This is a genomic window from Flavobacterium sp. NKUCC04_CG, assembly GCF_019345525.1.
Classification (GTDB): Bacteria; Bacteroidota; Bacteroidia; order Flavobacteriales; family Flavobacteriaceae; genus Flavobacterium.
Genome location: NZ_JAHKRA010000005.1, coordinates 115,343 through 173,013 on the forward strand (window position 1 = coordinate 115,343; position 57,671 = coordinate 173,013).

General features: G+C 34.1%; 55 protein-coding genes, 1 tRNA gene, 1 other RNA gene and 1 pseudogene (2 of these 58 running past the window's edge). 24 read left to right on the forward strand and 34 right to left on the reverse strand.

The window, feature by feature from the left end; all coding sequences use genetic code 11:
* Positions 1 to 765, reverse strand: the 5' portion of a protein-coding gene (locus KO524_RS05580; protein ID WP_219291471.1) for a tetratricopeptide repeat protein. The gene continues 348 nt to the left of window position 1, outside the view; the window shows 765 of its 1,113 coding nt (coding positions 1–765); the start codon lies at positions 763 to 765; its stop codon lies off the left edge, out of view.
* Positions 766 to 1,396: 631 nt separating this feature from the next.
* On the opposite strand from KO524_RS05580, the gene KO524_RS05585 reads away from it, so the two are divergent.
* Positions 1,397 to 1,894, forward strand: a complete 498-nt coding sequence (locus tag KO524_RS05585) for a hypothetical protein (protein WP_219291474.1) — start codon at positions 1,397 to 1,399, stop codon at positions 1,892 to 1,894.
* An 86-nt stretch (positions 1,895 to 1,980) separates the two neighbouring features.
* Here the strand turns inward: KO524_RS05585 and KO524_RS15510 are convergent.
* From KO524_RS15510 to KO524_RS05635, 11 genes and pseudogenes are all read right to left on the reverse strand, one after another.
* Positions 1,981 to 2,207 (reverse strand): annotated as a pseudogene (locus KO524_RS15510) (XRE family transcriptional regulator); the annotation flags it as partial.
* 198 nt (positions 2,208 to 2,405) lie between these two features.
* Complete coding sequence (locus KO524_RS05590) at positions 2,406 to 2,960, reverse strand: hypothetical protein (RefSeq protein WP_219291477.1); 555 nt, start codon at positions 2,958 to 2,960, stop codon at positions 2,406 to 2,408.
* A 1,346-nt stretch (positions 2,961 to 4,306) separates the two neighbouring features.
* Positions 4,307 to 5,455: a hypothetical protein gene (locus KO524_RS05595; RefSeq protein WP_219291480.1), complete on the reverse strand. Its 1,149-nt coding sequence runs from the start codon at positions 5,453 to 5,455 to the stop codon at positions 4,307 to 4,309.
* A gap of 1,349 nt (positions 5,456 to 6,804) precedes the next feature.
* Positions 6,805 to 6,892, reverse strand: a tRNA-Ser gene (locus KO524_RS05600).
* Positions 6,893 to 7,035: 143 nt separating this feature from the next.
* Complete coding sequence (gene ribB, locus KO524_RS05605) at positions 7,036 to 8,172, reverse strand: 3,4-dihydroxy-2-butanone-4-phosphate synthase (RefSeq protein WP_219291484.1); 1,137 nt, start codon at positions 8,170 to 8,172, stop codon at positions 7,036 to 7,038.
* Entirely contained in the window at positions 8,165 to 9,622 is a 1,458-nt protein-coding gene (locus tag KO524_RS05610; RefSeq protein WP_219291486.1) for an LptF/LptG family permease, read from the reverse strand. Before KO524_RS05610 ends, ribB begins: the two co-directional genes overlap by 8 nt.
* A 9-nt stretch (positions 9,623 to 9,631) precedes the next feature.
* Positions 9,632 to 10,276 carry an outer membrane lipoprotein carrier protein LolA gene (locus tag KO524_RS05615; protein ID WP_219291488.1) on the reverse strand — a complete coding sequence of 215 codons (645 nt, stop codon included), beginning with the start codon at positions 10,274 to 10,276 and terminating at the stop codon, positions 9,632 to 9,634.
* Positions 10,277 to 10,280: 4 nt separating this feature from the next.
* On the reverse strand, positions 10,281 to 12,746 hold the full coding sequence (locus tag KO524_RS05620) for a DNA translocase FtsK (protein WP_219291492.1): 2,466 nt from the start codon (positions 12,744 to 12,746) through the stop codon (positions 10,281 to 10,283).
* Positions 12,747 to 12,764: 18 nt separating this feature from the next.
* The gene (locus KO524_RS05625; protein ID WP_219291495.1) at positions 12,765 to 13,133 is read right to left on the reverse strand and encodes a diacylglycerol kinase family protein; all 369 of its coding nucleotides are present in this window, start codon (positions 13,131 to 13,133) and stop codon (positions 12,765 to 12,767) included.
* A complete protein-coding gene (gene tpx, locus KO524_RS05630) occupies positions 13,133 to 13,633 on the reverse strand; it encodes a thiol peroxidase (RefSeq protein WP_219291498.1) in 501 nt (166 codons plus the stop codon). Before tpx ends, KO524_RS05625 begins: the two co-directional genes overlap by 1 nt.
* 105 nt (positions 13,634 to 13,738) lie before the next feature.
* The gene (locus KO524_RS05635) at positions 13,739 to 14,131 is read right to left on the reverse strand and encodes a helix-turn-helix domain-containing protein (protein WP_219291501.1); all 393 of its coding nucleotides are present in this window, start codon (positions 14,129 to 14,131) and stop codon (positions 13,739 to 13,741) included.
* 84 nt (positions 14,132 to 14,215) lie between these two features.
* Between KO524_RS05635 and KO524_RS05640 the strand changes: the two genes are divergently transcribed.
* A complete protein-coding gene (locus tag KO524_RS05640) occupies positions 14,216 to 15,607 on the forward strand; it encodes an MFS transporter (protein ID WP_219291504.1) in 1,392 nt (463 codons plus the stop codon).
* A gap of 119 nt (positions 15,608 to 15,726) precedes the next feature.
* Positions 15,727 to 16,254: a hypothetical protein gene (locus KO524_RS05645; protein ID WP_219291507.1), complete on the forward strand. Its 528-nt coding sequence runs from the start codon at positions 15,727 to 15,729 to the stop codon at positions 16,252 to 16,254.
* Positions 16,255 to 16,329: 75 nt separating this feature from the next.
* On the opposite strand, the gene KO524_RS05650 is transcribed toward KO524_RS05645, so the two are convergent.
* The 3 genes from KO524_RS05650 to KO524_RS05660 are packed head-to-tail and all read right to left on the reverse strand — an operon-like array spanning position 16,330 to position 17,588.
* Entirely contained in the window at positions 16,330 to 16,587 is a 258-nt protein-coding gene (locus tag KO524_RS05650) for a hypothetical protein (RefSeq protein WP_219291510.1), read from the reverse strand.
* Between the two features lie 36 nt (positions 16,588 to 16,623).
* Positions 16,624 to 16,932, reverse strand: coding sequence for a co-chaperone YbbN (locus KO524_RS05655; protein WP_219291512.1), 309 nt, complete (start codon positions 16,930 to 16,932; stop codon positions 16,624 to 16,626).
* Positions 16,933 to 16,949: 17 nt separating this feature from the next.
* Positions 16,950 to 17,588: a peroxiredoxin gene (locus tag KO524_RS05660; protein WP_219291513.1), complete on the reverse strand. Its 639-nt coding sequence runs from the start codon at positions 17,586 to 17,588 to the stop codon at positions 16,950 to 16,952.
* A 679-nt stretch (positions 17,589 to 18,267) separates the two neighbouring features.
* Between KO524_RS05660 and KO524_RS05665 the strand changes: the two genes are divergently transcribed.
* Positions 18,268 to 19,182, forward strand: a complete 915-nt coding sequence (locus KO524_RS05665) for a bestrophin family protein (RefSeq protein WP_219291514.1) — start codon at positions 18,268 to 18,270, stop codon at positions 19,180 to 19,182.
* Between the two features lie 79 nt (positions 19,183 to 19,261).
* Here KO524_RS05665 and KO524_RS05670 read toward each other — a convergent pair whose 3' ends face one another.
* The 4 genes from KO524_RS05670 to KO524_RS05685 form a co-directional block, all read right to left on the reverse strand.
* Positions 19,262 to 21,451 carry a DPP IV N-terminal domain-containing protein gene (locus KO524_RS05670; RefSeq protein ID WP_219291519.1) on the reverse strand — a complete coding sequence of 730 codons (2,190 nt, stop codon included), beginning with the start codon at positions 21,449 to 21,451 and terminating at the stop codon, positions 19,262 to 19,264.
* Positions 21,452 to 21,592: 141 nt separating this feature from the next.
* Entirely contained in the window at positions 21,593 to 22,468 is an 876-nt protein-coding gene (locus KO524_RS05675; protein ID WP_219291523.1) for a pirin family protein, read from the reverse strand.
* Between the two features lie 127 nt (positions 22,469 to 22,595).
* Positions 22,596 to 23,132, reverse strand: coding sequence for a hypothetical protein (locus KO524_RS05680; protein ID WP_219291527.1), 537 nt, complete (start codon positions 23,130 to 23,132; stop codon positions 22,596 to 22,598).
* Between the two features lie 10 nt (positions 23,133 to 23,142).
* A complete protein-coding gene (locus KO524_RS05685) occupies positions 23,143 to 24,375 on the reverse strand; it encodes an MFS transporter (RefSeq protein WP_219291530.1) in 1,233 nt (410 codons plus the stop codon).
* Positions 24,376 to 24,817: 442 nt separating this feature from the next.
* Here KO524_RS05685 and KO524_RS05690 point away from each other — a divergent pair, with 442 nt between their 5' ends.
* Both KO524_RS05690 and KO524_RS05695 read left to right on the forward strand, forming a co-directional pair.
* Entirely contained in the window at positions 24,818 to 25,522 is a 705-nt protein-coding gene (locus KO524_RS05690; RefSeq protein ID WP_219291532.1) for an SDR family oxidoreductase, read from the forward strand.
* A 53-nt stretch (positions 25,523 to 25,575) separates the two neighbouring features.
* Positions 25,576 to 25,980: a hypothetical protein gene (locus KO524_RS05695; protein WP_219291534.1), complete on the forward strand. Its 405-nt coding sequence runs from the start codon at positions 25,576 to 25,578 to the stop codon at positions 25,978 to 25,980.
* A gap of 31 nt (positions 25,981 to 26,011) precedes the next feature.
* Here the strand turns inward: KO524_RS05695 and KO524_RS15415 are convergent, their stop codons facing one another.
* From KO524_RS15415 to KO524_RS05710, 4 genes are all read right to left on the reverse strand, one after another.
* On the reverse strand, positions 26,012 to 26,137 hold the full coding sequence (locus KO524_RS15415) for a hypothetical protein (RefSeq protein WP_255555156.1): 126 nt from the start codon (positions 26,135 to 26,137) through the stop codon (positions 26,012 to 26,014).
* A 401-nt stretch (positions 26,138 to 26,538) separates the two neighbouring features.
* Complete coding sequence (locus KO524_RS05700) at positions 26,539 to 27,417, reverse strand: alpha/beta hydrolase (protein ID WP_219291537.1); 879 nt, start codon at positions 27,415 to 27,417, stop codon at positions 26,539 to 26,541.
* 164 nt (positions 27,418 to 27,581) lie between these two features.
* Positions 27,582 to 27,905, reverse strand: coding sequence for a DUF4870 domain-containing protein (locus tag KO524_RS05705; RefSeq protein ID WP_219291540.1), 324 nt, complete (start codon positions 27,903 to 27,905; stop codon positions 27,582 to 27,584).
* A gap of 164 nt (positions 27,906 to 28,069) precedes the next feature.
* Positions 28,070 to 29,272, reverse strand: a complete 1,203-nt coding sequence (locus KO524_RS05710; RefSeq protein WP_219291552.1) for an aminotransferase class I/II-fold pyridoxal phosphate-dependent enzyme — start codon at positions 29,270 to 29,272, stop codon at positions 28,070 to 28,072.
* Between the two features lie 379 nt (positions 29,273 to 29,651).
* Here KO524_RS05710 and lpdA point away from each other — a divergent pair, with 379 nt between their 5' ends.
* From lpdA to KO524_RS05740, 6 genes are all read left to right on the forward strand, one after another.
* Positions 29,652 to 31,055 (forward strand): dihydrolipoyl dehydrogenase, encoded by a 1,404-nt coding sequence (gene lpdA / locus KO524_RS05715; protein ID WP_219291555.1) that lies wholly within the window; start codon positions 29,652 to 29,654, stop codon positions 31,053 to 31,055.
* Between the two features lie 347 nt (positions 31,056 to 31,402).
* The gene (locus KO524_RS05720; protein WP_219291557.1) at positions 31,403 to 31,963 is read left to right on the forward strand and encodes a hypothetical protein; all 561 of its coding nucleotides are present in this window, start codon (positions 31,403 to 31,405) and stop codon (positions 31,961 to 31,963) included.
* Positions 31,964 to 32,115: 152 nt separating this feature from the next.
* Positions 32,116 to 32,520 (forward strand): hypothetical protein, encoded by a 405-nt coding sequence (locus KO524_RS05725; RefSeq protein WP_219291562.1) that lies wholly within the window; start codon positions 32,116 to 32,118, stop codon positions 32,518 to 32,520.
* Positions 32,520 to 33,080: a DNA-3-methyladenine glycosylase I gene (locus KO524_RS05730; protein ID WP_219291565.1), complete on the forward strand. Its 561-nt coding sequence runs from the start codon at positions 32,520 to 32,522 to the stop codon at positions 33,078 to 33,080. Before KO524_RS05725 ends, KO524_RS05730 begins: the two co-directional genes overlap by 1 nt.
* 62 nt (positions 33,081 to 33,142) lie before the next feature.
* A complete protein-coding gene (locus KO524_RS05735; RefSeq protein WP_219291568.1) occupies positions 33,143 to 33,940 on the forward strand; it encodes a HipA family kinase in 798 nt (265 codons plus the stop codon).
* The gene (locus tag KO524_RS05740; RefSeq protein ID WP_255555157.1) at positions 33,906 to 34,301 is read left to right on the forward strand and encodes a DUF3037 domain-containing protein; all 396 of its coding nucleotides are present in this window, start codon (positions 33,906 to 33,908) and stop codon (positions 34,299 to 34,301) included. Before KO524_RS05735 ends, KO524_RS05740 begins: the two co-directional genes overlap by 35 nt.
* A gap of 25 nt (positions 34,302 to 34,326) precedes the next feature.
* Here the strand turns inward: KO524_RS05740 and KO524_RS05745 are convergent, their stop codons facing one another.
* The 4 genes from KO524_RS05745 to epsC all read right to left on the reverse strand — a co-directional run bounded on the left by KO524_RS05745 (position 34,327) and on the right by epsC (position 37,861).
* Complete coding sequence (locus tag KO524_RS05745; protein WP_219291570.1) at positions 34,327 to 35,397, reverse strand: alanine racemase; 1,071 nt, start codon at positions 35,395 to 35,397, stop codon at positions 34,327 to 34,329.
* Positions 35,398 to 35,399: 2 nt separating this feature from the next.
* Positions 35,400 to 35,843: a GNAT family N-acetyltransferase gene (locus KO524_RS05750; RefSeq protein WP_219291572.1), complete on the reverse strand. Its 444-nt coding sequence runs from the start codon at positions 35,841 to 35,843 to the stop codon at positions 35,400 to 35,402.
* A 248-nt stretch (positions 35,844 to 36,091) separates the two neighbouring features.
* Entirely contained in the window at positions 36,092 to 37,027 is a 936-nt protein-coding gene (cysK, locus tag KO524_RS05755; RefSeq protein WP_219291574.1) for a cysteine synthase A, read from the reverse strand.
* Between the two features lie 6 nt (positions 37,028 to 37,033).
* Positions 37,034 to 37,861, reverse strand: a complete 828-nt coding sequence (gene epsC / locus KO524_RS05760) for a serine O-acetyltransferase EpsC (protein ID WP_219291576.1) — start codon at positions 37,859 to 37,861, stop codon at positions 37,034 to 37,036.
* Positions 37,862 to 38,978: 1,117 nt separating this feature from the next.
* Between epsC and KO524_RS05765 the strand changes: the two genes are divergently transcribed.
* The 3 genes from KO524_RS05765 (at position 38,979) to KO524_RS05775 (ending at position 41,484) form a co-directional block, all read left to right on the forward strand.
* Positions 38,979 to 39,965, forward strand: coding sequence for a helix-turn-helix transcriptional regulator (locus KO524_RS05765; protein ID WP_219291578.1), 987 nt, complete (start codon positions 38,979 to 38,981; stop codon positions 39,963 to 39,965).
* Positions 39,966 to 39,985: 20 nt separating this feature from the next.
* Positions 39,986 to 40,978 carry a helix-turn-helix domain-containing protein gene (locus KO524_RS05770; RefSeq protein WP_219291583.1) on the forward strand — a complete coding sequence of 331 codons (993 nt, stop codon included), beginning with the start codon at positions 39,986 to 39,988 and terminating at the stop codon, positions 40,976 to 40,978.
* Positions 40,979 to 41,292: 314 nt separating this feature from the next.
* Positions 41,293 to 41,484 carry a cold-shock protein gene (locus KO524_RS05775; RefSeq protein WP_219291584.1) on the forward strand — a complete coding sequence of 64 codons (192 nt, stop codon included), beginning with the start codon at positions 41,293 to 41,295 and terminating at the stop codon, positions 41,482 to 41,484.
* A gap of 303 nt (positions 41,485 to 41,787) precedes the next feature.
* Here KO524_RS05775 and KO524_RS05780 read toward each other — a convergent pair whose 3' ends face one another.
* Positions 41,788 to 42,159 carry a hypothetical protein gene (locus KO524_RS05780; RefSeq protein WP_219291585.1) on the reverse strand — a complete coding sequence of 124 codons (372 nt, stop codon included), beginning with the start codon at positions 42,157 to 42,159 and terminating at the stop codon, positions 41,788 to 41,790.
* 260 nt (positions 42,160 to 42,419) lie between these two features.
* On the opposite strand from KO524_RS05780, the gene KO524_RS05785 reads away from it, so the two are divergent.
* On the forward strand, positions 42,420 to 43,001 hold the full coding sequence (locus KO524_RS05785) for a YgcG family protein (protein ID WP_219291587.1): 582 nt from the start codon (positions 42,420 to 42,422) through the stop codon (positions 42,999 to 43,001).
* Between the two features lie 290 nt (positions 43,002 to 43,291).
* Here KO524_RS05785 and ssrA read toward each other — a convergent pair.
* Positions 43,292 to 43,689: a transfer-messenger RNA gene (gene ssrA, locus KO524_RS05790) on the reverse strand.
* A gap of 294 nt (positions 43,690 to 43,983) precedes the next feature.
* Here ssrA and KO524_RS05795 point away from each other — a divergent pair.
* Complete coding sequence (locus tag KO524_RS05795) at positions 43,984 to 45,183, forward strand: NAD(P)-dependent oxidoreductase (protein WP_219291589.1); 1,200 nt, start codon at positions 43,984 to 43,986, stop codon at positions 45,181 to 45,183.
* A gap of 134 nt (positions 45,184 to 45,317) precedes the next feature.
* Here KO524_RS05795 and KO524_RS05800 read toward each other — a convergent pair whose 3' ends face one another.
* Positions 45,318 to 47,561: an FUSC family membrane protein gene (locus KO524_RS05800; protein ID WP_219291592.1), complete on the reverse strand. Its 2,244-nt coding sequence runs from the start codon at positions 47,559 to 47,561 to the stop codon at positions 45,318 to 45,320.
* A 171-nt stretch (positions 47,562 to 47,732) separates the two neighbouring features.
* Here KO524_RS05800 and def point away from each other — a divergent pair, with 171 nt between their 5' ends.
* From def to KO524_RS05820, 4 genes are all read left to right on the forward strand, one after another.
* Positions 47,733 to 48,320 (forward strand): peptide deformylase, encoded by a 588-nt coding sequence (gene def, locus KO524_RS05805; RefSeq protein ID WP_219291595.1) that lies wholly within the window; start codon positions 47,733 to 47,735, stop codon positions 48,318 to 48,320.
* Positions 48,321 to 48,382: 62 nt separating this feature from the next.
* On the forward strand, positions 48,383 to 48,823 hold the full coding sequence (locus KO524_RS05810) for a DUF5606 domain-containing protein (protein WP_219291598.1): 441 nt from the start codon (positions 48,383 to 48,385) through the stop codon (positions 48,821 to 48,823).
* 53 nt (positions 48,824 to 48,876) lie between these two features.
* Complete coding sequence (gene mazG / locus KO524_RS05815) at positions 48,877 to 49,665, forward strand: nucleoside triphosphate pyrophosphohydrolase (RefSeq protein ID WP_219291603.1); 789 nt, start codon at positions 48,877 to 48,879, stop codon at positions 49,663 to 49,665.
* Between the two features lie 188 nt (positions 49,666 to 49,853).
* A complete protein-coding gene (locus tag KO524_RS05820) occupies positions 49,854 to 51,773 on the forward strand; it encodes a S8 family serine peptidase (RefSeq protein ID WP_219291606.1) in 1,920 nt (639 codons plus the stop codon).
* Between the two features lie 593 nt (positions 51,774 to 52,366).
* Here KO524_RS05820 and KO524_RS05825 read toward each other — a convergent pair.
* From KO524_RS05825 to KO524_RS05835, 3 genes are all read right to left on the reverse strand, one after another.
* The gene (locus tag KO524_RS05825) at positions 52,367 to 53,203 is read right to left on the reverse strand and encodes an OmpA family protein (protein WP_219291609.1); all 837 of its coding nucleotides are present in this window, start codon (positions 53,201 to 53,203) and stop codon (positions 52,367 to 52,369) included.
* Between the two features lie 79 nt (positions 53,204 to 53,282).
* Positions 53,283 to 54,278 (reverse strand): glycosyltransferase family 2 protein, encoded by a 996-nt coding sequence (locus tag KO524_RS05830; protein ID WP_219291612.1) that lies wholly within the window; start codon positions 54,276 to 54,278, stop codon positions 53,283 to 53,285.
* Between the two features lie 3 nt (positions 54,279 to 54,281).
* Positions 54,282 to 54,734: a type I restriction enzyme HsdR N-terminal domain-containing protein gene (locus tag KO524_RS05835; RefSeq protein WP_219291615.1), complete on the reverse strand. Its 453-nt coding sequence runs from the start codon at positions 54,732 to 54,734 to the stop codon at positions 54,282 to 54,284.
* 51 nt (positions 54,735 to 54,785) lie between these two features.
* On the opposite strand from KO524_RS05835, the gene holA reads away from it, so the two are divergent.
* Positions 54,786 to 55,790: a DNA polymerase III subunit delta gene (holA, locus tag KO524_RS05840; protein WP_219291618.1), complete on the forward strand. Its 1,005-nt coding sequence runs from the start codon at positions 54,786 to 54,788 to the stop codon at positions 55,788 to 55,790.
* Between the two features lie 11 nt (positions 55,791 to 55,801).
* Positions 55,802 to 55,990 carry a CAL67264 family membrane protein gene (locus tag KO524_RS05845; protein WP_219291619.1) on the forward strand — a complete coding sequence of 63 codons (189 nt, stop codon included), beginning with the start codon at positions 55,802 to 55,804 and terminating at the stop codon, positions 55,988 to 55,990.
* Between the two features lie 75 nt (positions 55,991 to 56,065).
* Here KO524_RS05845 and KO524_RS05850 read toward each other — a convergent pair whose 3' ends face one another.
* Positions 56,066 to 56,278, reverse strand: coding sequence for a hypothetical protein (locus KO524_RS05850; RefSeq protein ID WP_219291621.1), 213 nt, complete (start codon positions 56,276 to 56,278; stop codon positions 56,066 to 56,068).
* Positions 56,279 to 56,700: 422 nt separating this feature from the next.
* On the opposite strand from KO524_RS05850, the gene ettA reads away from it, so the two are divergent.
* On the forward strand, positions 56,701 to 57,671 hold the 5' portion of the coding sequence (gene ettA / locus KO524_RS05855) for an energy-dependent translational throttle protein EttA (protein ID WP_219291627.1). Its footprint extends 718 nt past the window's final position; 971 of the gene's 1,689 nt are visible here — the first part of the coding sequence; its start codon is at positions 56,701 to 56,703; its stop codon lies off the right edge, out of view.

Here is a 57,671-nt window from a genome sequence, read left to right on the forward strand (position 1 = left end):
TGCCTCATACAAGGTCTTTTTCAAAGCAACTGCCTTATCGTAGGTTTTATTGTGATAATAGATCTGGATTAGCTTGGCGTAAGAGTGATAGTCATTTGGTGAAATTTCAATGATTTCCTTGAAAATGGGTTCTGCTTTATCTAAGTTCTTCTGTAATGATTCCAGTAAACCAATATTAAACAATGTGTCTACATAATACTCTGATTCGGATGTCATTTTTTCTTTTGCCTGATAAAAGGCTTTTAAGGCAGTTACATCATCTTTTAAACTTGAATAAGCTTGGCCCAACATATAGTAGGAGCGATCAGGACAATTGGGGAGTTTAGTTGCTTTGGTGTATGATTCTGCGGCTTTTATATAGTTTTTTTGCATTGTATAAGAATCACCAAGACCGGTATAGAATTTTTCATCATTTGGGTTTAATAGAATTGCCTTTTCAAAATTAGTTATAGCTTCCTCATAGTTACTTAAATAGTTTAATGTGGATGCTTTTATAAAATAAGACGCCGGATCCTGATTGTCGAGCTGGATTGATAAATCCATGAATTTTAAACAATCAGTATCATTTTCTAACATAAAAAAAGCTTGCCCGATGTAGTATAGCGATTTGGCTGAAAGTTTATCGTAGTTATTAGCGTATTCAGCTACAATAATATCGTAATTATTAGATTCAGTGAGTTTTTTTAATTTATCAAGTTCTATGTCCTGAGCGTTAACGCAAATTATAGAAAAAAGTAATAGAATAGTAGTTGTTATGAGTTTCATTAGTGTTTATTTTGGTGACTAGAAATTGCTGAAGGAAATTGAAGTACCATTCTTTCAGCCCTTTTGATTTTCTCTAAAATTGTTTTTTATTGACGAAAATATAAAAAAATTCAGTAAAGCATATTTTTATCTTAGCTAAATATGTTATTAATGAACTAACTATTTATTTTGAAAAGTTTATTCTACCTTAAAATCTTTTTTCTTAAGTATAAGTACATTGCGAGCGTTCTTCTCTTCCAAGAGTTTGATGTCTCTTTCAATCGAAATTAATTCGAATTTATTAATCATGGCAATACGAGTGCCTTTTCGTATTCTGCATTGGTGATATCAAAATAATATGCTCCGTTTTCCAATTCAAAATGATCAGTTTTGAACAATTTTATTGAAGTTGATAAACGATTTCATGAATTGTTATGGAAATAAGTGTTTGCTATAACGATTTTTTTTTGTGTATAGCATGTTTAGGACAAGACAATTATCGAGCTTTGTAGGAATCGACACCTGTTTGTGAGTCTTGTTGTACAGCATGGGATAATACAAAAACATTTTCAACTATTATGAAATAGAATTTGATTATTTTTGCAAATGAATTATGTACTTTTTATAAATAGTTACTATAACAATAAAATAAATGAAATCTGAAATTTGTACTTGCCAAGGCTTAAATAGTAATTGTAAAAAATGTTTTGGAAGTGGATTTGTTTCTACTAAATCTGCGATTAAATCTGCAGACAACAAAAACGGGAAGAAAAAACAGCCATTTGAATCGTTTTCTTCTGAAGATTTAGGTCTTTTATCAAAAACGGAGGTTGAAGAAATTGCGATTAGAATCATTGGAGGTTTAGACCTAAAATCAAAAAAACAAATGCAAATTTTAAACTCGATTCCCTTTAAAACCAATACTTTTAGGAGAGATTTTGGCGATAAATTCGAATTACTGGGTGCACTAGAAGTTGAAAAACAACATTTAAGAAATGAACTTTTGATTATTGATCAAGAAATTATGCTGAAAAATTACAAAAGTAATTTCAGGTTTAAACATTTTTTATCAGATAAAGATGTGGACGTTACATCGAATCGACAGCTAAAAGAATTAATTCGTGAATATAAAAAATTGAAAAACAGCTAAAGCATTTATGAAACTGTAATTTAAAAAACACATAATGCTGATGTTTTATGTGTTTTTATGGAGTAGGAAATAAATAATTACTTCTGTTAAAAAAGAGATTCTAATCTCAACATCATTTCGTTTTTTTCTGTAAGCATGCGCTCGTAGAGGGCAATTTTCTCTTGGTGAAGTTGTAGGATGGTTTCAATGGGATTGAAAGTAGGGTAGTTGTTATAAACAAATCCTGTAAAATTGTCACTATTTGTAAATGTATTTGCTATAATGTTTACGGTTTGTTCTTCGTGAAGTTTTTAAAGGCTTTTAAGGGCACTTTGTTGTATTAAAATGCTTTCTATGGCTGTGATCTAAAGTGGGGTGTTATTGAATTATATGTGCTCGAGTTTAGATATTCATTCGTTAAACTTAAGGCATTTTTGTCTGATGATTGGCTTTTGCGGAATTTATCCTAAAATTTTAATTCTGCCTCAAATCCGCAATTTTGCAAAACAGGTGTTATCTGTAGTCGCAATTTTTAGTTTTGTAAATCTGTAATGCAACTTTCTCTAATTTTCCATATCTGCTCAAGATTAAATTGTGGTTTGTCTTTTATCCAATTTGAAAGAAATTCTTTGTGTTTTTGAATTTTTTGGTGATTAATTTCGTCGAATTCAATTTCTGTTTCAATTAAAAGTAGATTTTCAACTTCAGAATATGAAGAATTTAAATTAGTAAAGTCAAAATAATCGCTTCCAATTTTTAGATAGTTGTGAGCTTCTGGAATATAATTTAGATAATTTACCTCTAGTGTTTTTTTAATTTTAGGAGCATAATTTGCGTCCATTTTGAAAATTCCAAGAATTAATTTGATTTCTGGTTTGTTATTTTCAAGTGCTAATTTCCTTAGTGTTGAATGTTTTGTACTACAAGTTCCTGCACTATCTTCAAAAACACATAATACATTTTCCTTGTTTGAATTTCGTTTGTATGGAAGTAGTGAAATGAATTTACACGCACTTGTGAAATCTTGAATTCCTAATTTTAAAAATTCATTAGAAATCTCTCCACTATTTTTTATCTCGAAATTCATTGGTGTTAGTTTACTTGCGATTACAGATAACGTTTCGGGCTTGGCGTTAGTGGTGGAAAATGAAGCGAAAAGTTTCAATTTAACGACACATTAAGCAAAAACCAATTAATTGAATAAATTTAAGAAAAAAGTCGACATAATTGGCTTTTTGTGGAATAGAAAGCCCTCGCTGCCGCACGAATGTTTTAAATAATTACAGCGATAGTAGAACCATATTTACTACTTTAATTTTGAATTTTGCACAATCTTTTCGGCCTTATAGTGATTTTAGGAGTTTTTTATAGAGTCTTGACTTTTTGCTTCGTTTTGTGTCAAGACAAAATGAAGAGAATAGGTTGTAAGCAGCATCAAACTTTGAACGCAAAATTTTGCTTGAGCGCCAGCTACCGCGCGAGTCCTCTCACGTTATATATTAAATGCAGGAACTCTCAATCATGTTGTGGGTTTTATGTTTACATAGACAGTTTACCTTTAAAAGTAGGTCTTCTGACTTAGGCAAGATAGAATTGGGCTTCTTTGTATATTAGATGCGTTTTATGAGAGAAACATTAGTGTGCAGAATTTACCACACGAAAGGATTGACGCCGGCGGATTTTATTTTGAGCAGCGGCGAGTTTTTTAATTACCACACGAAGGGATTCGTGCGGTAGCGGGGGTTGTAAGGTGATAAAGAAAGGATTACTTCGCTTCGATGGGGCGTTCCCTGTTGGGGAAGCGGTTCAGTGGCACCGGCACACCGCTGACGCACGTGTATTTTAAATAATTACAGCGATAGTATAACCATGACTTTCACTTTGTTCTTTACTTTTCAATTTTGCACAATCTTTTCGACCTTATAAAAAATCCGTGAAGAAATTACTGCAACGCAGCCGAAAAAATGTGTTTGACCGAAGGGAGTTAAAATCTTTTAGGCGAAGTCAAGTGATTTTAGGAGTTTTTTATAGAGTCTTGACTTTTTGCTTCGTTTTGTGTCAAGACAAAATGAAGAGAATAGGTTGTTAGTAGTATCAAACTTTGAACGCAAAATTTTGCTTGAGCCCCAGCTACCGCGCGAGTCCTCTCACGTTATATATTAAATACAGGAACTCTCAATCATGTTGTAGGTTTTATGTTTACATAGGCAGTTTACCTTTAAAAGTAGATCTTCTAACTTTGGCAATGGTGAATTGAGCTTCTATGTATATTAGATGCGTTTTATGAGAGAAACATTAATGTAGAGAATTTACCATACGAAAGGATTGACGCCGGCGGATTTTATTTTGAGCAGCAGCGGGGGCTCTACATTACGCGGTATATGCAAATCCTTTCTCTAATAATCTATAGAAGTATTAAATACTGCCATAATCTTAGTTGTATATTATTAATGGTTCATGGTTTTGATAAATATTTCCTTTTTTAATTTTTATTCTGCCAGTTTTTGTGCTACGTTCTGAATTTGTTTTTTTAAGTCCATACATATATGATTGCCACATTTTTTGAGACTTTTTTATTAAGCTAAAACTCATATCACTTGTCGGACTGTAGGTTTTAACCTCATTGTACCATAAGCCAAGGTATTTTTTTATTCGTAAATAGTTATTACCCCAATTCAACACAGGATTCCTTTCAATTTTGATGTTATTTATTGTTTTATTGGAAGCAAATTTCAATTTTATATCTTGTCTGTAGTATTCTGTTTCTATATTTAGACTAATTAAATCATCATTCCATTCTGTTTTACTACTGCTAACATATTTTGAATTAACATGAAGTTTTCTAGTCAAAAGCCATGTTGAACCATTATTACTATTATTATAAAATTCTTGTGAATGTGTGTAATTCAAATAGTTTTCAGAATTATTTTTAAAAATTGAATCCGTAATTTGGTAGTGAATGTTTGTTGACTTGATTTCCATGACTGTTAGGTCAAAATTTTCTATATCTGTATTCTTATATGAAAAGTAAACTGTATCTCTCTTATTATTTATTATATGAACTAAATTATTTGTCTTTTTTTTATATAAATATTGGGCTTGCATGTCTTCTGAATTGGGATATGATACATCTATTAAAATATGTTTTTCATCAATTTTATAATTATATGTTTTGTACAATATGGAGTCGTTGTTTTTGATACTTTCATTAAGAGGAAATAATAGTGTTTTTTTTAAAAAACCATTTTTAGGATCATAAATATGTATGACTTTAAAGTCTTTAGTCGAAATGTACTGTTCCTTAATCTTAAAGGTTCCAGTAGGATATCTTTTAGAAATAACTCTGTCGTCATAAGGATACATTTCTATACTTTTTATCCCTGCAGGAGCTTTAAAGTTCTCTAAAAACCAATAATCAGGGAATTCTTCTATTATAGGTAAATTCAAACAGTATTTAAGTGCATAATCATACGTAAACATATCTTCATAGGACTGTATCTCTCTTTGCCCAAAAACATTTTGTGCTATGAGTATTACACAAAGTGAAAATAAAAGTTTTATAATTTTATGGGTCAATTTCATTTATATTAAATAGACAGTTTTAATTCTTAAAGTCAGATGTACTCGAATATTAGTTTTTGGAATCATAAGAATCATGTTTACTACTTTCTGTTATAATTTACCAAAAGTCTATTCTTTCAAACTTATAAAATAAATTTCGAATAATAGTGTATTTAAAAATTCATATTTATTATTGGTTAATAATTATTAATTACTATTGTTTGTTTTGGTGTTTAATCCCTCGCTGCCGCACGAATGTTTTAAATAATTACAGCGATAGTAGAACCATATTTACTACTCTAATTTTGAATTTTGCACAATCTTTTCGGCCTTATAAAAAATCCGTTAAGAAATCACAGCAACGCAGCCGAAAAAAGATTTTGTGTTTGACCGTAGGGAGTTAAAATCTTTTAGGCGAAGTCAAGTGATTTTAGGAGTTTTTTATAGAGTCTTGACTTTTTGCTTCGTTTTGTGTCAAGACAAAATGAAGAGAATAGGTTGTTAGCAGCATCAAACTTTGAATGCAAAATTTTGCTTGAGCTCCAGCTGCCGCGCGAGTCCTTTCACGTTATATATTAAATACAGGAACTCTCAATCATGTTGTGGGTTTTATGTTTACATAGAGAGTTTACCTCTTAAAGTAGGTCTTCTTACTTTGGCAAGATAGAATTGGGCTTCTTTGTATATTAGATGCGTTTTATGAGAGAAACATTAGTGTGCAGAATTTACCACATCAAATTTGTATAACACTTGTAAGAGGGGGAAAGACAGTATTACCTCCGCTTCGCTACGGTGTTCCTTGTAGGGGAGAGCGGTAAAGTGATACTGTTACGGTATGTTTGAAAGAGGAGATAAACAAGGGATTACCTCCGCTTCGCTACGGTGTTCCCTGTAAGGGGAGAGCGGTTCATAAAAACGACACCGTTACTGCGTAACGTTGCTTTTCGTTTTCCACTTTTTGTGCTTACGAGCGAGCTTGCAAGTCAGAGATTACCTCCGCTTCGCTACGGTGTTCCCTATAGGGGAGTGCGGTTCATAAAAACGAAACCCGACCAAGGTCGGGTTTCGTTTTTATTGCGGAGAAAGAGGGATTAATTCTTGAACCCTGGAGGGGGAGTGAGTTCAAAGAAAAAACACGGTCTTTGCCCTTGTTTTTTTTTGTTTTCAATACGCTTTTGAGTGAGTAGAATATTTAAAACAGGATTACCTCCGCTTCACTACGGTGTTCCCTGTAAGGGGAGAGCGGTTCATAAAAACGACACCGTTACTGCGTAACGTTGTTTTTTTGTTTTTCAAAAATGTTGTTTCGAGCGAGCTCGACAACATTTTTATAAAACAAAAAACCCGACCAAGGTCGGGTTTCATTTTTATGGCGGAGAAAGAGGGATTCGAACCCCCGGACCTGTTACAGTCAACAGTTTTCAAGACTGCCGCAATCGACCACTCTGCCATTTCTCCAGTGCCTTTCATTGCTGAATTGCGAGTGCAAATATAGGGGCTTTTTCGACTTAAACAAACTTTAATACAATAAAAATATCAAATTTTTTAAGTGTCCTTTTTAACTTATTTGCGGTAAACGATTTAGCTGTAAAACTTTTTTATTAAAAAGTGACATATTCATCGATTTCCAAGCCGTAACCCGTCATACCAACGCGTTTGGTCTGCTCAGAATTGGTCATCAATTTGATCTTACTGATGTTTAAATCATGTAAAATTTGTGCTCCTATACCGTAATCTTTATTATCCGTAGTCATTTTCGGTACTTCTATAACTTCCGAAGATTGTTGTTGCTCTTTTAAAAGGGCCAAACGGTTTAATAAGTTAGAACTTTGCAATTCTTGATTAATAAACAAAATAGCGCCTTTTCCAGCTTGATTTATCGCTTGGAAAGCCGATTCTAGTTTCTCGTCCAAATCGCCGCTTAAAGCGCCTAACACGTCGTTATAGACGGTAGAGGCGTTGATACGCGTCAAAATAGATTCTCCAGTATTCCAAGATCCTTTGGTCAAGGCCAAATGCACTTGTTTGTTGGTCGTTTGTAAATAAGCTCTTAGTCTATAGGTTCCAAAACGCGTTTCGATTTCGAAATCTTCTTTTTTTACAATCAAACTATCGTGCTTCATACGATAAGCCACTAGGTTTTCAATAGAAATGATTTTTAAGTCGAATTTCTTAGCTACCAACATCAATTGAGGTAGGCGAGCCATAGAACCGTCTTCGTTTAAAACTTCTACCAAGATACCCGCTGGTTTGAATCCCGCTAAACGAGCCAAATCAACTGCAGCTTCGGTATGTCCTGTTCTTCTCAAAACACCACCTTGCTTGGCAATCAATGGAAAGATATGTCCCGGACGACCTAAGTCTTCTGCTTTGGTATCCTCATGAACTAAAGCCGCTATGGTTTTTGCACGGTCGTGAACGGAGATTCCCGTAGTACATCCATGCCCAATTAAATCTACCGATACCGTAAAAGCCGTTTGATGCAATACGGTATTGTTATTAACCATCGGATGCAAATCCAACTCCTTACAACGCTTTTCGATTAAAGGGGCGCAAATCAATCCACGACCGTGTGTAGCCATGAAGTTGATCATCTCTGGAGTTACTTTTTCTGCTGCGGCGATAAAATCACCTTCGTTTTCACGATCTTCATCATCTACTACAAGGATTACTTTCCCTTGACGGATATCTTCAATCGCTTCCTCAATAGTATTGAGTTGTATATTAGAATTAGACATGATTAGTGTGTTTGTTTTTTTTAAATATTTTTTTGAAAGCGTTTTGAATAGGTAATAGAACGTTGTCCATATTAAACATACCGCTGTCGTTTGTGGCTTTATAAGTCAAAAGAATAGCCAAAGGTGTCAGAACCATCGAGGCCAACCAAGCACCTAATAGGGGAGTCATCCCGTCTTCCTGAGCTACTTTTTTACCAAAAGTATTGATAAAGTGATAGGTGATAAAAATCAATATGGCAAAAACGATAGGTAGTCCTAGACCGCCTTTACGGATAATAGCACCCAGTGGAGCACCTATATAAAACATCAGAAAACATGAAAAAGCAATAACAAATTTTTCGTGTAAAGCCAACCAGTGACTGTTGATGTATTTTTGACGATCCTTAATGGCTGTATCATTGCTTTCGGCATTAAAACTCATATTGGAGGTGTTATCAATCGCCGATTGAATGATTCTCAATTGTGTTTTGGGCTCAAATTCAGTTAGAAGGTCCTTAGGAGCTACTGCGACAAAAGTACGCTTGCTATCCATTCGCTTACCATAGTCAAAAGCACCTTGAGTACGCATAGCGAGGTTTTCCGTATTGGAAAGCTTTTCCTTAACCAAAGTGGTTTGCAAAGAGTCAATCGTATAATTGAGCTCTCTTACGTTTAACATCGAATTGGTATTGGTGATTTTTTCACTGTCTTCAGAGTTGTCCTGAAAACTATTTAGATCGATGTTAATGGTATACTTCTCAAACTTAGTTTTTATAAACGGTTCCTTTTGGGCCTGTTGGTAGGTTTTGGATTCTACTTCTTCGTAATAATTACCATCGAGTAGGTGGAGTTGCAAAATATTGGAATCTTCAAGAGTAGCCAATTCACCGTTTAACGATTTGATAACCGTTTTGTTTTCATAGCCCACATTAGACTTGATATGCATGGTGACATTTTCTAAATATTCTCCTTTTTTACCCGTTTTTTTATCTATTTTGATATTGATTTTCCCCAAATCATTAAACTGACCCGCAGCAATGGCCATGGCCGGTTTGGTTTGAAGAATTTCGCGTCTCAGGTTGATAAATTGGTATTCGGACTTGGGAATGACATCGTTGGCAAACCAAAATGAAAGCAAAGCCAGAGAAGCAATAAAAATACTCAAAACCCGCATCGCTCTTTGAAGCGAAATACCCGAAGATTTCATTGCGGCAAATTCGTAATTTTCAGCAAAACTTCCAAAAGTCATAATTGACGATAATAGAACCGATAAGGGTAATACTAACGGAATCATCTTAGGCGAGTAGAATAGTAGGAATTGTAGAATTACCCATATATCCAAATCCTTTCCGGCCAAATCGGCAATAAAAAGCCAAACCCCTTGAAGGATAAAAATAAAGTAAAGTATGATAAACACCGTTCCCAGTGTTGATACAAATGTCGTTAATATATAGCGGTCTAATATTTTCACTCCAGAAGTTTAGTCTAATTTATTAATATAATAATTAGCGTATTTTGATTCCGTAAAGTTAAAATGATTTTTCGATAATGCTTGATTCGTTTTAAAAGAATTAATGGTTAAAATGGTTTTTGATCCATCTTTATTCACTTCAATCTTATTGTAAATGTTTTTTGTTTTAATATCTATACCCAACAAAACTTCCTTGATGTTTGATTTTGAATTGGTTGGTGTTAATTTGACGTACTGAATCTGACGACCGCGTATGTTTTGTAAAATATCCCATGCGTAGTTATAACCCGTGTTGAAAAACACCAATATTTTAGATGGTGTTAGTGCATCGGAATCCGACGCATTGTATTTGCTGATGGTAACTTCCTCATCTTCGGGAATTATAGTATATATTTTGTTGCCGTCAAACAGTTTTGTCATACCCATAAAATTAAACTCATACAAGTCCTTTTGAACGGTAAGATTTCCCTTACTGTCTTGGTTACTGTTATTTTGATTGTTACGCACGCTATAATTAAAGTCTATAACTATATTGTTATAACTTTTTATTTTGGTAGAAACTTCGTCTAAAAGTGCTTTGGCCTTGGCGCTATTTTGAGCTTGGGCTTGAAATACGCAAAGACTTAGCAATAGACAGGTAAATAGGTTTTTCATGTGGTTAGTTTTGTTCGTCTTTAAAAAAGTTATCCAGTGCGGCTAAATCGGAAATAGCAACGCTACGAGCTTTACTACCTTCAAACGGGCCCACAATTCCTGCAGCTTCCAGTTGATCGATAATTCTTCCAGCGCGGTTGTATCCCAGTTTTAGCTTACGTTGTAATAAAGAAGCAGATCCTTGTTGTGCCACAACTATAATTTCTGCAGCTTCTCTAAACAAAGTGTCGCGATCACTGATATCAATATCAAGACTTGTGCCACTTTCTTCACCGAAGAATTCCGGTAACAAATAAGCATCGGCATAGGCTTTTTGCGAACCGATAAAATCAGTTACGCGTTCTACTTCAGGTGTATCAACAAAAGCACATTGAACACGTACCAATTCGTTTCCATGTGTAAATAACATATCTCCTCTACCGATCAATTGATCAGCACCTTGACTGTCCAAAATGGTTCTGGAGTCAATTTTTGACGTAACTCTAAAAGCTATTCTAGCAGGGAAGTTGGCTTTGATTATACCTGTAATAACGTTTACCGATGGTCTTTGGGTAGCGATGATTAAGTGAATACCAATAGCACGAGCCAACTGAGCCAAACGGGCAATAGGGGTTTCTACCTCTTTACCAGCAGTCATGATCAAGTCCGCAAACTCATCAACAACCAATACGATATAGGGCAAGAAACGGTGTCCGTTTTCAGGATTTAGTCGGCGTTGTTTAAATTTATCGTTGTATTCTTTGATATTTCGAACCATTGCATCTTTTAGCAAGTTGTAACGGTTGTCCATTTCTACGCAAAGTGAATTCAATGTATTGATTACTTTGGTGTTATCCGTAATAATAGCATCGCCAGAATCGGGTAATTTAGCCAAGTAATGACGTTCAATTTTATTGAACAAAGTCAGTTCTACCTTTTTCGGGTCAACCAACACAAATTTTACTTCGGCCGGATGTTTTTTGTATAGCAAAGAGGTTAAAACGGCATTTAAACCTACCGATTTACCTTGTCCGGTTGCACCAGCCATTAATAGATGGGGCATTTTAGCCAAATCGACTACAAAGGTTTCATTGGAAATGGTTTTCCCTAAAGCGATAGGTAATTCCATTTCGGCGTTTTGGAATTTTGGTGAAGCAACAACACTGCGCATCGATACCATTGATGGGTTTTTATTGGGTACCTCAATACCAATAGTACCCTTTCCAGGTATGGGTGCGATAATACGGATTCCCAATGCAGATAGAGATAAAGCGATATCGTCTTCTAGGTTTTTTATTTTAGATATACGAACACCGGCCTCGGGTACAATTTCATATAGGGTCACTGTAGGTCCGACTGTAGCTTTTATCTGAGCAATGTCAATTTTATAGTTTCTCAGGGTTTCGACTATTCTGTTTTTGTTCTCTTCCAGTTCCGCTTGATTAATAGTAATGCCTCCAGTTCCGTAATCCTTTAGCAATTCAATGGTTGGAAATTGATAGTTGGACAATTCTAAGGTAGGATCAAATACTCCGAAATCCTGAACGAGCTTGGCGGCTAAATTCTCTTCTACGGTAGCTTCTTCTTGTACGGCTTCGATAAGCAATTCTTTGTCCATTTCAGCAGGGGATACCTGCATATCAGACTTGGTCGCTTGATTTTTGTTAAAATCAATTTCCGAGCTGTGTTCTATAGTGGGTTTAAACCCTTTATGATCCACGTCTAATGAAATGGATTTAGGTTGATTTTGTGTTGTCTTTGGCGCAACGCTTGGCGTTGGTTTTTCTTCGCTGATCGAAAAAGAATTTTTGGATTCTACTTCGGGTTGAGAACCATCATTTTCATTATCCAAAACCGTTTCGGCTATGGAATCTGATTCTTTTTTAATAGAAAAATCTTGAATTTTATCTCTTAAGCCGGTAGGGGATACTTTTAATCTAAAAATAATAAAGACTACAAAAGAAAAGATCAACAACAATATGGTTCCTGTTTTTCCTAAATAATCCTGTAAAAACATATTGATTTCAAAACCGATTACACCACCCAAAAGCGGGTTGCTGCTCCAAAAGAATCCCAAAATAACCGATGCGATGATAATTGAAAACAAATCCCAAAAAAGGATTTTTTTAAATCTGCTGGCGGCAATTCCAAAAAATAAAAACAATCCGGCATAAATCAAGATCTTAACAAAGATAAAGGAAGCCAATCCAAAACCTTCATAGATAAAAAAGTGTGATAAATAGGCACCGATTTTTCCTAGCCAATTGTAAACCACTTCATTTCTTTCAGACAATAAATCTACATTACTTTGATCGTAATATCCCGTAATAAAATACGAGATAAAACTAAGTAAGAGGGCTACTGCCGAGATAATTAGGATTACGGAAATGATAAACTTACTGTTATTCATCACCGAAGTATTTGGCATCGGTTGTTCCGGGGTAGTTTTATTGGATTTTTTTTTAGTCGTCTCGTTTTTTGTTTTCGCCATCAGTATAAAAAATTCTTTTTAAAACAATTTTGGGTAATAGATAATGATACCAATAATGATGGCTGTAAGTGCAGAAATTGTTACAGCACCAGCAGCCACATCTTTGATAAGTCCAATTTTTTTATGAAAATCGGGATGTATAAAATCGGCCATTTCCTCAATTGCCGTATTCAGACCTTCCATGCTTAATACCAATCCGATAGAGAAAATTTGCATCATCCATTCGGTGTTACTGATTTTAAAATAAAAACCTGCTATGGTTGCCAGTCCAGCAATAAATAATTGAGTAATGATACTGTGTTCTTGAGATACTAAGCGATACAGCCCTATAAAGGCATATTTAACGCTTTTAATTCGTCCAAACACAAAAGATTTTAAGTTGATCATTATTTTAATGCTTCGAATACTTTGGTATAATTTGGTTCATTAGCAATTTCGCTAACTTGTTCTTCGTAAATCACTTGGTGATCATTATTTAAAACAACGATACAACGTGAATGCAAGTCCTTTAAGGGCCCATCGACAATCGTTAAACCATAGTTTTTACCAAAATCACCTGTTCTAAAATCAGACAACATCACTACGTTTTCAATACCTTCGGCACCACAAAAACGCGCCTGAGCAAAGGGTAAATCGCGAGAAATACACAATACAACGGTGTTGTTTAATTTTGAAGCATCTTGGTTAAAATGTCTAACCGAAGCAGAACACGTTGGTGTATCAATACTTGGGAAAATATTAAGCACGATATTCTTTCCTTCGAAATCCTTTAAAGACGCTGTTGAAAGATCGGTTTTAACCAATTCGAAATCAGCTGCTTTTGTACCTACTGCCGGCAATTGACCAACGGTATTAATAGGGTTGTTTTTTAGTGTAATTGTAGCCATAATATTTGTCGTTTTAAAAATTCAAAATTAGGCATTTTTATCCGAGTCTGGAAGTTTCGCTTTCATTTTATTTATATGCCTGATTTTGTGATATTTTGAATGATTCTAGTCCTGTGTTTCAGACGATGGTTTTACATTGCTATAGCTGGTCCACCAATCTTCAAGGGTTTGGATTACCGGAAGTAACGTAATCCCTAATGGCGTTAGTTTATATTCGACACGAGGTGGTGATTCTGCAAAGACTTCACGTTGCACGATACCGTCGCGTTCCAATTCTCTTAATTGAGCAGTTAGCGTGCCATGAGCCAGGTTTTCCATATCGCGTTTTAAGGTTCCAAATCTTTTGGGACATTGATGAGATACCGCTTTAATCAATAGGATTTTCCATTTTCCGCCTATAACTTTAAAAAGCGATACCAATTCTAAATTATCCGGCTTTAATTCGATTTTTTTTGGGGAGCTAACCCCTTGATCGTCACTATTAGTCTGTTTTTTCATACTAAGTATGCTTTATATAACTGCTTGTTAATCTATTTATTATACCTTAATTTTGCATCAAATTTACATAAAAACCGCTGGATTATGGAACAATCTCGTCAAAAATGGATCGCCTTAATTTTAGTCTCTATGGCTATTTTTTTATGTGTTATTGATTTGTTTATCGTTAATGTCGCGATTCCATCAATTAAAACGGCCTTGCAAGCAACTGATGCCGATTCACAATTGATCGTTGTTTTATATGTAATCGGTTATGCCGGATTTTTAATTGCTGGGAGTAGAGCGGGAGATTATTACGGGAAAAAACGCGTATATCTAATGGGTATGTTGGTCTTTACCATTGCTTCAGCATTTTGCAGTATATCACAAACCGCGCTGCAGCTTAATTTGTCGCGTTTACTGCAAGGAGTAAGTGCTGCATTTATGGTTCCTCAAGGTTTGGCATTGATTCCGATTATCTTTACAAATCAGCATGAAAAAGCTAAGGCATACGGAATTTACGGGAGTATAGCGGGAGTCGCATCGGTAATCGGTCAGTTTTTAGGAGGCTTATTGCCCGATATTCACAGTGTTATTGAAGGTTGGAGGCTGATTTTTGTTATTAATATACCCGTGGGTTTAGTAGCAATCTTTTACGGTTATAAACTACTTCCCGAGAGTGACAAACAGTTTAATAAAGGATTTGATTTTGGAGGCCAAATACTATTGCTTTTAATGTTGGTTGGATTCATTTATCCGATGATTGAAGGACGCGAAAAGAATTGGCCTTGGTGGAGTTTGATCATGTTGGGAATCAGCTTGGTATTAGCGGTAGTATTTGTATTCCATCAACGCAGCCGAAAACAACAGTCCAAAGAAGTTTTAATCGATATTAATGTTTTCGCCTTTACCGATTTCAATTGGGGTTTAACTGCAGTGGCTTTTTACTTTATGGTACAAGATACTTACTTTTTTGTCAACGCCTTATACCTGCAATATGGTTTAGGTGTTAGTTCAACTCAAACGGGCTATTATTTTGTATTTCAAGGTATAGGATATGTAATAGCTTCTATTGTAGCTGTAAAATTATTAGCGCGTTTAGGGCAGAAATTAATTTTGATTGGTTTGACTATTATGATACTTGGTTTGTTGGGACATCTGTTTGTTTTTAGTACTACTGATGTTTCTGAGCTATGGATTTACACTATTTTATTGGTGTATGGTTTGGGTTGTGGAACGGTATTACCCTGTATGTTAACCGTGGCTATACGCGATATACCAGCTGCTTTGGTCGGTACTGCTTCTGGTGTATATTTGACCGTACAGCAAATTGCTATTGCTTTGGGTATAGCGGTTATTGTTGGGATGTTTTTTAATATTATTGAAAATAAAGTATCGTATTTAAGTGCTTATCAAGCAACGAATTGGCTTAATATAGGTTTGTTAATCTGTGTTGTATTGATTTTTATCATTACCGGCCGTAAAAAGAAAATTTAGTCAAAAGCGATTGGATTGTTTTTTAATGAATCTAAACTACGATGGATGGAGAGAACCTGAATTTTGGTAAAAAATCTAAAATAGTTTTTTGTAATTTAGCGATGTTAAAACAACAAAATATGTTTAAAAATAAGAGTAGCCTTAGCGGTTTGTGTTTGTTATTGATTGCGAGTGTAGGTATGTCCTGTAGTGATAAAAAAGAAAAGCAAAACTACGATTTGATAGAATCTTCAGAAATAATTGTAAAAGAAATGCCTTTTAAAGTTGAAATCATCAATCCCAATTTAAAGACAGTTCAGGAAATCCAATACACAGGAAAGAAGATGGGGGATTTTTATAAAATTGAGAGCCATCAATACAAGCTGGAAGAAGGCGATAAAAAAATGCTGCTCGGCAAGTCTTACTTGGTCAATGCAGAAAAATACAATCGCGTTACAGCATTGTTGATGGATCAAGTCAAGCTAGACACCCTTACTATGGTTATTTCTCCGGAAAACCCTGTAATTATCGCAATTTCGGTGGGAAAAGAGCAGGAAGCGAAATCCATACAACTCGACATAAAGGCTGCCAGTCCTTTTGAAGTAGTACTCTTTAAGTTGTTGGATGGAGAAGCCAAATCGGAACCGGTCAAAATACCAACCCATTAAACGGCAAATTTACTACAGTTATAAAATAAAAAAGCCCTCGATTGAGGGCTTTTTTGATCTAGCGAAAGAATCAAATTATTTATCAATAGATCCTAAGACACGTTGCATAAACGCATTTAATGCTTCTTTTTTACTAGCGCCTTCTTTGATCATTTTATGGACCTCAATAGCACCATACATATTGGAAATTAATTCGCCAATAACATCTAATTCGTCGTCTTTTAAAGAAGCTACTTCTGTAAGTGATTCTAATACTTCCAGAGTTTCAATAATATAATCTTGATCGTTTTCTTCAATAAACTCTGTTAAATGTTTGATTATCGGTAATTTCATAGTTATAGGACTTATGAGTTAATATTAATAGAGAAATTAAGCTATTTCGTTTACTAATTCACTTAGTACATCAGCTTTGTTTGTTTGAGTTTGATTTTTCAATACTCCTCCTACAAAAGTAGCAAATGTTGGTAAGTTAGATACGTCGGCTAATTTCCTTGATTCTGGAAAATTCTCCGCATCGGCAATTACGAAAGTTATGTTTTCTTTCTCTGTTGCCAATTTTTTGAATTTAGGTTTCATAATTCTACAGTTTCCACACCAAGAGGCTGAAAATTGTACTACTACTTTTTCGTTTGAATTTACAATTTCTTGTAAATTGTCTTGATCTAATTCTATTAGCATGTTTTTTATTTTTAAAATTAGTTTTGGCTTAAGTAAGAAGCAACACCATCTCTATTGGCATTCATTGCTTCTTTTCCTTCTTCCCAGTTTGCAGGACAAACTTCTCCATGAGTTTGTACGTGAGTATAAGCATCAATCAAGCGGATGTATTCGTTTACATTTCTTCCCAATGGCATATCGTTAACCGATTCATGGAAAATTTTTCCAGTTTCGTCAATTAAGTAAGTTGCACGGTAAGTTACATTTGATCCGTTGATGATAACAGCGTCTAATTCTTCGTTGTATTCTGTACTTTCAACATCTAAGATACCTAATACGTTAGATAAGTTACGTGTAGTATCAGCAAGTATTGGATAAGTAACACCCTCAATACCACCGTTGTTTTTTGCTGTATTTAACCAAGCAAAATGAACTTCGTTAGTGTCACATGACGCTCCAATTACCATAGTATTTCTCTTTTCAAATTCTGGCAAAGCAGCTTGAAAAGCGTGTAATTCTGTTGGACATACAAAAGTAAAATCTTTAGGATACCAAAACAAAATTACTTTTTTGTTGTTTTTGGTAGCTTCTTCAAATACGTTAATTTTTAAATCATCTCCCATTTCCGAGATAGCATCTACTGTAATGTTTGGGAATTTTTTTCCTACTAATGACATGGTTTTATGTTTTATGATTACTATTAAATTTCTATTACAAAATTAAGACTTCAAAAAGCGATTAGCAATTGTTTTCGATTATGATTTTTTATAATAGAATAAGAATACTCTATCGTTCACTAGCGAGAACAAAATCGTTAGTATAGCTTGTTTTGTAATTTGATCATAAAGATAAGCTTAATTGCTAAAGAATAAAAATGATTAAAACACAAATCTCAGCTTGATAGATAGAGAAGCTTTATAATCATATTTGGGTTTAGCATGGTTATTTAAATTAAATTTATAAGTTCCAATCCTCACAATCCAAATAGAAAAAAAAGCATTATCATCAACAACCGTATTTTAATTACTTTTTTTAGTAAAATATCATTTTTTTAAAAGTATAAATTAATGGAACTGAGATATTAAAGATTTTTTGGCTTTATTTTTTAGTATAGTAGCTACAAATAGCTTGTTTTTTTTATATAAATTTTATATATTTACTTTATATAAATCAAGAAGTATTGATTTTTTATCAAACCACCGGTTTGGTTTATTTCTGTTTTCTGATTTTAGTTTAATTTCGATTAAATGTTGTTTTGATGTTTAGAGGCATCCTATAATCGCTATTTTTATCTACCGATAGAAGTAGCGATTTTTTTATGAGATGTCCGTAACTTTGCAAGCTAAACTCTATACGATGATAATTAGATATCGAACTACTATTTTACGTATGTTATTTTCATGGAAAGGTTCCGTACTAAAAAAGATATACCCAGTTTTATTGCTGTTATTTATCTTCTCTTGGGGTATTTATTTTTACCATTTAAAATTTCCAAAAACCGAATTTCCGCTAAATGTAACGGTATTCACGCTGATGGGGATTTCATTAGCCATTTTTCTTGGATTTTGTAATTCTGCGGCTTATGAGCGTTTTTGGGAAGGGCGCAAATTATGGGGAAGTCTGGTTATTCATTCCCGCTCCTTGGCGTTTCAATTGCTCAATTACGTAGATACGTCCAAAAAAGAGCAATCTTACAGCATCGATTTAATCGTAGCCTTTACATATGCTTTAAAAGGTCAATTGCGTTCTCAAGATGTAATGTTAGAAATGAGGCGTTTATTGCCAAGTGATTTCTGTGATTTTTTAGCCGATAAAAAGTATAAACCGACAATCATTTTAAATGAGTTGACTCGCTGGTTGCAAGAACAGCATAAAGCGGGTAAGCTGGATTCGATTGAAAAGGTTCGGATCGATCAAAACATCAACGAACTATCCATTATTCTAGGCGGATGTGAAAGAATTTTACATACCCGTATTCCGTTTGTCTATTTTGTTTTACTGCACAGAACGGTTTATATATACTGTTTTATGTTGCCCTTTGGCTTGATAGATACCATCAGTTGGGCCATGCCGTTTTTTGTAACTTTTGTGGGGTATTCCTTTATGGCTTTGGATGCCATAGTCGATGAAATAGCAGAACCTTTTGGTTATGATGAAAACGATTTGGCACTTGATAATATGTGTCAAAATATTGAATACAGTCTTTGTGAATTAGCCGATAAGCCTTTGCCTGTAGTGATGGATTATAACCGTGATTTTGTACTGACATAGATTTTTGTTTTCAAATACGTTTAAATAAAAAAGAGGTTACCCAAAACATGGATAACCTCTTTTAGTATAGTAATGAATCTTAATTCACCGACGGTCTTTGAAGGTGAGTAAAGAAATAATCAGCAATTTTTTGGTTTAAATGCACGCGGTCTTTACCGGATACATTGTGTTCGTGTGTAGGATAGAGGAAGTAATCGACTTGTTTACCCGCTTTGATACAGGCCTCTATAAACTCCATCGAATGTTGTTGAACCACTACAGGGTCTTGAGCACCGTGAATAACGAGTAAACGATTATTAAGTTTATCTGCCTTATTGATTAAACTTGTTTTTTCATAGCCTTCTGGATTTTCCTGAGGTGTATCCATATAGCGTTCGCCATACATGATTTCATAGTATTTCCAATCCATAACAGGTCCTCCAGCAACTCCAACTTTAAAGATTTCCGGATGATTTATCGAAAGGGTAGTGGTCATAAAACCACCAAAACTCCATCCGTAAACTCCAATTTTATCGGCATCAACAAAGGCTTTAGATTTTAAGAATTCTATTCCTTTTAATTGGTCGGCCATTTCATTTTCACCCAGTTTTCGGTGTATAACATGTTCGAAATCGCGACCTCTATTGTCACTTCCTCTATTATCAACTGTAAAAACAACATAACCGTTTTGAGCCATATAATAGTCAAATAAACTAGCACCACCCAACCATTTGTTTTGAACTAACTGCGCATGAGGTCCACCGTAAACATATACCATTACTGGGTATTTTTTAGTAGCATCAAAATTGGCAGGGTAGATCAATCGACCATTTAGGGGTGTCTGACCGTCAGCAGCTGTTATGGTAACCATTTCCATTTTCGGAAGCGTTACGGTTCCTTCGTACGGATTTGGCGACTTAACTAATTCAACCGCTTTTTTGGTTTTTGTATCTACTATGCTGATTTCATTAGGTGTTGTTGTATTGCTAAATTGATCTAAGAAAGCCGTTTTGTTTTCATTCATTTGAATGTTATGTGTTCCAGATAGCGTCGTTAGCAGCTCTGTGGTTTGATTTGCTAAGGATACTTGATAAAGTTGTCTATCCAATCCTCTGTTGCTAGTACCTACATAATATAAAGTTTTTCCAGTTGCATCAAAACCCAATATCTCTTTGACTACAACGTCTTTATATCCCAATTTCTTCAGCTCTTTACCATCGGTGTTGTATAAATAAATTTGACGGAAACCATCTTTTTCAGTAAGGTATAAAAACTCATTGTTTTTATTCGGTACAAAGGTCAAAGCATGGGACGGTTCTGCATAGGTATTTGATTTGTCCTCAAATAACTTTTTGTCAAGAAGCCCTGTCGTTGCATTATAACGATTTACTTGAATGTGATTTTGTTCGCGATTGAGTAGCCCAACATAAACGTATTCGCCTTTTGGATCCCAAGTAACCATAGTTAAAAATTGTTCTTTGGGCTCACCGGTTTGTAAGGTTACTTTCTTTTGAGTTTTGATGTCATAAACCACTAAAGTAACTTGCTCGCTAGTCATACCCGCCATCGGGTATTTAATATTTTTTACTTCCGCAACACGAGCTCCAAAATTGACTAAGGGATAGGAGCTTACCATACTTTGATCTTTTCTATAGTAAAGCAATTGATCCTTTGTAGGATTCCACCACATACCGCGATCGATACCAAATTCCTGTCTGTGGGTATCATTACTACCATTAATGATGTCTAAAGCAGGATCATTAGTTATTGCCGTATTTTTTTCGTTACGATCAGAAATCACAATGTTGTTGTCGTTTAACCAAGCCATATAGTTTCCTTTTGATGAAACAATCTGGTTTTTAGCGAGCTTGTCCAACTTAAAAAAGTTACTAATTTTTTTGGAAGCCAAATCGTATTCAATGTGGTACATATTGTCTTTTCCTGTAGCTGTAAACGTCAATGTTTTTGCATCTTTCCAAGTATACGCATAAGGGAAAATTCTAAGGTTTATACCCGACTCATTTAAGGTTTTGTCAATGGCGCTTTGCAAATCAGCCTTAGATATCAAAACGGTTTCTTTCCATTTATTGGATTGATTTCGACTCATCAAATTCTGATAAGTGGCATCCAAATAACTCAATTGATTTTGATCTTGCCATTGAGGAGCTGTAATGGTTTTCGGAGCAAACTTTGTGAAATTACCGGATGTTGCTTCCTCTATAGTTAGATTTCGTTGCGCAAATAACAAATGACCCGCCAACAGAAATACTAATAAAGATGTTTTTCTCATTGTGTAATATAATTTTAAGTCGCTAATTTAGCTTTTTGCAAGCAACTCAGCAACTGATAGATCCAAAAAGTAGTTTAAGATGAAACGGTTTTATTTTTGGACGGCATGCTGTTTACAAAACAGCGATAGAGGTTATCGGCATTATTTGGGTTGGGGTAGCGGCACATAACCATCATCTCCAGGAACTTTTGGAAAACGATGTGCGATCCAGTCTGCCTTAGCTTTTTCGATGGTACTTAAATCTGTAGAAACAAAGTTCCATTCAATATGTCTTGGTTCCGGTAGTATTTCACCACCAAAAATATATACCGTAGTATTGGGAGCCATTTCAAATTCGCACAATTGGCTGTCTTTGGCAACCAGAATGTGTTTGGCTTCAAATGTATTTCCCTCGCTTTGAACACTGCCTTCCAAAATATACATACCACTTTCACCAAACAAGTCTGCACCCAAATTAATCGTTGTTTGTTGACTGCTTTTGATTTCTAAAAAATAGAGGGGACTATATACTGGAACAGTCGATTTTTTACCAAAAAGTTCACCGGCAATCAATTTATAAGCCACACCATCATTATTCCATGACGGTAATGCTTCTGCATTGATATGTGCAAAGGAAGGCTCCATATGTTCGAGTTCCTTTGGTAAAGCCACCCAAATTTGTAATCCGTGTAGTTTTTTGTCGGAATGACGCAAATATTCAGGAGTTCGTTCTGAATGGGTAATTCCCTTGCCGGCTGTCATCCAATTTACAGCCCCTGGCGTAATTTCGATTTCCGTACCCAAACTATCTCTATGCATAATACTTCCCTCAAATAGATAGGTGAGTGTAGCCAGTCCGATATGTGGATGTGGAGGTACGTCTAAATTTTCATAGTCTTTTAATTCTGTTGGTCCCATATGATCAATAAATACAAAGGGGCCTACCGAACGTTTTTGACGAAAAGGCAATAAACGACCAACTAGAAAATTCCCGATATCCGCAGGTCTTTCTTCGATTATAAATGCAATGTTTGACATAATTGGTTTGTTTTAAAATAGACGTTATAGAACTACCAAGATTTACTCGCGCGTAGTTGTACTAAGATAGCCAAAAAAGCCGTATACTTTAATAAAAAGCAGGTCGCAGTTTAAAATATAAATAGTGTTATCGCGCTATGGGATGTCCTACAAGTTTTTCTAACTCACTAAACATCGCATCAATGGATAAAACTTTTAACTGTGGGTGATTTTTAAGCCATTCCGAATGCAGTTCTATAAGGTTTTCATCCAAACTGCTAAAACTAGCGTCATCTATAGTCGATTTTATCGGGTTTTTTTCGGAAAAAGCTTGATCAAAGAATTTCTTTGCCTTAACGCTACTTAAGGCCTTCATTCTACGTTGTTGTTTTTCAAAATAGGCTAAGTGAGCTTCAGCATGCATCGACTCTAATCCGACTGCGATTAATTCATTGATTTCCTCGGACCATTTTGTATTCCATACAAACTGAGAAAATCCGCCAGCTGTTGTCTGTGTAAAGTAATAATCTACTAAATAGCTGATTAATGCGTCATCAAATAATTCTGAATCTTCAATTCCCTCTTCTCGTAAAACATTGATTACGGATATATTGGAAAGAATAACTTGATAAGGATCAGTGCTGTTAAAAGCATTTTCAGAAATGATTATTTCATTCAATTCCATATATAAATTTTTAGTCGTTAGTTGTTTTTAACATTTTTTGTAATACAAAGTAAAATCCTATAGCAGAAATTACACTTAATAAGGCTGTACCAATCCACAGTACTTCAAAATTGTACAGTTTGGCAATTTTAGTTCCCAATATAGGCGATATAACAAATGCAGAGGCAAATGCCAATCCATTGAAACCCATATAGGCACCTTTGTTGTTTATTCCCGAACGCAAAGCCGTTACGGTAGAAGTAAAGGGGAGTGCTAACATTTCGGAAAAACACAAAAAGGTCATGGAAACATAAATGATAAAGATACCGTGTGCAAAAGCAAGCATACCGTAACCAATTCCCGTAAGAAAAACACCAAATACAATAATTTGAGTTACCGTCAATTTCTTTTCTGCTATATGCACCAGCAGCATTTCGAGTATAAAAATAATCAAACCGCTATATCCCAAAATAATACCGATATCAAACTGACTTAACTTTCCAATTTCTTGATAAAAAATGGGTAGCGTGCTAAACAACTGAAAAAAGGCAATGGCATAAAACGCACAAAAGAGATTAAACAGTATAAAGGGACCGTCTTTATAAGGCGAACGCTCTGGTTTAACCATCTCGGGATTCGAGATTTCGCGTTGTTGATCTCGATTGATTTCCTTGGTTGATTTTTTATTGATAAAGAAATATACAAACAAACAGCCCGCTAAAAAGGCCGCTACAGCATTCACGTAAAATAATAGGGCGTAAGATATAGAAGCTAGGATACCACCCATAGCCGGACCAATCGAAAAGCCTAAATTGATAGCCATACGATTAAGTGAAAAAGCTCGGGTAATGTTTTCCGGTCGAGCGTGTACCGTAATAGCTACTGAATTTGCTGGTCTAAATACTTCGCTAATGGTACTTTGAATTAACATAATACAGCCCAATCCGATGGGGGTATCAAATAACGGCATGATGGCAAACATCGGAGCACTTAAAAACAAACTTAAACTTTGAACTTTAAAATTACCGATTTTATCGGTCAGCCAACCACCGAAAAAAGAACCAATTAAGGACCCTACGCCAAAACAAGCCAATACATAACCCGAATTTTCGAGACTAAACCCCAGCTTACCAGTCATATAAACACCTAGAAATGGTAAAACCATAGAACCGGAGCGATTGAGCAACATCACAAAGGCCAGCATCCACGAGGCTGCGGAAAGACCTTTGTAGGAATCTATATAAATTTGTAGGATTTTTTTCATAAACAGCTTCGTCAATTATCAGGAAAAACCTTTGCAATTTAAGGAGTCTTTTTTAGTTTTTTAACAACTTGAAGCATTTTAATTAAAATCTATTTGCGGACTAATTCTAGTTGTGTATTCCTTGTTTTTGTAGGGATAATCTTAATAGAAATGCAATTTATCAGCTTTGTTTAATAGTTGTTCGCATTCTAAACACTACAAGCTTAAAAAAGTTTTAATGATTTTCTAGTTTAAAATTAATTTTGTAAATTACTAAAGCTTTATTTCTGATAAACCGGTACACGGTTCGGGGAATAGAGGTACTTTTACAGATTAATAAAAGGTGCCCTAAAAAATAGGTAGTCTCTTTCAAGTATTTGATTATTTTGATAAAAATCATATCAAAAACTTTAAATTTGACTGTATAGGAAAGAATTTTTATTAATTAAATAAAAACATAATCATGAAGAACCCAATTAAGGTTGCATATATCACAGGCGGAACAAAAGGAATAGGATTTGGAATAGCCAAAGCTTTGGTGGAAGCGGGTTATCGCGTAGCGCTTTCGGGTAGAAATTTAGACGATGCTCAAGAGGCGGCTGCCAAAATCGGTAGCACCGATCAAATCATCGGTTTGCGTTCTGATGTACGTGACTATCAAGATGAAGTAAATGCTGTTGCTGAAATTAAGAATCATTTTGGGCAATTGGATATTGTAATTGCCAATGCGGGTTTAGGTAAATTTGCTTCTGTTGATGAATTGAGTATTAGCGATTGGAAAGACATGATTGACACCAATTTAACAGGTGTATTTCACACCTTAAAAGCCGGGGTGGAAGATCTAAAAAAACAAAAGGGATACTTTATTTCTATAGCCAGTCTTGCTGGAATTAACTTTTTTGCTGGCGGTTCGGGTTATAATGCATCTAAGTTTGGAGTGGTAGGGTTTACACAAGCTGCTATGTTGGATTTACGTGACAAAGATGTAAAGGTTTCTACTATTTTACCTGGTTCTGTCACTTCCAATTTCAACAATCACCTTCCGAATGAAGCGGATTCATGGAAAATTCAACCCGAAGATGTAGGGCAATTGATACTTGATTTGTTGCATATGAATCCCAATGTATTGCCTAGCAAGATTGAAATTAGACCTACCAAAACAAAATAGTCGCGTAATCGCGTTTAAAAACAACCATTTGCCACAAAAATTTAAAAGCAAAAATGAAAGCATATATAGCAGTCAATTACAAACATCGAAAAAATTTAAGTAAAGAACTTATTGCTATTGGAATGGCTTTAAACGGAGTCAATGTTCAAACCATGATTTTTGTAGATCAATATTCTTTTGACGAGAATAATGAAAAAGAAATGATGCATCAAGCAATGCTTGAAATTGATCGCTGTAGCTTTTTGTTAGCTGAATGTACTTATAAGGGCATTGGAATTGGAATAGAAGCCGGATATGCCAAAGCCAAGAAAAAGCCCATTATCTATATGCGCCACATAAAAGCAGAACATTCAACGACCTTAGCCGGTATCAGTGACGTACAAATATTATATTCAAACCCAAAAGATTTGTTTGATCAACTCAATGATTTTTTAAACAAAGCATTGGTTAAGAAATAACGCGGCATTTTCTATTTTACATAAGCCTTACTTACACCAATTCTCTATTCCAAGCAATAACCTGAATGCCTTTGGAATAGTTGAATAGGTCTGGCATGCTGTTGAGATGCAGTTTACCTATTGTATAAGTCAAGTCTAAGTAGTTTAACTCTACCATTTTCCTTTTGGTAAACTCCACGGACGATGTGCACTGTTAGCAAGTATTTCTTTTATGTTCATCTTTTATGTAAAACTGGTTACAGGGAGTAATCAAAGCTAAGTACTAAAAATGATCTTCCCAAATAATAAGCCCGTAATACTACTCTTTACTAGCTCTTAAAAAGCTTGCGTTATTTAAATCTACTTAGTAAAACCTTTATAGAATCCCTATGGATTTTTTAGAATACAACAAGACGTTTTAGAAGTTTTAACCTCATAGATAAAAACTATCGCCAATGTCTAATAGATTATATAACAATTATTTATATATGTTGTATTAAATAAAAACTTTAATTAAAATGAATAAACAACTAAATAAGTAATACGTTTTAATTAGGAGGGAAACTCGTTGTTAGTAACTCATTTTTTAGGATATAAGGCGCGAAAGGCATTAAAGATTGCTGGCTGTGTTACGGTAGCATGATCTTCTTCCGGTAAAAAATCAAAAATGACTTTTACTTCATCGGATAAACCCAACTTTATTTTGTTTGCCAACTTCTCGGCATCTTCTTCCATGATATGGTTTTTAGAACCGTCTATGGAGCCTTCTTTTCCAACGCCTATATAAACAGCTGTCGGCTTCTTATAGTCCGCTTTTAGGATAGGGGAATCCATTTTTAATAAGGCACCGTCATTCCACCATAAACTCGGACTAATGATGATGTATTTATCAAAGAGCTGTGGCTTGGTCAATAGCATTTCGGTTACCAGAAGTCCTGCTAAGGATTGACCGATGATCATTTTTGAAGGAGAGGTATTATATCGGCTTTCGATATAAGGCTGTAATTCGCTTTCCAGAAAAGCGATAAATTTTTCGGACCCACCGTTGTTGGGAATCATTTCTTTTTGGGAGGCTATCGTGGTTAATGAAGTGAAATCCCGTTTTCTTTGAGTATTAGCAATACCAACAACTATGCTTTCTGGTATGCGATTGATCCAAGAGAAAGTATTGTATTTAACCAATCCAACTACGGGTATAAAATCTTCATCTGCAGAACCGTCTAACAGGTAAATGACAGGATAAGCTTTATCGGAGTTGTAATCTTCCGGTAGGTATATATTTAAAGTACGGTCTTCTTGAAGTAATTCAGAATACAAGTTTATGGTTTTGCCCAAAACAAAGTCTTTTTCAATGTTTTGTATAGGGGATTCTGATTTTTCTGAGTAAGTAGACATTGGAGATTTACAAGCGATAAGGCTGATAAATGCCAACGGTAACCATGCTAATTTATAGTTCATTTGTAAGAATTGGAAATAAAGTCAAATTAATGAAATTTTTCCGACATGCTATGCCCAACTGCTATAGTATTTGCGTGATCGTATTTATTTTTAATTTGAAATTGAATTGTAAAGAGTAAGTCCCTCTGAAATAAAGAGGGGCTTACTTAGGTAATTTGGTGGGATTAGTCGATAAAACTAAAACGTGTTTCAAATGCTTTACCGATTAGGGGTAGTGGTTTTTTTTCTGAATTAGCAGCGTTGATAATACCAATAACCAACAGTATAAAGAAGATAATACCTAAGAAGGATAAAATACCAAGTATGGGCATGATTAACGTAAGTATGTTAATGGCTATTTGAAATAATATACTACACACGGCAAGTCCAAGCGATTGTTTAAGATGATATTTCAATAAATCATCAGCTGTATCTTTTCCTCCAAAATAGGCAACTAACCACCCAATAAGTGTAATATAAGAAATAATTGAAAATGATTTGTTATCCATAGCGATACCATTTAGAATTAATTTCTATAAAAATAATAAAAATATGTACTGAAAATATATAATAAAATTATATTAAGGAATGGATTTGTTTAAAAGAGCTTTTTTTCAAAAAAAAGGCCGACACTAGGCCGACCTCATTTACAAATGTTGTTATTACCTTATTTTTATAGTATATGCAATTCTTTCATACACGCTTTCATCGCTTGATAGGTTCTTTCAATATCATTGTCTAATCCAATTGAAATACGAATTAAACCGTCTGTTAGTCCCATGTCTTTTTGTTCATCCAAAGGAATCTCAGACGAGGTAGAAGTACCCGGCGCACTAAATAAGGTTTTATAAAAGCCTAAACTCACTGCGAGATATCCCAAATTATTGTTTTGCATAAGCTCCATCAGGGCATTGGCCTTGTCAAGAGTTCCCACATCGATGGTCAACATACCCCCAAAACCATATTGAGGATTAATCATGCCTTTATATCTTGAATGACTTGGATGACTTTCTAAGCCAGGATAAACCGTTTTAATACCGTCTAATTCCATCTTTTGAGCTAAATATTGAGCATTGTAGCTGTGTTGTTTGATTCGGATATGCAGGGTGCGCAAGTTTTTTAAAATACTGGAAGCACGCAAACTGTCCATGGTTGGTCCCAATAACATACAAGCACCATCATTTACACTTTTTAAGGCATTGATAAATTCACTAGACGCACAAATAACACCACCAACAGTATCGCTACTGCCGTTAATATATTTGGTTAGACTGTGTATTACCACATCAGCCCCCAATTGAATTGGGGCCACAGATAGAGGGGAAAAAGTATTATCGACAACCAATGTTAATTGGTGTTTTTTAGCCAATTGAGCTAATGCTTCAATATCTGCTACTTCCAATAAAGGATTACTAACCGTTTCACAATAAAGTACTTTAGTATTTGGTGTGATTGCCGCTTCAACGACCTCGATTTTAGTTATATCGACAAAAGTTGTTTTAATACCAAATCCAGGTAGGAAATTCTTCATAAAAGCATAGGTCCCACCATAGATTGTTCTACTAGAAACAATATGATCATTGCTTTTACAAAGTTGTAAAAGTGTTGATGTTATAGCTCCCATTCCAGAAGCGGTAACATTAGCTGCTTCAGACCCTTCCATCACTGCTAAGGCTTGTGCTAAATACAGATTACTCGGGGAGGAGTGACGCGAATATAGATAACAACCGTCTGTGTTACCCTCAAAGGTATCAAACATGGTTTTAGCAGATAGAAAAGTATAAGTAGAAGAATCGGATATAGACGGGTTTACACCTCCAAATTCTCCAAAATATTGTAAATCTTGAATATTGTCGGCGGCATCAAAATTTTTCATCAGTATAGTTTTAACGTTGAATTTCAAAATAAGGGAAATAATATTGAAATAGCAATAAGTTTGGTATAATTAAGTGTATTTAGTTTATATATCATAATATTTCTAAAATATATAGTTTAATATTCTGTTTTAATAGATTAATAGTAGTAAATTAAACTAGATAAAATCCTTTTCAGTCGATTTGCCGAACTAGCCATTTAAAAGCGAACAGTTTTGATTTTTAATCAACTATTAAATGCGTATCAATGGAATTAAAAGAGATTGCTAGCTTTTTTTATAGGGAGCTATTAAAAAAAACTTTTCTCTAATTTCTTCTCTAGTTGGTATAAAATCGTAAATTTGTTCTTTTAAATAATATACACAACATAAACATAATATTATGAGTTCATTTGACGTAGTTATAATTGGTTCAGGACCTGGTGGATATATCTCTGCCATTCGTTGTGCTCAATTAGGATTTAACACTGCTATTATTGAAAAATATTCAGCATTAGGAGGTACTTGTTTAAATGTAGGATGTATTCCTTCAAAAGCTTTATTGTCTTCATCACATCACGTAGAAGAAATGGCTCACTTTGCAGAACACGGAATTGAAATTCCAGCTGATGTAAAAATTAATATTGAGAAAATGATTGCTCGTAAGCAAGAAGTAGTCGATCAGACGGTTGCTGGAGTAAAGTACTTAATGGGTAAAAATAAAATTACCGTATTTGAAGGAGTTGGTTCTTTTGAAAGTGCAACGGTAATAAACATAACTAAAGCAGACGGAACAGTAGAGAAAATTGAGGCAAAGAATACGGTTATTGCAACGGGATCGAAGCCATCATCTTTACCTTTTATCACTTTAGATAAAGAGAGAATCATCACTTCTACTGAAGCTTTAAATTTAAAGGAAATTCCAAAACACTTGGTTGTTATTGGAGGAGGTGTTATTGGATTGGAATTAGGTCAAGTATATTTAAGACTAGGAGCTCAGGTTTCTGTTGTTGAATTTGCCGACCGTGTTATCCCGGGAATGGATGCTACTTTGTCGAAAGAATTGACTAAGGTATTGAAAAAACAAGGTATGAAGTTTTATACTTCACATAAAGTTCAATCGGTAAAACGCGCGGGAAGTGCGATTACTGTTGAAGCCGAAAATAAAAAAGGAGAAATCATTACTTTAGAAGGTGATTACGCTTTAGTAGCTGTTGGGCGTCGTCCGTATACTGACGGATTGAATGCAGAAAAGGCAGGTGTAAAATTAACGGATAGAGGTCAAGTTGAAGTTAATGATCACTTACAAACATCTGTTTCTCATATTTATGCTATTGGCGATGTCATTCGCGGCGCTATGTTAGCCCATAAAGCAGAGGAAGAAGGAGTTATGGTTGCTGAGATTATTGCTGGACAAAAACCACATATTGATTATAATTTAATTCCTGGAGTAGTTTATACTTGGCCAGAAGTTTCGGCAGTAGGTAAAACAGAAGAACAATTAAAAGAAGCTGGTGTAGCATATAAATTGGGAAGTTTTCCATTTAAAGCATTAGGTCGTGCTAGAGCTAGTGGAGATTTAGACGGTTTGGTAAAGGTTTTAGCCGATGCTACTACAGATGAAGTGCTTGGGGTTCATATTATTGGCGCTCGTGCGGCTGACTTGATAGCAGAAGCCGTTGTAGCTATGGAATTCCGTGCGTCTGCTGAAGATATCGCTAGATCATCTCACGCGCATCCAACCTTTGCAGAAGCCTTTAAAGAGGCAGCATTAGCAGCAACGGACAACAGAGCTTTAAATATATAATTATAAGTTGTAATCTTTTGTTATACTAAGTATCCCGATAAAACCATATCGGGATTCTTATTTTTAAGATAGGAAGAGTTTACGGTTTAGAATAAGCACAGTTTACGTCTAAGGAATTGCTTCTTTAAATTAAAAAAGAAACAAGTTTTATAATACGAAGTAAAATAAAACACCTGTGATTTGGGAAGTATATTAAAGGAATCTAAAGTTGTGATTTTTTTAAAAATTTTGATAAGAAATAAAAATAAGCTTTATTTGTAATTAATTAAGAATGTTATTTTGAACTTTCTTACTTAGGAGGGGTGAATAAAATGTATAATTGTTAAAATATTTTTTTGTAAATACAAATGAAAAAAAACTTGTTTTTGAGTTTAATTGGATTAGCTCTATTAGTTGGTGCCTGTTCTAAAAGTGATGATAATAAAGATGAAAATGAAGATTTGGTTTTCAATGCTCCTTATTATCCAATAAAAGATATACAAGATTTAAAATCTAAAACGACCTGGTATTACGAAGGTGCCAAGATTGGTTCTAAAAAATATGGAGCCATATCTAAGAGTAATTGCATTTCTAAAAATATGCTAACATTTGTTAAAACCTCAAATGGCGAAAGCGATTCTATGATTTATGATAGTTATGACGGAGCGGGTATCCTTGAAAAGGGATGTAAATTAGATTTTAGAAGAGCAATGAAGTCGGTAAAGTTGACTTCTGAAGGGAAGATATTTGTCGAAATTTATGATTTTGTATATGACAGTTCTAACAATGAACAGATAAAAGAAGAGATTTATAAAGGAAATTTAGAAGTAGGTTTTCAAAAAGACATGTTGCGTATCGAAGATAAATTTACTCATTATAACGGCAATGAGAAAGTCTATTTGTATTTTAAGTCAGCGTCTATTAAGTAAACTCAGCTTAATGTCAATTAAATAAAAAAACTATTACAAGTCATTTCTGGTAATAGTTTTTTTTATTGAGAAAATATAGTGACAATATCATAAAAAAATATTTTCGGCACGTAAATTGGAACCATAATTAATATAACTCAATAGCATTTATTATGAAAATAACACACGATTCCCAAAATAAGCAGCTTGAAATTCAAGACGACATGAAATCCTTACTTGGAGCTCAACGCATCGTGGTGTCGATTGTATTAATAACAGCTGTAGCCAAAATGTTCTTAATCGATTGGAATACTATCGATCTATACGATTATGTATTTATTCTTATTCTAGGGATATTTACTTATTTGTTTATCAAAAATTTTTTCTTTAAAACGAGTGCAGCAATTATTAAAATCGAAGATATAAGCTATCTTAAAAAAGCTAAGGGAATACGTTCTAAGGCGTATCTCAAATTGAAAAATGGAAAAATCCGCGAGTTTTCAAATATCCGCTCTCGCGATGAACAAATCGATATTCCGTCCAAGATGAGGAAGGCGGGTATAATGATTAAAGTATAATGGAAATTAGTAAAAAAACATATTGCCAATTTGTCAATGCTCTAGAGCCGGAGACCTTAAATCCAAATAAAAATTATCACGACAACGAATATGGGTTTCCTATTGGTGATGATAATGAACTCTTTGCCCGATTGATTTTAGAGATAAATCAAGCCGGATTAAGTTGGTCTTTGATTTTGCGTAAAAAGGAACATTTTTACGAAGCCTATGACGCGTTTGAACTCAATAAAGTAGCGGCCTATAAGCAGAAGGACATCGATAGATTGTTGCAGAATTCCAATATAATTAGAAACAAGCTCAAGATTCATGCAGCGATTTACAATGCTAAACAGATTGTGAAAATTCAAGATGAAATGGGTTCATTTAAAAATTGGCTAGATTTTCATCATCCTAAGGATAAGGATAATTGGGTGTCTTTATTTAAGAAACACTTTAAGTTTGTAGGAGGTGAAATAGTCAATGAATTTTTAATGAGTAGTGGTTATTTACCAGGAGCTCATGAACCCGATTGTCCAATTTATTCTAAAGTATTAGATGCCCAACCCGCGTGGAATTTATAGTTAGAGAATGGTATTAATAGTCCATTACAGATTAATATTTGTTTATTAAAAAGCTTACGAATATGAAAAAACACCAATTTAATCTTCGCACTGTGAATGTTACTCGATACATTACACCGTTGAGAGAAGGTGGCTCACTTCCAGCCTTGGCAGATGCTGATGATGGATTTAAGTATGTTTTAAAATTTAAAGGAGCAGGACATGGTGTAAAGGCACTAATTGCCGAACTGTTAGGCGGTGAAATTGCTAGATATTTGCAACTGGATGTACCTGAAATTGTTTTTGCTCATTTGGATGAAGCTTTTGGAAGAACCGAAGCAGATGAAGAAATTCAAGATTTATTGCAATTTAGTCAGGGATTAAATCTCGCCTTACATTTTCTGTCAGGGTCTTTGACTTATGATCCCGCTACTACAGAAGTAGAGGAGTTACTCGCATCGAAGATTGTCTGGTTGGATGCTTTTATCACTAATGTTGACAGAACTTTTAGAAATACCAACCTGTTGTTTTGGCATAGGGAATTGTGGTTAATAGATCACGGTGCTGCTTTTTATTTTCATCACGCATTTACCAATTGGGAAAAAAGCGCAATAACCCCTTTTGCTTTAATTAAGGACCATGTATTGTTACCCAAAGCATCTCAGTTAGATTTGGTTGACAAACAATTTAAGGAAATATTGAACCCAACAGTTCTTAAATCTATTGTTGACTTAATTCCAGAAGAATGGTTAGAGTGGGAGGGTTCAGAATGGAATCCAGAGCAAATTAGAGGCATTTATTTGTCTTTTTTAACAACGAGACTGGCGCATTCAGAACTATTTATTAATGAAGCTAAAAAAGCACGACATGCACTTGTATGAGTATTCCATCATTCGATTTTTACCTCAGGTAGAACGCGAAGAGTTTTTTAATATAGGTGTGATTGTTTTCTGTAAGCAATCCAAGTTTATAAACGCTAAATTTTATGTCGATAAAGCCAAGTTTGACCTATTTAAAACAGAAATCGAATTTCGTGATTTGATAGATTACATTCAAGCTTTTGAAAATATAGCCTTAGGCAAAGCGCAAAGCGGTCCTATAGCAAAAATGGAGGTCTCAGAACGTTTTAGGTGGCTAACTGCCGTGCGCAGTTCTTGCATACAAACTTCCAGGCCGCATCCGGGACGTACTTTGGATTTGGACGCATTGACTACCCAATTATTTCATGAAAATATACTTTAAAAAAAGGGAGCCTTGGCTCCCTTTTTTATTCTATTTTCTTTTCGACATAATCCGAATTCATAATTCGAAGTATCCCCATATAATTCATCTTAAAAGGGATCAAATCCCCAACTTTTACTTTATGCTGATTTTGATCCAAATCGATTACAATCATATCCGAACTGGCACCAACAATTTTCATATTGGAATCCGCAGGTGTAATATGGTCAATTTCAATATCTAGTAAACCCAAATCGATGATGGCTCTATAGTTGATACTTCCTTCCAAGGAGGAATCGAATTCCGTTTTATCTCCCAAGAGATTTAATCCCATTTCTCCTGATGGTATCATCGGTTTTTCATGCAATTCAATCACTTCGGCATAGAGTTTAAAAACGTCGTAATGCATATTGTCAATTAACGTATTATCATATACGTTAGTCCCCAAATACAAGCTTTCACCAACCCTAAAATGATTGATGGATACCGGAAGACTACCATTTAATATTAAGGGAATCGTAACGGAAGCACCGCCTGACAAAAACTTGATCTCTCGATCAAACTTAATCTCTAAAATTTGTTTGTACAACGACAATTGTATTAGTTTATCGGCATTGGGCAGTACACCATACATACAGGTTAAGTTAGTCCCGATTCCAATAATTTCAATATGAGGAAGTTCAAATACTTGTTCGTAAAAAGAGATCAGACTATCTCCCAAAATTCCTTCGCGCAGTTCGCCCAACTCAACCATAATAACTACTTTGTGAAGTACATTTTGTTTTACAGCTGCTTTGGACAACAGTTTGATGGTTTCCAATTCGGTATTAAAACTGATATTGGCATACTTAACTATTTTGTCTATACTTCGCTTTGGTGGCGGTTTGATATAAATGGTTTCTACATTGGGGTTAATTTTCTTAACCATCTGTAAGTTGGATGCTCTAGAATCACAAATTTGTTTGGGATTGAGCTCAAGTAATTTTTCTAAATACAGTTCATTGCCACAGAGCAGTTTGGCGACTATAGCCCATTCAATGTTTTTACTCTGGAAAACACTATCTAATGTCCGAAAATTATCTTTTAGTTTTTGTGTGTTTAAGGTAATAAATGCCATGATTATTTTTTTAAACGCATTTCTAAATATTTGTTTTCAAATCCCAATCTTTCATAGAGTTTTTTAGCAGGATTATTGGCTTCGACATGCAAAGCTATGGAACCGTTAGTTTGTTGGATCACTTCTTCTATAAGTGCTTTTCCAATTCCCTGTCCTCGAAGTTCAGCATCAGTAGCAATATAAACCAAAATATGTTCGGGAATAAAACCTTCCATTTGGGTGTTTAGGATTACGACGATACCGGCAATTTCTGTTGTTTTTTTTTGCGCAATGAGTATAAATCCACCGGGCTTACCTTCTTTTGCTAAAGCGTAATTCAAAGCTTTATCTATATCTACTTTTTCATCGCCGTATTGCTCTAAATGCTGATATAAAAAAGCACTATAAGTGTTAAATTCATTTTTAGACGGTAAATGTTCGGGTGATTTTTTGTTGATTTGAATCATGTAATCTTTTTTTTGCTGCTAGTAAAGGCTGATACAGCGAAGAAGTTCTTTGTAAAAAAGGTAGGTAAGGATTTTAGCGGTAGCTAATAACAAAGAAAATATCAGAAGCTGTTCAATTACTAAAGCAGCGGGTTTAAATAAAATATATACAAATATATCGTTTTTATATTTAAAATCAATATAAAAATCATTTTTTTGCACAAATGGTTAAAAAAAAACCAGAAACGAAGTTCTGGTTTTTTAATTTATCACTTTATTTCTGCACTTTTTTCATCGAACAAATCTGCTATAGACCAATAGCGTTCTCCCGTATCATAATTAAAGGTAAGCACGCGAGATCCCTTAGGTAAATCAACTAAAACTTGAGCAATAGCAGCTAAAGAAGCACCGGTTGAAATTCCCGCTAAAATTCCCTCTTCTCTTGCGATGCGTTGCGTATAAGTAAAGGCTTCTTCTTTGGTTATTTTTATAATGGAGTCCAAAAGGCTTGTTTTTAAGATTTGAGGAATAAATCCAGCACCAATTCCCTGTAATGGATGCGGACCAGCTTGACCACCACTTAATACCGGTGATTGTTCCGGTTCAACGGCAAATATTTTAATTGCGGGAAATTTTTCTTTTAAAACTTCAGCCACACCGGTGATATGACCACCAGTTCCAACACCAGTAATTAAATAATCCAAACCATCAGGAAAAGCGTTAAGGATTTCCTGTGCTGTTGTTTTGTGGTGTATTTCCGGATTGGCCGGATTATTAAACTGTTGGGGAACCCAAGAGTTTTTTGTGTTTTTAGCCAATTCAAGAGCGGCATTAACCGATCCTGATGTACCTAATTCTTTAGGAGTTAAAACAAATTTAGCACCGTAAGCCGACATCAACTTTCTTCTTTCCATACTCATCGATTCAGGCATTACCAAAATCAATTTATAACCTTTTACAGCACAAACCATCGCCAGTCCCACACCTGTGTTTCCGGAGGTTGGTTCGATAATCGTAGTGTCTTTGTTAATCAAACCTTTGGCCTCTGCATCTTCAATCATCGCCAGGGCTATACGATCTTTTAAACTTCCACCAGGATTGCTTTTCTCTAATTTGATCCAAACGTCAATATCACTTGGAAACAATTTATTGATTTTAACATGTGGCGTATTGCCAATGGTCTCTAAAATGGTATTTACTTTCATGATATATTATATTATAAAGTTAATGGGTTCGGGGAGTATTTCTTTATCCTTGGTATAACTCTTGCTTTTGTTATAAATAATCGAATTGGGGTCAACACTCTTGGTTAACCAGACATTTCCACCAATAATACTATTATGCCCAATTGTCGTTTCCCCGCCTAATATGGTGGCTCCAGAATAGATCACAACATGGTCTTCAATGATGGGATGACGCCTCAAATTCGCCTTGTCTTTTGACACGGAGATAGCTCCTAAAGTTACCCCTTGATAAATTTTGACATGATTTCCAATTCGCGTAGTTTCACCAATCACAATCCCCGTACCGTGATCGATAAAAAAGGAATTACCAATCACCGCAGCTGGGTGAATGTCAATACCCGTTTTATTATGAGCAAATTCCGTCCATATTCGAGGAATAAGTTTTACTTGTTGCAACTGCAATTGATGGGCAAAACGATAAATGGATATGGCATAAAATCCGGGATAGGAAATTAAAATTTCTTGTAAACAAGTTGCCGCAGGATCATTGTCGAGTATCGCATTAGCATCGTTTAACAATTTAAAATAAATATTGGGAAGCGCTTCAAAAAAGGAATCTACTATTTTTTGCACTTCGATGGCATCATTAAATGAGTGATACAATATGGTTGTAAATTCGCTTTTCAAACTGTTTAATCGAATCTCTATAGCTTCTTCAGATAAATACTTTTTATCTTCCAACTGAAACAAAAAACGAAACAATATATCGGTAAAACTTTCAATGCGCAACTTGTCCAAAAAACTAGCTGAACTTCGATTACTTTCCAATAAAGTTTGAATAAAAGGGTTTCTCATTATATAGCAAAAGTTTAAAATGATTTATTTTAGATTCTTGACCAATACTTGACGACCTATAATCAGGATTAAGATTTGGTTTATCAAAAAATCTAGTTGTTTACCAGTTAGCTGGCGTATATATGGTAAATATAGTTTCTTTAAGAATACCAACTGATGGATTGCTCTTATTTAGTATTTTTTTAATAGTTCCATTTAAGCTATAAAAAATCGGGAAATATGGAGGTATTTAAAGATTTTTTGCCGAAATATATAATTAGTCATTAAATGTACAAAATGCATGTAAAAAGTGATTTTAACATTTTTTATCTCAAAAGGACCTACTTTGTTAAAAATGCTAGTGACTATTTGCTTTGATCAAAAACTACAGTAAATTTGCTAAACAAGTTTATGAAAGGCAATCAAAATTGTTTGGTATATGCGGATAAATAGGTTTTTTTATTTTTGAATTTTTCTTGAGTTGGCTACTTATAGGAAAGATTTGGTTTTGTTGTTTTGTTGACCTGTTTAAAAGTTACATCTTATTTTGATCTGTAAAAATAGGGATTTGTCAGTCACCTCTTGTCCATATGGAGGTAGGTAAACCTTATTTTTTAATACGTAGATTTGCTATGAAAAAGAAAACCTGTAAAAGAAATTTTACAGGTTTTTTTTGTTTCAAATAACCACAACTACACTTATGATGTTTATAACAGATAATAAGGTGTTTTATGATTATTTGTGGTTTTTTATGCATCTACAAAATCAATTAAGTCTTAAAAACCATATTAGATATACTATTTTAACAAATATTCAGTACTAAATGCGATTATTTAGAAAATCCAAGTATTTAAAAATGTAATAAATAGCTCTTTTTTTGAGTTATTTTTCATCAATTGATTTAAAATCATTGCAAAGCGATAATTATAAATCAATAGTATCTTAAACTATTTATTTCCGGATAGATACATCTCAAAAAAACATTTTTTTAACAAATAATAGCGCTATTTTTTATATATTTGTTTTATTTAACTGTATTTACATTAAAATTAATCTCATTATGTGGTTAAATAACTCCAATTGAATTATTTTTTTGTAATTAAGTAAGAACCACATTATAAATAATCAATCATTTAAAATGAAAGTTATTCTACCACATTACCGAGTGGAATTCAATTGGACTGAAGTACTTGCTGAAGCCATGGGAGGCGTTGTCGAAAATCATTTTATAAAGGGGGATAATGAAACTTATAGAGGTACCCATTATATTTTACCGATTGAGAGAGATATTACAGCCATGCTGGAAGACACTATTTATAAAGAAGATGTTTTAGTGCGATATACGAGTGAAGATGCTAGTTTTGTAGGACTATATTTTTATGATTTTGAAGGAAACGATGTCGATTTAGTAGTTGATAATCAAGAAAGAAGCTTGCTCGGAAGATTAAATTATAATTTTTCTATAGTGGACAGTGATTTAGAACTGGATTACATCATTAATAAAGACACTAAAATATTTAGTATTTGTATTTTTATTAAAAAAGCTGCTTTAAAAACGTATTTTAAAAACATACCAAACTTAGCACCGCTTGTAGATAAGATTTTCAATCAAAATAAAAACACTATAATCCGTTTGGATAGGATGAGTACTAATAGTGCTTTATTAATTCAAAAATTCAAACAAATTACATACGATAATCTATTTTATGAGTTTCACTTTAAAGCATTGGTTTACGACTTGTTAACTGAATATTTAAAGCAAACCACTACAGAGAAAATAGTGATTGGTAAAGCATTAAATGAGGATTTTAAAAATATTTTAAAATCTAAGGTATATTTATTAAGTGTCCTTGAAGGCGATTTTCCAGGTGTTGATTTTTTAGCAGAGAAAGTATCTATGTCTTCCTCCAAATACAAAAAGTTATTTGCTAAAATAACCGGTTCTAGCCCTGGTATTTTTTTTCAAAGCAATAAGTTATACAAATCCAAAGAATTATTAGCTACCGGTCAATATACGATCGGAGAAGTAGCCGCTAAATTGAATTATTCCAGTATATCCTATATGGCCAAGCGCTTTAAAGAAACGTATGGAATTTACCCAAAACAATATCAAAATTTACTTTAACACCAAAATAAGTTTAGCTATTGAAAAATTTTAGTCATACTTTTTCATTTTCGCCAGATTGGCGCAAAAAATTCATCGATGAATTGAGTGGATTTATAGAATCTGACGATCGAATTATGGCTTTTAAATCGCCTATAGCCGAAGGAGAAACCTTTTTTATGGAAATCATACCCGGTTTTGCCGTTTTACTTATAGATGCTGTAATTAATATCCCATTACGTTTAGTTCGCATACCTTCTGATGAAGACTTTTGGATTATTTATTACGATCTGAGTGAGGATATAAACAGGCATACCGTCTTTAAAACCCACTACGAGATTGGTGACAGCTCTAAGTTTGGATTGGGGGTTATCGATAGTCGAATAGAGAGTTCCTATAATATCGAAACGGGTAATCACATGTATTCTCTGCGCCTCTTTATAGATAAAAAACTAATGCAAACCTATCTCAACAAATCCAATTTAAAGGAAGAATTTAAAGATGTTTTCGATCGAAAAAAAAAGAAAATTTTGTTTTATAAACACATCGACAGCAGGAGTAAAGTGGCCCTTTTTAAATTAAAACAACAGCGAATCAATAATTTCTTTTTCGAGTTTGATATTAAAAGTACTGCATACCAATTATTGGGGTATTTTCTCGAACGAACGAATCTAGAAATCACCTCGAAAACGTTTTATGAAAAAGATGCTGAAGCCCTTGAAAAAAGCCAGGATTATTTAATATCCCAACTCTATTTATCTTTTCCTGGTATAGAAAAATTGGCGGCAATTGCTCATATGTCTGCTTCGAAGTTTAATAAAGCATATAAAGACCGGTACGGAACCAGTCCAGCTTCTTTTTTTAAACAGGAAAAATTAAAAGTAGCTACGGAATTACTGCTCAGTGGTAAATTTAGATATATCAGCGAAGTGGTTTTTGAAATGGGGTATAACAAAACGACTTATTTTACCTTACTTTATAAAAATAATTTCGGGATACTACCCAGTGAAATTTTTGTAAAACGCGAAGACTAGTTTTATTATTTACCCCTAGATCACTGCTTAAAAAACAAAATAGTTTTTAATAGGCACAGCTATTTCCTTTTTGGCATAAATTTTTAGAATTTTCATAGTGTAATTTAGAAAATCTGTTAGGAATAATTTAAAAAAACAAGCTTATATCCAATTTATAATCAATAGAACCTTCTTTTTTCGCTCATATTATTTAATTTGTATTGAAAATTTAATATTATCAATACAAATTTTTTTTTTAAATAAAAAATTAACAAAACACTTGCTTTTACATAATCTCTATTTATATTTGTTAGTATAACATTTAAATAAAAAGCATGAAAAAAGGTACAGTAAAATTTTTTAATGAAGCAAAAGGTTTTGGATTTATTAAAGAAGACGGATCATCACAAGATATTTTTGTACACAGTACAGGTTTACTAGAAAGTATCCGTGAGGACGACGAAGTAGTTTTTGAAGTAGAAGAAGGTAAAAAAGGATTAACAGCAGTTCAAGTTAGACGCGCATAATTATTTTTTGAATTTTTCATTAGTCCTTACCAACTTAAGTTGGTAAGCATTTAAAAAAACAAATAACCACTAGCAACTTAAATGTGCTAGTGGTTTTTTTTTTAACAAGCTGCCAACAGCTCCGGTCTATATAAAACCCATAAGGGTAAAACGATTTTACAAGCCCGTAGCGGTGAAATGATGATGTTCGAGCTACAAACCCCTTAGTCTTTCGGAAACGCTTCTAAGGAAAGGAAATGCCATTAAAAACAAGAGGCTGCCTCTTGGACAACCTCTTATATAATACTCTTTTGAAGATAATTACTAAAAATCGAATACGGGATTCTCAATTATCGGCACATACACACCGCCGTATGCAAAAGGAGATTTAGTAACTTTTAATATAGTCACATTTGGATGCAACATTATATATCCATCACGGCAAAGTCTATCTACTACTTGTTGTAATAATGTATAGTAAATATGTCCTCCTGAGGGAGTTTCCTGACAAATTTTAACGAGATACTCTACATAATTAGGATTTCGACTATTGGTAATTTGTTTACCATTGGCATCGCATTTGTACAATTTGTATTCTCTACAAGAAATATACGATGGCGGGTCTGCAGGACCAACTACTTGAGCGAATGAGGCAAAAGAACCTAGTAAAATTGCCACTAATAAAAGTTTTTTCATAATTTAAAATTTTGGTTAACGTTAAAAATAGTAAATATTATATGAAATTCAATCAAATATTATTATTTTTTATTGAGTATAATTCAAAATTAACCACTAATCATATCAAAGAACTAATTGGTATTGAACAATTGTAGTCTTATCTTTATATTACACTACTTACTTTAATTTCTTTAAGTTGGCGTATAAATCTTAAAATCTATTATATTTAGGGTTGTAGTGGCCCAATGTATTTAAACATAAATTTTTAAAAAATTCTAATGCAAAAAATAATCTGGTTCTTTTTCCTAACGTGGAGTTTAAGTGCTTTTTCACAGACTGAAGAACAGCGCGAAATGGATTCTTTGAGGCTTGCCTTTATTGAAAATTATCGTGAACTTTTCTCGCTCCATCCTATACATCACGTCGGCTGGGTAACCGATTATGAACAATTGTATTCCAAAAGTGAAAAAGCTATGCTAAATAGTTTAATTGATCAATACGAAAAAGAAACAACCGTAGAAATAGTAATTGTAACAATTGATTCTACAAGAGTTTCTGCTGATCGATTTGAAGAATTATCACTCACTATTGCCAATCATTGGGGAGTGGGAAAATTTGGAAAGGATAATGGGGTTTTAATTGCTATATCTAAGGATTACAGAAAAATTAGAATACAAAACGGAAACGGAATTGAAAAAATCCTCACCAACGAAGAAACTTCTGAAATAATCAATAGCGTTTTTATTCCCGCATTCAGAAATGGCAATTACTTTGAAGGAACGATGCAAGGAGTAAAAGAATTGATCAAATTTTTAAATAAAAATGGAGCAAAAGATACCTTTAGTTACTCATCGGTTTAAGAGTTTCTCCAGTTTTTTGGAATAGTTTTCATTGTAAAATCACAGTATTTTGAAAATGATTAAAGTTATTTTGACTGTATCTATAAAAATTATGAGGTCCACAAGCGCCTTACTTATCTAGTTACTTTTAAAATAGAGTATCCTACTGACAGTACACATAATATTGAAATGATAGGCCTTACTACTAATAGTTTATTTTTATACAAATTAAATGTGGAGAGAAAAAAAAAATTAAGTTTTTAGGCAATAAAAAACCGCTAGAACCCTTTTAAGGATTTGCGGTTTTTTATTTGTGGAGTCGCCGAGAATCGAACTCGGGTCCAAACAAGCAATCAAAAAGCTTTCTACATGTTTAGTTCCTTCTTAGTTTTTCGTCAACAAGCTTGGCTAGGAACGGCCACCTGTCGCTTATTCTCTTAGTTGTCAGAAACCCGTCGAGACTAAAGGTTCCCTAGGTTTATTTTTACGGTTCTCCTAATTAAAACGCCACAAACCAAGGCTTTTTTGGAGAATCTAGCTTTCTCACCTGGTGAGAACTAGGCAAATCTTACTATAATTCAGATTAAGCAGCTAAAGCGTAATTATTTTCGCCGTTTGAAAAGTTTGAAAAATGATATTTACGAGCTGTTTTTCAGCGCTCGACATGCTTACAATCTAATTCCACTTGCTGTCAAAGCCAATCGACCCCAAGTATCAGTTGTTATACAGAATTTTATATAACAACGAACGGCAAATATAAATTAAAAAAACGAAAGCCCGGCTGTTTTTGCAATCATTTCCAACTTAAATATACTAAAAAAATCTTCATTTTCATAAGGATTACAGTCAGAAGCTTGAAATAGATCGGGTTAAAATGCGGCCTTCACTAAATTATATTTAATTCTTTTGCCGTGAAAAAATGAATTTGTCATTTTGTTTTGCAAAAGAATTAATTAAGCTTAATTTTGAAAAATTGTACAATTAACAGCCTTAGAATTTATTTATGAAATTTGGACTTATAAAAGAGAGAAAGAGCCCACCAGATAGACGAGTTGTATTTAGTCCTTCTGAGTTGGTTGAAGTGGTAAAGCGTTTTCCAGAAGTAGAATTTGTCGTTGAGACTTCGGACATCCGTGTATTTTCAGATCAAGAATATAGGGATTTGGGGTTTGAAGTAAGTGACGATTTATCCGATTGTGATGTACTCTTAGGCGTAAAGGAAGTTCCCATTGATGCACTTATTCCAAACAAAACCTATTTTTTCTTTTCGCATACTATAAAAAAACAAAGTTACAATAGGGCTTTATTACAAGCTTGTTTAGATAAAAACATTCGATTAATTGATCATGAAACCCTTGTTGATGAAAATGACAAACGTTTGATCGGTTTTGGCCGCTATGCCGGTATAGTTGGAGCTTATAACGCTTTTAGAGCTTTTGGAATTAAATTTGAATTGTTCAACTTAGTCAAAGCAGAGGTATTACTACACACCGAGGATTTGATCAGTCGCCTTAATCGTCCGTATTTACCCCCTGTAAAAGTTGTTTTAACCGGACATGGTAAAGTGGGAATGGGCGCAAAGGAAATCTTAGATGGAATGAAAATGAAACCCGTTTCTATAGATGATTTTTTAAACAAGACATTTGATGTTCCTGTTTATACTCAAATTGACGTCATGGACTATTACAAAAGGATTGACGGTACTGAAGCTTCAAAAGCCGATTTCTATAAAAACCCAGAATTGTATGATTCCAATTTTGAGCGTTTTACTCGCGAAGCAGATATCTTTATAGCAGGGCATTTTTACAAAACTGGAAGCCCTAAAATTCTAACCAAAGAGATGTTAAATGGAGCGCATAATCAAATTAAAGTGGTTGCTGATATTTCTTGTGACGTAGCAGGTCCTATCGATTCAACTTTAAGAGCCTCTACCATTGCAGATCCAATCTATGGTTATTACCCAAGAGAAAATAAAGAGGTTAGTATTGAGCATCCAGCAGCAGTGGTGGTAATGGCAGTGGATAATCTACCATGTGAATTACCTAAGGATGCTAGTGAGGGATTTGGAGAAACTTTTATTGATCAAGTTATGCCCGCTTTCTTTAACAATGATAAAGATGGCGTTTTTCAAAGAGCTTGTGTAACAGCAAACGGTAAACTGACCGAACGATTTAAATATTTAGAAGATTTTCTAGCGGAGTAATTCTACATTCTATAAACGGAAATCACGTGGATTAGTTTGACCACCAAAGAGTGGGGCTAAGAAATACAGGCCAATCGGATTACTATTTCTTTAAAAAAAATGGCTGTTTCAGTATTGAGACAGCCATTTTTTATTTAAGCAGCCAAAGCTGTTTTTTTAATGTTCTTTTTATAAGCTAATTTCTTGGCCACTTTTAAAATCTGTTCAGACAAGCTGGTTAACCAAATTAATTGTTCAATAACCAATTGGGATTCCTCCATCTTAATTTTGATATCCTCATCATCGTCTATAGCTAGTTTTAATTCCTTTTCACGTATATCCTTTAAGTAAGAGAAACTAATTTCAAACTCTTTTTGTTCGTCGGATGTCCAAATTTTGCGCTCCTTCTGCGAGTCTTGTAGCACTTCAATAGTGCTGTTTAGATTTTTGACAATCGTATCCATAACCACATTAAAAGCTTTAGAAGCTTCTGTTGTCTTATGCGATTGTATATAAGTTCCTATAGAAGCAGCAGAAGAAAGTAGGGTATGGTTTAAAACGGCTAATTCATACAATTCCGAACGGTATTTTTGTTTGGACTTTGGCTCTTGAATCATACGCTGAAACGACGACATTAAATTTCCAATTTCAATAAAAGCATACTTTCTAGTCAAGCGATACGGCAAGGTAACTTCCCCTTTCTCGTTGTAAAAAATGGAGATTTCTTTTAAGTAATCGCGATTGGCTTTAATAGATTTGGTCAAGTGGATATTGATGTTTAAAAACTCCCATGAAGGCCATAACAAATAATTTGCACCAAATGCCAGCAGCGCACCTATAAAGGTATCAATAACTCTATAGGTGAGTAAATCCATAAAATTCGGTGTTAAGATACCGTAAATTAATACTACATAAATGGTGATAAAAGTGACACCAACCTTATAATCCGTATGTGAGAACCAATATCCAATAATCATAGTAAATATGGTTAAAACCGCTAAAACGGGCGTATTGTCGATAAAGGCTAATAAGGCAAAGGCCACTAAACCACCTGCTACAGTACCGATTACCCGTTCAAAGGAGCGTTGCTTTGTGAGCCCGAATCCCGGACGCATAATCACGACTATGGTCAATAGAATCCAATAAGCATTTAATAGATTAAAGACTTGTCCAATCATAAATCCGACAAAAATAGTCAATGTCAATCTCAAGGCATGACGAAAAATGGTTGAGGAAAAGTTCATGTTTTCCTTAAGTGTATCCCAACGGTAATGTTGGGGAGTCAAAAATTTCTCTAGATCTTTATGTTTCCCCTTTAAGTCATTTTCGGTCACTGTATTGGTTAATACGCGTTCTAGAACCTTGATTTTTTCAATCTGTTTGTTGGCATAATGAATAACGTTTGAAAACATAATCACCGCTTCGGAGGTCGAATCCGATTGATTGGTCTTCTGAAATTGATAGAGTTTATCACTAATTTTTTTTAAGTCGTCACTTAATGAAGTTACTGCTGTATATTTTTTACCAACATTAAGAGAAAGGGAAATATTCGAAATGGTTGTAGCAAATTGAATAGCCAAATTTTTATAATCTTCGATGATATCGATATGGTTTTCAAAAAGCTGGTATAATCTCTTGTGATCGAAAGCCGTTGATAAGGCAATTTCCTGGATATCGACTAAAGCTGTAAAAGCCACTAACATTTTACGATTGTAAGAGGAGTTGCCGGTATTGGCTTTGTTCCGTACTAAATACTCTCGAAGATTTTCATGAACCTCGTTTAGTTTAACTTGTATACTGAGCTGTTCCTCTATAATTTTATCCCGGTTTGCACCTTTTGTCCACAGTTCGGCACGTAATTTTAAGTAATCAGAGGTCAAGTCCATGCATTCGGAGGTTTGCAAGGCAGCATAACGTCTCGGACGAATCAAATTAAACAGTAGTGTAACAACCAAATACAACATACCACCGAGCAATAACATCGAACAATGGATTAATAAATCTTTACCTTGATACGGATGCACAAAAGCCAAACTAACAGCTAAGAGTCCTGTAAAAGACAACATATTTGCACGGTGCCCATAAACGGAAATCATACATAGTGCGAATATAATCGATAAAAAAACAGGATAAAACAAAACGGTTCCCACAACCGTACACAATACCAAGGTGAGGGTAGGTATCAATAAGGCACCTACGAGTAAGCCTACTACTTTGTGTTTAAGATTACTAGGTATATCCACTGGCGCTGTCAATAAGGCCCCCATAGCAATCGTAAAGGCTAGGGTAAATTCCTTATACGGCATCAAAACTAAAAAGGGAATAATCGAAGAAATAGTAATTTTTAAAGAATCGGTAAGGTGTGAATTATCTGTGAATTTTCGTGCTTTTTTAAACATAACTATTCCGTAGGTAGTTTTAAAATTATTTTAAAGGGTAAAGATTGTCTAGGCAATATAGTGCAAAATAAATACCAAAATTTGTATATTGTAATAATTATTTCTGTTTTTTTGATTAATTTTGTGTTTGCTTAGTATTTTAAGCGTGAATAAAAATTAAAGAAAACAATTATGATATTACCAATTGTGGGTTATGGAGATCCTGTATTGAGAAAAATAGGTGAAAACATTAGCCCAGATTATCCACAATTAGCTGAACTAGTTGAGAATATGTTTGAAACCATGCATCGTGCAAACGGTGTAGGATTGGCTGCGCCTCAAATAGGTTTGGCAATTCGATTATTTGTAGTAGATTGCGCTCCGTTCGCTGATAATGATGACGTATCGGAAACAGAAGCTTTATTTTTATCTACGTACAAAAAAGCCTTTATCAATGCAAAAATTATTGCAGAAGAGGGAGAAGAGTGGGCTTTTAACGAAGGTTGCTTAAGTATTCCAGATGTTAATGAAGATGTATATAGAAAGGAATTGGTTACTATAGAATATTACGATGAACATTTTAATAAACAGGTAGAACAAATCGGAGGATTAGCTGCACGTGTTATTCAACATGAGTACGATCATATCGAAGGAATCTTATTTACGGATAAAATTTCCAGTTTAAAGAAAAGATTAAATTCTCGCCGTTTACAAAATATATTTGAAGGAAAGATAGTTCCCAATTATAAAATGAAGTTTGCGTCTAAAAAAAGCAGATAGAGTTTGCATATTAATTACAAATTAAGATATTTGTGACTTTAAAATTAAAATAATTTCAAAAAATGAGTTTAGATAGAATATTAGCCATTTCAGGAAAACCAGGATTGTATGAATTAAAAGTACAAACGCGTACAGGTTTTGTTGCGGAGTCTCTAGTGGACGGAAAAAGAAGTACTATTGGATTAAAACACAATGTAAGTTTACTCTCTGAAATATCAATGTATACCTATGATGATGAAGTAAAATTATTTGTTGTATTTAAATCTATTGCACAGAAAGAAAATTTTAAAGCGGCCGTTTCTCATAAAGAAGATCAAGCTATTTTAACTAGCTACTTTAGAGAAATCCTTCCTCAATACGACGAAGAACGCGTTTACATTTCAGATATCAAAAAAGTTTTAAACTGGTATAACATACTTCAAAATAGAGGAGTGATTACCGAAGAGGCTTTTGGTGCTTTAGCGACGGTCGAAACACCGGTTGCGGAAAGCGTTGAGAAATAAAATTTTTAAATCCCGTTTTAACGGGATTTTTTGTATCATAAAACGGCTAAAATATGAATAATAGAGCAGTGCAGTTAAAAGCTATTGAACGGCTTTTAAACATTATGGACGACTTACGTGAAAAGTGTCCGTGGGATCAAAAGCAAAGCATGGAAACTTTGCGTCATCTGACCATAGAAGAAGTATATGAATTGGGTGATGCTATTTTGGATAACGACTTAGAGGAAGTAAAAAAGGAACTCGGAGATGTTTTATTACACTTGGTATTCTATGCAAAAATAGGAAGTGAAACCAATGCTTTTGACATTGCTGACGTCGCAAACAGTATTTGTGAAAAATTGATTTCTAGACACCCACATATCTATGGAGATGTAAAGCTTACTAGTTCTGAAGAGGTTAAGCAAAACTGGGAAAAACTAAAATTGGAAGAGGGTAATAAATCCGTCTTAGGTGGCGTACCAAAAAGTTTACCTGCTCTTGTTAAAGCAAGTCGAATTCAAGAAAAAGTTCAAGGTGTTGGTTTTGATTGGGAACACAGAGCCGATGTTTGGAATAAAGTAAAAGAAGAGTTAGATGAATTCGAGCAAGAAGTCAACCTACAGCAAACCGAACGGATGGAAGAGGAATTTGGAGATGTTTTATTTTCACTTATCAATTATGCGCGCTTTCTAAAAATCAATCCAGAAACAGCGCTCGAACGAACCAATAAAAAATTTATAAGCCGTTTTCAATATATAGAACAAAAAGCAGTTGATTTGGGAAAATCCATTACAGCTATGAATTTAGAAGAAATGGATCTGTATTGGAATGAAGCTAAAAATTTTAATAAAACTAAAAAATAGTGAGTTAGATTTTTTTTAACTCTATTGGGTTTTATATATAGGCCATATTTAAAAATATATAATTTATATACAAAATTTTTATGCTTATTTAACCGAAATACAGTGAATAATTATCACATATTTAAAAAAGACAAAAATTTTTTTTAAAAAAAAAGTCCTATTTTTAAACCCTAGTTTAAAATTATACGATGAAAATAAAATTACAATATGCCTTTTTTGTTTTTACTTCATTTGCATTGACCAACCAACTCCATGCTCAAAATGTAAAAGTAAGAGAGAATATCATTAAGAATTCTCAAATTGAAAATTTAGAGAAATTGGCAATTGCCAGTGGAATTCATTCCGAAAAAGCTTATAATAATGCCGTTGAAGTAGCTAAATCTAAAGGACTTCCAATTAATGGCTATAATAAAGAGGGTGATTTTTTTGAAGTAAAAGAAGTCAATGCCGACGGGAATATCGTTTATTATAGCACAAAAAATGCTGGATCTAGAAAGACCGCTCGCGTTGACAATATAAAAACCGATTTAAATTTAGATTTAACGGGTAAGGAAATGATTGTTGGAGTATGGGATGGCGGTATTGCTTTGCGAACTCATGTTGATTTAAACGGTAGGGTAATCGTTAAGGATCGTTCTACTCGAGTAGAATCACACGGTACTCACGTTACGGGTACCATTGCATCCTCTGGCAGAAACGCGCAGTCAAAAGGTATGGCTCCTGAAGCAACCATTTGGTCTAACGATTGGCGAAGTGATATTCGGGAAATGACGCAACAAGCCGCAGAAGGTTTATTGGTTTCTAATCACTCTTATGGAGTGGATACGAGTCCTGAAAATTGGAATGGTCGTGTAGCTGATTTTGGTTCTTACGACTATACTAGTTATAGTTTTGATATCCTGACTGCAAATGCGCCATTTTATCAACCTGTTGTTGCTGCTGGTAACGATCGTGATAGTTTCAATAGATTAAACCCAACTAAAAGAGGGAATGATTTGTTATTAGGAGCCACATTATCTAAAAATGCCATTGTAGTTGCAGCAGTAGGGCAAGTCAATAATTACACTTCAGCAAATCAAGTGGTGATGTCGTCTTTTAGTAATTTCGGACCTACAGATGATTTTAGAATAAAACCGGATATCTCAGCCAAAGGTGTTCAAGTACTATCAACCGACTCTGAATCCGATACAGACTATAGTGTAGCAAGTGGTACTTCGATGGCCGCACCTGCTATAGCTGGAGTATTGATTTTATGGCAACAATACGCTATCCAAAAAAACAATGTAGCTTATAGATCGGCTACCCTTCGTGCCTTAATGGCGCAAACTGCTGACGAGGCAGGTACAGACCCGGGACCTGACCACAAATTTGGATGGGGACTAATCAACGCTGCCCGCGGTATTGAAGTCATTAGATCCAGCAAATCTACTGAAGCATTTATAGGAGAACAAACCTTAAATCAAGGTGCAAGCTTTGAAAAGGAATTTGTAGTTACTAGTTCTGGAAGCGCATTTGCCGCTACTATAGCATGGACTGACAGTCCTAGAGCAGATAATAATTATGCTGCTTACTTAGATGATCCATCTCCAGCTCTAAACAATGATTTAGATTTGAGAATTTACAAAGATAACGAGGTATTTATGCCTTGGAAACTCAATAAAAACTTTAATGATTTACGCGCTATAAAAGGCGATAATGATGTGGATAATATTGAGAAAATCGAAATTCCAAATGCTCAAGCAGGTACCTATAGAATTGTAGTAAGTCACAAGGGAAATTTATCTAGTGGAAAGCAAGATTTTTCTATGGTTATCAGTCCTGTGACAGGAACTTTATCTATAGAAACAAATACTGTACTTGAAAATGATTTAAAAATTTGGCCTAATCCGGCAAGAGATTTTATAAATATTGAAGGTACAAATGAACACTTAGTAAACGCTAACGTTTCGTTGTTTGACATTACGGGAAAACAATTATTAAACATCAATAATACGGATGCTACATCCTCAACACTACAAATTCCATTACAGAATTTGTCAACAGGTGTATATATTTTGAAGTTTAAGAATGCTAAGGGACTCCTTACCAAAAAGATATTGATTAAATAAACGTTCTGTCACACCATATTATAAGGGTTGGGAAATTTTCTCAACCCTTTTTTGTTTAAAATGCTACCTCAGTTCTTTTATATACGCCAATGCGTTTAACAGTTAGACACTGCTAAAAAAGACAAAGACGGTTTGATTATGTCGTATACTGAAAAATTCAAGATATCCACTACAGTTGCATGTTGTTTCTTCTTTTGGCTATCGAAGTTCCGAGCTGATTTGACGAATTACAAAAGCATTGTCTCTAAATCTTTATAAATATAGATTCCTTCGCTTTCAATCCTTATTTATGTGTACATTTTATTAAGTAATAGGATCATGATATACCAATATAGATAAGTTTCTCAATACTGCTTAAAACACCCTAAAATCAACGTTATTGACAATTGTAAATGAGTGCTGCTTTTGAACTAGTCTTTCTACATAACAGCAAGCACTATATTCATCAACAGATACAACGATTAATTTGTAATTATAAACAGGGGGAGCAAAAAGCTGAACAGCATTAAAGTCTAAATAATAATTATAGTGATTTTTTGGTATAAAAAAAGACCGTCGAAACGGTCTTTTTTTTTATTTTGAAAAGAAAAAAATTATCCTTTAGCTAAAATTTTCATTTCTTTTTCAATCATATCATAGAATTGATCAATTCTAGGCATGATGATGATTCTTGTTCTTCTGTTCTTTTGTCTGTTTTCAGGTGTATCATTAGATACTAATGGAACATAGTAACTTCTTCCTGCAGCAATCAATTGCTCTGGTTTAACACCTAAGTCATTTTGAAGTATTCTTGTGATAGAAGTAGCTCTTTTAACACTCAAATCCCAGTTGTCTTCCATCATGTTGTTTTTAATAGGCACATTATCAGTGTGACCTTCAACCATACATTCGAAATCCGGTTTACTGTTTACCACTTTAGCTACTTTTGCCAAAACTTCTTTAGCACGGTCGCTAACTACATAACTTCCGCTTTTAAATAGCAATTTATCAGCAATTGAAATAAATACAACTCCTTTTTCAACATTAACTTCGATATCTGGATCATTGAAACCAACTTCTCTTTTTAGACTGGTAACCAAAGCTAGGGTGATGGAGTCTTTCTTACTTACAGCATCTTGTAAACGCGAAATTCTCAAATCCTTTTCTTTCATACTTTCCAAAGATTTCTCTAGGTTTTGCGCTCCTTTCGATGATAAAGAAGTTAAGTTATCCATAGTGTTAAATAACTTTTCATTATCAACTTTCATCTTTTCTGCATACGTTTTCAAAGATTCTTTTTCTGTTAAACAAGTGTTTAATTTTATTGTACAAGTGTTTAATAAATCTTGAATCTCTTTGTTTTTACTTTCTAATGCAGCTATTTTCTTTTGAGAGCCACAAGAGCTCAAAGAAATTGCCAAAATAGACAATCCTAAAATGATTTTCTTCATAATGTAAAATGATTTGTTATATATGGCTAATCTATCAAAAATTGTGCTAATATTAAAATTAATTAGCACTAAACAAGTGTTAAATTATTTCATCATATTTTTTCTTATTTCTTAGGAAATACTGCTTGGCAACGCTTTTACAATCATAATAGGAGAGCAGTTGTTTGGTTGTTCTTTTTTTATAAAAATGTGCTGCTTTATAATAGAAGCCGAAATGCGCCTGCACAATGGCGAAACAGTGCTTCGGTTTTCCTTCAAATAGAAATTTAAAACCGGCTAAACCGTCCAAACACAGACGAATAAAAATAGTGCCAAACAAATGCTTTGAAGGCAAATTCTTAAGTAACATATATAAGGAGTTTCGGAAATTGAGATATGTTTTACGAGAATTTTGATAATCTAAAGTCGCTCCGCCAACGTGGTAGATGGTGGATGTTCCGCAATATAGGATTTGATGACCCGCATTTTTTGCCCGCCAACACAAATCAATTTCTTCTTGATGTGCAAAGAAATCGACATCAAAGCCATTTAAATCTTCAAAAGTGCTTTTACGAATAAAAAAGCAAGCACCAGATGCCCAAAATATTGGTACTATATCATCGTATTGCCCGTGATCCACTTCAATACTGTTAAACACCCTGCCTCGGCAATAAGGAAACCCATAAGAATCGATAAAACCTCCAGCAGCACCAGCATACTCAAATTTTGACTTGTCCTTATAATCCAAAATTTTTGGTTGAATAATCGAAACAGCTGTTTCTTTTTCAAAGAGTTCTACAATGGGAACTAACCAGTTTGTAGTTACTTCAACATCGGAGTTCACTAAGGCAAAATAGGGTTCTTCTAACTCTTTTAGCGCTATATTATAACCCTGAGCATAACCGTAGTTGTCGTTGTTCCGTATAATCTTAACCGTTGGAAAATGATTTAACACATAGGATATAGAATCGTCTGTAGAGGCATTATCGGCTAAATAAACCGTTGCAGATTGAGAATATTTCACAACGGACGGTAGAAATTCTTCTAATAATTTTTTTCCATTCCAATTTAATATGACAATAGCGATTTTTGACATTATTTATGGTTTTAAAATGTATAAAGGCAGTTCTGGCAAAAAGTGATATTGCTCCAATTCAAAATCCATTTGACAATAATAGTGATTCAATCCGTTGGTTATATATAGTAAATCGGCTTGCAACAACAAATTATATCGAGCAATCTGATCAAAGGTGTTTTGGCTTATTTTAATTTGTGGTGCCTTGCATTCTATCAATAAAAGTATAGTCCCATTAGGCTTAAACACAACCACATCGTAACGTTTTATTAAATCATTAATTTTAATGACTTTTTCAACATTTATCAATTGTTCAGGGTAATTTTTATTGTAAATCAAATCGTGTACCACGTGTTGACGGACCCATTCTTCAGGGGTTAACTGAATAAATTTTTTCCGAATGATATCAAAAATAGCTAGCTTATTTTTAGTATTTTTGAAGCGAAATTCAAATGAAGGAAAATTTAATTTTTGCATAAGACAAAGATATTTTTTCTAATGACAAAGAACAATTAAACAAAAAATATTTTGGATCAGGTAATACAAATTACAAAAGATATCAAAGCAGGAACTATTGCACCCGTTTATTTTTTAATGGGTGAAGAACCGTATTATATCGATAAATTATCTGAATTTATAGAAAAGAATATTTTGACCGAAGAGGAAAAGAGTTTTAATCAAATGGTTCTTTACGGTAGAGACGTTAGCATGCAAGAGATTATATCGAATGCCAAACGCTTTCCGTTGATGGCCGAACGCCAAGTCATTATTGTCAAGGAAGCGCAAGAATTAATCCGAACCATCGATCAACTCGACGATTATTTAGAGCATTTACAACCGACAACCGTATTGGTTTTTTGTTATAAATACAAAACCCTTGATAAACGTAAAAAAGTTTACAAAAACATTCAAAAAAAAGGGGTTCTCTACGAAAGTAAAAAATTGAGAGAATATCAAATTGAGGCTTGGTTAAAACGAGTTATTTCAGGTAAAGGATATACGATAGAGCCTAAAGCATCAGCTATGTTGGTTGAATTTTTAGGTACCGATTTAAGTAAAATAGCGAATGAACTCGATAAACTGACGATTATTTTACCCAAAGGGAGCGCAATCACAGCCGAAGTCGTAGAACACAATATAGGTATTAGCAAAGATTTCAATAATTTTGAAATGATAAAGGCCATTGTTGACCGAGATCAACTAAAAGCTTATAAAATCGCACACTATTTTGCTCAAAACAGCAAAAATAACCCGTTGGTTTTGACATTAGGACTGGTTTATTCGTATTTTTCCAAATTGTTGTTATATCATGGACTTAAAGACAAATCACCTGCTAATGTAGTTAAAAACCTTAAAATCAGCCAATATGGCTTAAAGGATTATGAAATCGGATTTAAAAATTATCCGATGCGAAAAGTGAGTCAAATCATTTCGATCCTTAAAGACATCGATTTAAAAAACAAAGGAGTAGGGGCTAGTGCTTTACCACAAGGAGACTTACTAAAGGAAATGTTAGCCAAAATTTTTAATTAATCAAGATTAGCATGAGTAAAAACTGGAATAAAAACAAAATCTTGGGATGGGCAACGCTAATTATGATAGCGATGGGAATAATTTTAATTGCCTTGGGAGCCTTTATTTACAATGAAGTTTCTGGATGGGGATTTGTTGCTGTGGGTGTTGGTTTCTTTGCAAACGCTTGGGTATTTAGCGCCTTAAAAGGAAGGGTGTAAACCCAATCTAGTAGGAATATAACACAAAAGATTGGTGTATTTCCAATCTTTTGTGTTTTTAATGATTTACAACATTTATATCATATCGTACTCCAGTTGATTGTGATACAATCTTATGGTACCGTTTTCCAAGGTAACCAAAAGTTTTCCATGTTCTGCCCACACGGCATTTGTCACTACATCACCAATATGCATCACCATTTCAGTTCCGTCCGTATTTTTCAAGTGCACATTGGATTTATCAACGACAATAATATTGGCACTGATTAATTTTATATTAAATTCCATAGGTATATTTTTCACTAATTTAATTAAAAAAAGCCTACTTTAGTTAAAGAGGCTTGGCAATTTTTTTAACCACTGAAAACCAGTATGTTCCCAGGGCACATCTTTCATAATTAGTTTGACAATGCCCAATTTAAGGCCACTCTAACGTTTTTTTTATCCTCAAAACCGAAATCTGGCTTGATTTTTTTATGCTTAAAAAATCAATGTATAAGGCTTTATTTCCTCTGATGTGATTGTATTAAAAATCAACTATTAGTAAAAGCCCCAACGGGATGATCCTATTCGCAAACGAATTGCGGTATACCTACTTAGAATAGAACTTTAAATTTCTTTTATCGCAAATAATGTGCTAATTTTGATTTTTTAGAAAAGCGAATAAAAAACCATTTTAAAAAAACACATAAAAACTAATAAAACATTGTATGTCAGACGATAAAAAAGTTATTTTTTCAATGTCGAAGCTGAGTAAAACTTATTCTTCGACCAATAAACAAGTGTTGAAAGATATTTACTTAAGCTTTTTCTACGGAGCTAAGATTGGTATTTTAGGACTTAACGGTTCAGGAAAATCCTCTTTGCTTAAAATTATTGCAGGAGTTGATAAAAATTATCAAGGAGATGTAGTTTTTGCACCGGGATATACGGTGGGTTATTTAGAACAAGAGCCTATTTTAGATGAAACCAAGACCGTTATTGAAATCGTAAAGGAAGGTGCGGCAGAAATTGTAGCTGTATTGGAAGAGTTCAATAAAATCAACGATATGTTTGGACTTCCAGAGGTTTATGAAGATGCAGATAAAATGCAAAAATTAATGGACCAACAGGCGGTTTTACAAGATAAGATCGACGCTGCTGGAGGATGGGAATTGGAAACCAAATTGGAAATTGCAATGGATGCCTTAAGAACACCAGAGCCAGATACGCCAATTAATATATTATCAGGTGGGGAGCGCAGACGTGTGGCGCTATGTCGATTGTTATTACAACAACCCGATGTTTTGTTACTAGATGAGCCTACCAACCACTTAGATGCCGAATCGGTATTGTGGTTAGAACAACATTTACAACAATATCCAGGTACTGTTATTGCCGTAACGCATGATAGATACTTTTTGGATAATGTTGCAGGTTGGATTTTAGAACTAGACCGTGGGGAAGGAATTCCATGGAAAGGAAATTACAGTTCTTGGTTAGATCAAAAATCAACCCGTTTAAGACAAGAAGAAAAAATAGCTTCTAAACGTAGGAAAAACTTAGAACGCGAATTGGATTGGGTACGCCAAGGTGCTAAAGGACGTCAAACCAAGCAAAAAGCGCGTTTACAGAATTACGACAAATTGTTAAATGAAGATCAAAAATCTTTAGAAGAGAATCTGGAAATATACATTCCAAA

Bases quoted from the DNA above. Each gene is read 5' to 3' on its own strand.
- KO524_RS05585 (WP_219291474.1), top strand. From the start codon at position 1,397: ATGAAATCTGAAATTTGTACTTGCCAAGGCTTAAATAGTAATTGTAAA.
- lpdA (WP_219291555.1), top strand. From the start codon at position 29,652: ATGAGTTCATTTGACGTAGTTATAATTGGTTCAGGACCTGGTGGATAT.
- KO524_RS05775 (WP_219291584.1), top strand. From the start codon at position 41,293: ATGAAAAAAGGTACAGTAAAATTTTTTAATGAAGCAAAAGGTTTTGGA.
- KO524_RS05650 (WP_219291510.1), bottom strand. From the start codon at position 16,587: ATGAAATTACCGATAATCAAACATTTAACAGAGTTTATTGAAGAAAAC.
- KO524_RS05795 (WP_219291589.1), top strand. From the start codon at position 43,984: ATGAAATTTGGACTTATAAAAGAGAGAAAGAGCCCACCAGATAGACGA.
- mazG (WP_219291603.1), top strand. From the start codon at position 48,877: ATGAATAATAGAGCAGTGCAGTTAAAAGCTATTGAACGGCTTTTAAAC.
- KO524_RS05835 (WP_219291615.1), bottom strand. From the start codon at position 54,734: ATGCAAAAATTAAATTTTCCTTCATTTGAATTTCGCTTCAAAAATACT.
- KO524_RS05765 (WP_219291578.1), top strand. From the start codon at position 38,979: ATGAAAGTTATTCTACCACATTACCGAGTGGAATTCAATTGGACTGAA.
- KO524_RS05710 (WP_219291552.1), bottom strand. From the start codon at position 29,272: ATGAAAAATTTTGATGCCGCCGACAATATTCAAGATTTACAATATTTT.
- KO524_RS05620 (WP_219291492.1), bottom strand. From the start codon at position 12,746: ATGGCGAAAACAAAAAACGAGACGACTAAAAAAAAATCCAATAAAACT.
- KO524_RS15415 (WP_255555156.1), bottom strand. From the start codon at position 26,137: ATGGTAGAGTTAAACTACTTAGACTTGACTTATACAATAGGTAAACTG.
- KO524_RS05735 (WP_219291568.1), top strand. From the start codon at position 33,143: ATGAAAAAACACCAATTTAATCTTCGCACTGTGAATGTTACTCGATAC.
- KO524_RS05690 (WP_219291532.1), top strand. From the start codon at position 24,818: ATGAAGAACCCAATTAAGGTTGCATATATCACAGGCGGAACAAAAGGA.
- KO524_RS05670 (WP_219291519.1), bottom strand. From the start codon at position 21,451: ATGAGAAAAACATCTTTATTAGTATTTCTGTTGGCGGGTCATTTGTTA.
- KO524_RS05640 (WP_219291504.1), top strand. From the start codon at position 14,216: ATGGAACAATCTCGTCAAAAATGGATCGCCTTAATTTTAGTCTCTATG.
- KO524_RS05725 (WP_219291562.1), top strand. From the start codon at position 32,116: ATGAAAATAACACACGATTCCCAAAATAAGCAGCTTGAAATTCAAGAC.
- KO524_RS05635 (WP_219291501.1), bottom strand. From the start codon at position 14,131: ATGAAAAAACAGACTAATAGTGACGATCAAGGGGTTAGCTCCCCAAAA.
- KO524_RS05625 (WP_219291495.1), bottom strand. From the start codon at position 13,133: ATGATCAACTTAAAATCTTTTGTGTTTGGACGAATTAAAAGCGTTAAA.
- KO524_RS05820 (WP_219291606.1), top strand. From the start codon at position 49,854: ATGAAAATAAAATTACAATATGCCTTTTTTGTTTTTACTTCATTTGCA.
- KO524_RS05665 (WP_219291514.1), top strand. From the start codon at position 18,268: ATGATAATTAGATATCGAACTACTATTTTACGTATGTTATTTTCATGG.
- KO524_RS05680 (WP_219291527.1), bottom strand. From the start codon at position 23,132: ATGGAATTGAATGAAATAATCATTTCTGAAAATGCTTTTAACAGCACT.
- ribB (WP_219291484.1), bottom strand. From the start codon at position 8,172: ATGTCTAATTCTAATATACAACTCAATACTATTGAGGAAGCGATTGAA.
- KO524_RS05850 (WP_219291621.1), bottom strand. From the start codon at position 56,278: ATGGAATTTAATATAAAATTAATCAGTGCCAATATTATTGTCGTTGAT.
- KO524_RS05685 (WP_219291530.1), bottom strand. From the start codon at position 24,375: ATGAAAAAAATCCTACAAATTTATATAGATTCCTACAAAGGTCTTTCC.
- cysK (WP_219291574.1), bottom strand. From the start codon at position 37,027: ATGAAAGTAAATACCATTTTAGAGACCATTGGCAATACGCCACATGTT.
- KO524_RS05825 (WP_219291609.1), bottom strand. From the start codon at position 53,203: ATGAAGAAAATCATTTTAGGATTGTCTATTTTGGCAATTTCTTTGAGC.
- KO524_RS05830 (WP_219291612.1), bottom strand. From the start codon at position 54,278: ATGTCAAAAATCGCTATTGTCATATTAAATTGGAATGGAAAAAAATTA.
- KO524_RS05785 (WP_219291587.1), top strand. From the start codon at position 42,420: ATGCAAAAAATAATCTGGTTCTTTTTCCTAACGTGGAGTTTAAGTGCT.
- KO524_RS05800 (WP_219291592.1), bottom strand. From the start codon at position 47,561: ATGTTTAAAAAAGCACGAAAATTCACAGATAATTCACACCTTACCGAT.
- KO524_RS05845 (WP_219291619.1), top strand. From the start codon at position 55,802: ATGAGTAAAAACTGGAATAAAAACAAAATCTTGGGATGGGCAACGCTA.
- KO524_RS05740 (WP_255555157.1), top strand. From the start codon at position 33,906: ATGAAGCTAAAAAAGCACGACATGCACTTGTATGAGTATTCCATCATT.
- KO524_RS05720 (WP_219291557.1), top strand. From the start codon at position 31,403: ATGAAAAAAAACTTGTTTTTGAGTTTAATTGGATTAGCTCTATTAGTT.
- KO524_RS05780 (WP_219291585.1), bottom strand. From the start codon at position 42,159: ATGAAAAAACTTTTATTAGTGGCAATTTTACTAGGTTCTTTTGCCTCA.
- KO524_RS05595 (WP_219291480.1), bottom strand. From the start codon at position 5,455: ATGAAATTGACCCATAAAATTATAAAACTTTTATTTTCACTTTGTGTA.
- KO524_RS05675 (WP_219291523.1), bottom strand. From the start codon at position 22,468: ATGTCAAACATTGCATTTATAATCGAAGAAAGACCTGCGGATATCGGG.
- KO524_RS05750 (WP_219291572.1), bottom strand. From the start codon at position 35,843: ATGATTCAAATCAACAAAAAATCACCCGAACATTTACCGTCTAAAAAT.
- epsC (WP_219291576.1), bottom strand. From the start codon at position 37,861: ATGAGAAACCCTTTTATTCAAACTTTATTGGAAAGTAATCGAAGTTCA.
- KO524_RS05730 (WP_219291565.1), top strand. From the start codon at position 32,520: ATGGAAATTAGTAAAAAAACATATTGCCAATTTGTCAATGCTCTAGAG.
- KO524_RS05745 (WP_219291570.1), bottom strand. From the start codon at position 35,397: ATGGCATTTATTACCTTAAACACACAAAAACTAAAAGATAATTTTCGG.
- KO524_RS05660 (WP_219291513.1), bottom strand. From the start codon at position 17,588: ATGTCATTAGTAGGAAAAAAATTCCCAAACATTACAGTAGATGCTATC.
- def (WP_219291595.1), top strand. From the start codon at position 47,733: ATGATATTACCAATTGTGGGTTATGGAGATCCTGTATTGAGAAAAATA.
- KO524_RS05695 (WP_219291534.1), top strand. From the start codon at position 25,576: ATGAAAGCATATATAGCAGTCAATTACAAACATCGAAAAAATTTAAGT.
- KO524_RS05645 (WP_219291507.1), top strand. From the start codon at position 15,727: ATGTTTAAAAATAAGAGTAGCCTTAGCGGTTTGTGTTTGTTATTGATT.
- KO524_RS05590 (WP_219291477.1), bottom strand. From the start codon at position 2,960: ATGAATTTCGAGATAAAAAATAGTGGAGAGATTTCTAATGAATTTTTA.
- KO524_RS05705 (WP_219291540.1), bottom strand. From the start codon at position 27,905: ATGGATAACAAATCATTTTCAATTATTTCTTATATTACACTTATTGGG.
- KO524_RS05810 (WP_219291598.1), top strand. From the start codon at position 48,383: ATGAGTTTAGATAGAATATTAGCCATTTCAGGAAAACCAGGATTGTAT.
- KO524_RS05655 (WP_219291512.1), bottom strand. From the start codon at position 16,932: ATGCTAATAGAATTAGATCAAGACAATTTACAAGAAATTGTAAATTCA.
- KO524_RS05615 (WP_219291488.1), bottom strand. From the start codon at position 10,276: ATGAAAAACCTATTTACCTGTCTATTGCTAAGTCTTTGCGTATTTCAA.
- tpx (WP_219291498.1), bottom strand. From the start codon at position 13,633: ATGGCTACAATTACACTAAAAAACAACCCTATTAATACCGTTGGTCAA.
- KO524_RS05700 (WP_219291537.1), bottom strand. From the start codon at position 27,417: ATGAACTATAAATTAGCATGGTTACCGTTGGCATTTATCAGCCTTATC.